Origin of the sequence: Thermosynechococcus sp. QKsg1 (assembly GCF_031586415.1) — a bacterium.
In the GTDB taxonomy this organism is placed as follows: domain Bacteria; phylum Cyanobacteriota; class Cyanobacteriia; order Thermosynechococcales; family Thermosynechococcaceae; genus Thermosynechococcus.
Genome location: NZ_CP134200.1, coordinates 1,684,101 through 1,741,771 on the forward strand (window position 1 = coordinate 1,684,101; position 57,671 = coordinate 1,741,771).

The 57,671-nt window shown below is 54.6% G+C and carries 40 protein-coding genes and 1 pseudogene (2 of these 41 cut by a window edge); 22 read left to right on the forward strand and 19 right to left on the reverse strand.

Annotated elements, in window-relative coordinates; translation table 11 throughout:
- A protein-coding gene (locus RHP47_RS08365) for a BPTD_3080 family restriction endonuclease (protein ID WP_286668610.1) crosses the window boundary here: on the forward strand, window positions 1–1,423 show its end. Its footprint begins 1,460 nt before the window's first position; 1,423 of the gene's 2,883 nt are visible here — the last part of the coding sequence; the start codon falls outside the window, past its left edge; its stop codon occupies window positions 1,421–1,423.
- Here RHP47_RS08365 and RHP47_RS08370 read toward each other — a convergent pair.
- Window positions 1,376–1,989: pseudogene (locus RHP47_RS08370) on the reverse strand (transposase). The gene RHP47_RS08365 and the pseudogene RHP47_RS08370 overlap by 48 nt on opposite strands.
- Window positions 1,990–2,590: 601 nt before the next feature.
- Between RHP47_RS08370 and purD the strand changes: the two are divergent.
- Together purD and RHP47_RS08385 are read left to right on the forward strand one after the other, a co-directional pair.
- Complete coding sequence (purD, locus tag RHP47_RS08380) at window positions 2,591–3,895, forward strand: phosphoribosylamine--glycine ligase (protein WP_286668611.1); 1,305 nt, start codon at window positions 2,591–2,593, stop codon at window positions 3,893–3,895.
- Window positions 3,892–4,185 (forward strand): DUF3082 domain-containing protein, encoded by a 294-nt coding sequence (locus tag RHP47_RS08385; protein ID WP_310840217.1) that lies wholly within the window; start codon window positions 3,892–3,894, stop codon window positions 4,183–4,185. Before purD ends, RHP47_RS08385 begins: the two co-directional genes overlap by 4 nt.
- Here RHP47_RS08385 and RHP47_RS08390 read toward each other — a convergent pair.
- Together RHP47_RS08390 and RHP47_RS08395 are read right to left on the reverse strand one after the other, a co-directional pair.
- Window positions 4,182–4,883: an ABC transporter ATP-binding protein gene (locus RHP47_RS08390; protein WP_315863437.1), complete on the reverse strand. Its 702-nt coding sequence runs from the start codon at window positions 4,881–4,883 to the stop codon at window positions 4,182–4,184. The genes RHP47_RS08385 and RHP47_RS08390 overlap by 4 nt on opposite strands.
- A gap of 19 nt (window positions 4,884–4,902) precedes the next feature.
- On the reverse strand, window positions 4,903–6,090 hold the full coding sequence (locus tag RHP47_RS08395; protein WP_286625334.1) for a TRC40/GET3/ArsA family transport-energizing ATPase: 1,188 nt from the start codon (window positions 6,088–6,090) through the stop codon (window positions 4,903–4,905).
- 264 nt (window positions 6,091–6,354) lie between these two features.
- Between RHP47_RS08395 and psbA (RHP47_RS08400) the strand changes: the two genes are divergently transcribed.
- Window positions 6,355–7,437: a photosystem II q(b) protein gene (gene psbA, locus RHP47_RS08400; protein WP_149819936.1), complete on the forward strand. Its 1,083-nt coding sequence runs from the start codon at window positions 6,355–6,357 to the stop codon at window positions 7,435–7,437.
- A gap of 312 nt (window positions 7,438–7,749) precedes the next feature.
- Entirely contained in the window at window positions 7,750–8,832 is a 1,083-nt protein-coding gene (gene psbA, locus RHP47_RS08405) for a photosystem II q(b) protein (RefSeq protein ID WP_149819938.1), read from the forward strand.
- A 73-nt stretch (window positions 8,833–8,905) separates the two neighbouring features.
- Here the strand turns inward: psbA (RHP47_RS08405) and RHP47_RS08410 are convergent, their stop codons facing one another.
- Window positions 8,906–10,096: a Coenzyme F420 hydrogenase/dehydrogenase, beta subunit C-terminal domain gene (locus RHP47_RS08410; protein WP_190278035.1), complete on the reverse strand. Its 1,191-nt coding sequence runs from the start codon at window positions 10,094–10,096 to the stop codon at window positions 8,906–8,908.
- 6 nt (window positions 10,097–10,102) lie between these two features.
- Window positions 10,103–12,301, reverse strand: coding sequence for a phosphoketolase (locus tag RHP47_RS08415; RefSeq protein ID WP_310840219.1), 2,199 nt, complete (start codon window positions 12,299–12,301; stop codon window positions 10,103–10,105).
- Between the two features lie 156 nt (window positions 12,302–12,457).
- On the opposite strand from RHP47_RS08415, the gene RHP47_RS08420 reads away from it, so the two are divergent.
- Both RHP47_RS08420 and RHP47_RS08425 read left to right on the forward strand, forming a co-directional pair.
- On the forward strand, window positions 12,458–13,783 hold the full coding sequence (locus RHP47_RS08420) for a cobyrinate a,c-diamide synthase (RefSeq protein WP_310840221.1): 1,326 nt from the start codon (window positions 12,458–12,460) through the stop codon (window positions 13,781–13,783).
- Between the two features lie 61 nt (window positions 13,784–13,844).
- Window positions 13,845–14,999, forward strand: coding sequence for a M23 family metallopeptidase (locus tag RHP47_RS08425; protein WP_286625337.1), 1,155 nt, complete (start codon window positions 13,845–13,847; stop codon window positions 14,997–14,999).
- Here the strand turns inward: RHP47_RS08425 and RHP47_RS08430 are convergent.
- From RHP47_RS08430 to RHP47_RS08440, 3 genes are all read right to left on the reverse strand, one after another.
- Entirely contained in the window at window positions 14,996–16,651 is a 1,656-nt protein-coding gene (locus RHP47_RS08430) for a phosphodiester glycosidase family protein (protein WP_310840224.1), read from the reverse strand. The two genes, RHP47_RS08425 and RHP47_RS08430, sit on opposite strands and share 4 nt — an antisense overlap.
- A 172-nt stretch (window positions 16,652–16,823) precedes the next feature.
- Complete coding sequence (secA, locus tag RHP47_RS08435) at window positions 16,824–19,601, reverse strand: preprotein translocase subunit SecA (RefSeq protein WP_149819950.1); 2,778 nt, start codon at window positions 19,599–19,601, stop codon at window positions 16,824–16,826.
- 66 nt (window positions 19,602–19,667) lie between these two features.
- A complete protein-coding gene (locus RHP47_RS08440) occupies window positions 19,668–19,979 on the reverse strand; it encodes a Mo-dependent nitrogenase C-terminal domain-containing protein (RefSeq protein WP_399381219.1) in 312 nt (103 codons plus the stop codon).
- A gap of 255 nt (window positions 19,980–20,234) precedes the next feature.
- On the opposite strand from RHP47_RS08440, the gene RHP47_RS08445 reads away from it, so the two are divergent.
- The 4 genes from RHP47_RS08445 (at window position 20,235) to RHP47_RS08460 (ending at window position 25,154) form a co-directional block, all read left to right on the forward strand.
- Window positions 20,235–21,242, forward strand: a complete 1,008-nt coding sequence (locus RHP47_RS08445; RefSeq protein WP_149819954.1) for a radical SAM protein — start codon at window positions 20,235–20,237, stop codon at window positions 21,240–21,242.
- Entirely contained in the window at window positions 21,163–22,527 is a 1,365-nt protein-coding gene (locus RHP47_RS08450; RefSeq protein ID WP_286625341.1) for a glycosyltransferase family 2 protein, read from the forward strand. Before RHP47_RS08445 ends, RHP47_RS08450 begins: the two co-directional genes overlap by 80 nt.
- An 80-nt stretch (window positions 22,528–22,607) precedes the next feature.
- A complete protein-coding gene (locus RHP47_RS08455) occupies window positions 22,608–23,654 on the forward strand; it encodes a PstS family phosphate ABC transporter substrate-binding protein (RefSeq protein WP_286625342.1) in 1,047 nt (348 codons plus the stop codon).
- A gap of 9 nt (window positions 23,655–23,663) precedes the next feature.
- Entirely contained in the window at window positions 23,664–25,154 is a 1,491-nt protein-coding gene (locus RHP47_RS08460; protein ID WP_310840229.1) for a hypothetical protein, read from the forward strand.
- Between the two features lies 1 nt (window position 25,155).
- Here RHP47_RS08460 and RHP47_RS08465 read toward each other — a convergent pair whose 3' ends face one another.
- The 5 genes from RHP47_RS08465 to RHP47_RS08485 form a co-directional block, all read right to left on the reverse strand.
- Window positions 25,156–25,986 (reverse strand): Tab2/Atab2 family RNA-binding protein, encoded by an 831-nt coding sequence (locus tag RHP47_RS08465; protein ID WP_149819960.1) that lies wholly within the window; start codon window positions 25,984–25,986, stop codon window positions 25,156–25,158.
- Window positions 25,987–26,162: 176 nt separating this feature from the next.
- On the reverse strand, window positions 26,163–27,176 hold the full coding sequence (gene cydB / locus RHP47_RS08470; protein WP_149819962.1) for a cytochrome d ubiquinol oxidase subunit II: 1,014 nt from the start codon (window positions 27,174–27,176) through the stop codon (window positions 26,163–26,165).
- Between the two features lie 11 nt (window positions 27,177–27,187).
- Window positions 27,188–28,639 (reverse strand): cytochrome ubiquinol oxidase subunit I, encoded by a 1,452-nt coding sequence (locus RHP47_RS08475; protein WP_286625347.1) that lies wholly within the window; start codon window positions 28,637–28,639, stop codon window positions 27,188–27,190.
- A gap of 96 nt (window positions 28,640–28,735) precedes the next feature.
- Window positions 28,736–31,606, reverse strand: a complete 2,871-nt coding sequence (gene gcvP / locus RHP47_RS08480; protein WP_310840230.1) for an aminomethyl-transferring glycine dehydrogenase — start codon at window positions 31,604–31,606, stop codon at window positions 28,736–28,738.
- Between the two features lie 36 nt (window positions 31,607–31,642).
- Complete coding sequence (locus tag RHP47_RS08485; RefSeq protein ID WP_310840232.1) at window positions 31,643–32,281, reverse strand: methyltransferase domain-containing protein; 639 nt, start codon at window positions 32,279–32,281, stop codon at window positions 31,643–31,645.
- 147 nt (window positions 32,282–32,428) lie between these two features.
- On the opposite strand from RHP47_RS08485, the gene RHP47_RS08490 reads away from it, so the two are divergent.
- The 3 genes from RHP47_RS08490 to ctpA all read left to right on the forward strand — a co-directional run bounded on the left by RHP47_RS08490 (window position 32,429) and on the right by ctpA (window position 36,035).
- Window positions 32,429–33,868: a TolC family protein gene (locus tag RHP47_RS08490; protein WP_310840234.1), complete on the forward strand. Its 1,440-nt coding sequence runs from the start codon at window positions 32,429–32,431 to the stop codon at window positions 33,866–33,868.
- Window positions 33,868–34,731, forward strand: a complete 864-nt coding sequence (truB, locus tag RHP47_RS08495; RefSeq protein ID WP_310840235.1) for a tRNA pseudouridine(55) synthase TruB — start codon at window positions 33,868–33,870, stop codon at window positions 34,729–34,731. Before RHP47_RS08490 ends, truB begins: the two co-directional genes overlap by 1 nt.
- A gap of 65 nt (window positions 34,732–34,796) precedes the next feature.
- Window positions 34,797–36,035, forward strand: coding sequence for a carboxyl-terminal processing protease CtpA (ctpA, locus tag RHP47_RS08500; protein ID WP_310840236.1), 1,239 nt, complete (start codon window positions 34,797–34,799; stop codon window positions 36,033–36,035).
- On the opposite strand, the gene gor is transcribed toward ctpA, so the two are convergent.
- A complete protein-coding gene (gene gor / locus RHP47_RS08505) occupies window positions 36,022–37,407 on the reverse strand; it encodes a glutathione-disulfide reductase (RefSeq protein ID WP_149819976.1) in 1,386 nt (461 codons plus the stop codon). The two genes, ctpA and gor, sit on opposite strands and share 14 nt — an antisense overlap.
- Window positions 37,408–37,454: 47 nt before the next feature.
- Window positions 37,455–37,724: a transcriptional coactivator PipX gene (gene pipX / locus RHP47_RS08510; protein WP_190278331.1), complete on the reverse strand. Its 270-nt coding sequence runs from the start codon at window positions 37,722–37,724 to the stop codon at window positions 37,455–37,457.
- Window positions 37,725–37,895: 171 nt separating this feature from the next.
- Between pipX and RHP47_RS08515 the strand changes: the two genes are divergently transcribed.
- From RHP47_RS08515 to RHP47_RS08530, 4 genes are all read left to right on the forward strand, one after another.
- Window positions 37,896–39,005: a S49 family peptidase gene (locus tag RHP47_RS08515; RefSeq protein WP_310840238.1), complete on the forward strand. Its 1,110-nt coding sequence runs from the start codon at window positions 37,896–37,898 to the stop codon at window positions 39,003–39,005.
- Window positions 39,005–39,727, forward strand: coding sequence for a tRNA (guanosine(37)-N1)-methyltransferase TrmD (gene trmD, locus RHP47_RS08520; protein WP_149819981.1), 723 nt, complete (start codon window positions 39,005–39,007; stop codon window positions 39,725–39,727). Before RHP47_RS08515 ends, trmD begins: the two co-directional genes overlap by 1 nt.
- A gap of 225 nt (window positions 39,728–39,952) precedes the next feature.
- Window positions 39,953–43,771 carry an EAL domain-containing protein gene (locus tag RHP47_RS08525; RefSeq protein WP_310840239.1) on the forward strand — a complete coding sequence of 1,273 codons (3,819 nt, stop codon included), beginning with the start codon at window positions 39,953–39,955 and terminating at the stop codon, window positions 43,769–43,771.
- Window positions 43,772–43,780: 9 nt separating this feature from the next.
- Complete coding sequence (locus RHP47_RS08530; protein WP_310840241.1) at window positions 43,781–46,780, forward strand: DEAD/DEAH box helicase; 3,000 nt, start codon at window positions 43,781–43,783, stop codon at window positions 46,778–46,780.
- Here RHP47_RS08530 and RHP47_RS08535 read toward each other — a convergent pair.
- Window positions 46,777–47,559 carry a YaaW family protein gene (locus tag RHP47_RS08535; protein ID WP_190278036.1) on the reverse strand — a complete coding sequence of 261 codons (783 nt, stop codon included), beginning with the start codon at window positions 47,557–47,559 and terminating at the stop codon, window positions 46,777–46,779. The genes RHP47_RS08530 and RHP47_RS08535 overlap by 4 nt on opposite strands.
- 183 nt (window positions 47,560–47,742) lie before the next feature.
- On the opposite strand from RHP47_RS08535, the gene ccsB reads away from it, so the two are divergent.
- The gene (ccsB, locus tag RHP47_RS08540; RefSeq protein WP_286649528.1) at window positions 47,743–48,702 is read left to right on the forward strand and encodes a c-type cytochrome biogenesis protein CcsB; all 960 of its coding nucleotides are present in this window, start codon (window positions 47,743–47,745) and stop codon (window positions 48,700–48,702) included.
- A 13-nt stretch (window positions 48,703–48,715) separates the two neighbouring features.
- Complete coding sequence (gene tilS, locus RHP47_RS08545) at window positions 48,716–49,750, forward strand: tRNA lysidine(34) synthetase TilS (RefSeq protein WP_149819992.1); 1,035 nt, start codon at window positions 48,716–48,718, stop codon at window positions 49,748–49,750.
- Here tilS and RHP47_RS08550 read toward each other — a convergent pair.
- The 3 genes from RHP47_RS08550 to RHP47_RS08560 all read right to left on the reverse strand — a co-directional run bounded on the left by RHP47_RS08550 (window position 49,671) and on the right by RHP47_RS08560 (window position 56,519).
- A complete protein-coding gene (locus tag RHP47_RS08550) occupies window positions 49,671–52,106 on the reverse strand; it encodes a DNA topoisomerase (ATP-hydrolyzing) (RefSeq protein ID WP_310840242.1) in 2,436 nt (811 codons plus the stop codon). The genes tilS and RHP47_RS08550 overlap by 80 nt on opposite strands.
- A gap of 63 nt (window positions 52,107–52,169) precedes the next feature.
- Complete coding sequence (locus tag RHP47_RS08555; RefSeq protein WP_149819996.1) at window positions 52,170–55,304, reverse strand: efflux RND transporter permease subunit; 3,135 nt, start codon at window positions 55,302–55,304, stop codon at window positions 52,170–52,172.
- A 6-nt stretch (window positions 55,305–55,310) separates the two neighbouring features.
- Window positions 55,311–56,519: an efflux RND transporter periplasmic adaptor subunit gene (locus tag RHP47_RS08560; RefSeq protein WP_149819998.1), complete on the reverse strand. Its 1,209-nt coding sequence runs from the start codon at window positions 56,517–56,519 to the stop codon at window positions 55,311–55,313.
- Window positions 56,520–56,795: 276 nt separating this feature from the next.
- Between RHP47_RS08560 and infC the strand changes: the two genes are divergently transcribed.
- Window positions 56,796–57,290: a translation initiation factor IF-3 gene (gene infC, locus RHP47_RS08565; protein WP_220131114.1), complete on the forward strand. Its 495-nt coding sequence runs from the start codon at window positions 56,796–56,798 to the stop codon at window positions 57,288–57,290.
- A gap of 17 nt (window positions 57,291–57,307) precedes the next feature.
- Window positions 57,308–57,671, forward strand: partial view of a M50 family metallopeptidase gene (locus RHP47_RS08570; RefSeq protein WP_149820000.1) — the beginning only. It continues 380 nt past the right edge of the window; only the first 364 of its 744 coding nucleotides appear in the window; it begins with the start codon at window positions 57,308–57,310; its stop codon lies off the right edge, out of view.

Sequence of the window (57,671 nt, forward strand, 5' to 3'; positions counted from 1 at the left end):
AGAAGAAGCCCTCGCCCCGGCCCTCTCTCAGGGGGAGAGGGAGACCGAGGAAGACGAGACGGATTCGGATAACGCCCCCATTGAGCGCAGGCTGAGCAAGGCAGAGCAGGCCGAGCGCTTGCGCCAGATGGTGGACACGGTGGGCAAGGTGGGACAGCCGGGCGAGAGAATCCAAAACGTCATCTCCGTCGGCATGCTCTCCGAGGGCTGGGATGCCAAGACGGTGACGCACATCATGGGACTGCGGGCGTTCACGTCGCAGCTGCTGTGCGAGCAGGTGGTCGGTCGCGGCTTGCGGCGCACTTCGTACGAAGTCAACCCGGAAACGGGGCTGTTCGAGCCGGAATACGTCAACATCTTCGGCGTGCCCTTCACCTTCTTGCCCCACGAAGGCGGCGAGAACGACCCGCCACCGCCGCCCACGCCCAAGACCGCCGTTGAGCCAGACCCGACCAAGGCACAGCTCGAGATCCGCTGGCCGAATGTGGTGCGCATCGAGCGCGTCTTTCAACCGACGCTGACCTTGGACTGGTCGAAGGTGCGACCATTGGAACTGGACGCGGCGCAGACAGCGAAGGTCGCCGAGCTGGCGCCGATCCTCGAAGGCAAGCCAGACGTCACCCGGATCAACCGCATCAAGTTGGAGCGGCTGGCGGGGAAATTCCGCACCCAACGCATCATTTTCGAGACCGCGCGGGACGTGTTCGACCAGATGAAGCGCACTTGGCGGGGCAGCCGCGAGGTGTTGTTGGCTCAGCTCGTGCGTATCGTCGAGCAGTTCATCCGCTCCGACCGGATTGTGATCTCGCCGCTTGTTTTCGAGCAGGACGAATTGCGCCGACGGCTGATCATCACGCTGAACCTGTCGCGGGTGGTGCAGCATATATGGGAGGCGGTGCGGCAGGAAACCACCGGGCGGCTGGAGCCGGTCTTCGACCGCGATTATCCCATCCGTTCCACAGGCGAGATGCGCACTTGGTACACGGGCAAGCCCTGCGAGCGCACGGAGAAATCCCATATCAACGTCTGCGTCTACGACAGCACATGGGAAGCGTCCGACGCCTTCGCGCTCGACAGCAGTGACGCGGTGGCTGCCTGGGTCAAGAATGACCACCTAGGCTTCGAAGTGCTCTACGTTTATCGTGGTGTGGTGCGCAAGTATCGGCCTGATTTCCTGGTGCGGCTGAAGAACGGTGATCATCTGATTCTAGAAACAAAGGGTCAGGATACGGAGCAGGACAAGGTGAAGCGTCAGTATCTTGCAGAGTGGTGCGAAGCTGTGAACGCGCACGGCGGCTTCGGGCGATGGCGCGCGGAAGTAGCGAAGACGCCCGGTGAGATTCAGGATATAGCTATTCCAATAAAGAATGAGACATTATCCAGCACAATACTTGCGAATCACCTCATCAATCGAACTGTTTGACCCTGCATACATCCGCGCTCGCTTCAACACACTGAAGTCGTGCTCAATCACATTCAAATCAGGAGAGTATTTCGGTAAAAATAACACCGCGTGACCCGCCGCTTTCACCACTGCCTGAATCGCCCCTTGGGGATGAATCGGTGCATTATCCATCATCAACAACGACGGTCTCTTTAACGCCGGCAAACAGTACTGACTCAACCAACTCACATAACGCATTCAAATATCCTGAAAACAGCATTGGGGCGATGAAGTCTTTCTGGTATCTATACCGTCCTGCGACTCAACTCTCTCTTTTCTGACGCCTCCCCACTCACTCTCCATCAATTCGTTGGCCTCGCGCTGACCACCCATACTCAGACTCCACTCGATCGCTGGGCACGGTCGATTAAACGGTCATCGGGATGGGTAGCAACATCCGCTGCTAAGGCCGCCCAATCCAGTTTCCAAGGACGACGGGGGACAACCGTGGGCGCTAAGTCCTCTCGCTTCAGCCAGCGATGGATGGTGGCGCGACTGACCTGAAAGATTTGAGTCGCTTCACTGATTTTGCCACCTTGCTTGATGTAGGAGACAACCCGCTCTCGTCAGTCCAAGCTATAGCTCATGTTCTTGAGTAACATTCATGACGCTTTGAGTATAGCCTATCCCTCTTGAAAATATCTCACTCCCTTTCGAAATAGCTATATCTACCTGAACAGCCGTTTCCTATTCGGGTCAATATCTTGATAGGACGTAACTTTACGCCATAGCCAGACTACTGTTTCTCGTCATCCTTGTGAAAACGGCTGTTATTCCTGACTGATTGAGCCGATAAAACAAGGCTCTCATACTGTTTAAGCTGGCGTCCAAAATGTACGTCAGCCAGATTTTGAAGAGCAGTTGTGAGTTCAGGACGGGATAGTCGCAAGGGCTGAGGCGCCTGAGAATAGACTTGACAATAGCTCCAAAAGATGCCATAGTAAATTGACTGTTTTTTAATCTTTTAAGGGAAGAATACAATATTTCTTCTCTTTTTCCTACCTCTTCAAACTGTTGTTCAATACTTCTGCAAAGGAATAAGCCAATCATTTTACCTTTGGAGAGAACGTTGCCTATTGACTGATAAACTTGATAGTCTCCTGAAGATTGATTTCAAAATATGGCTTATCTTTTTGGAGTGCATCTGTGAAGGTCGTTGTCGTTGGCAGTGGTGGTCGAGAGCACGCGATCGCTTGGAAATTACTCGATTCTCCTCGCGTGACACAGGTCTATTGTCTCCCCGGTAATGGGGGCACAGCCTGCTTGGAGCGGTGTGAGAATGTGGCCATTGAAGCCACCGACCTCACGGGTATTGGTGAATTTGCCAAAGAGAATAACGTTGATTTAGTGGTTGTCGGGCCAGAGGTTCCCCTTGCCGCCGGCTTAAGCGATCGCCTACAGGCGCTAAAGATTCCTGTCTTTGGCCCTAGCCAAGCAGGGGCACAAATTGAAGCCAGTAAAGCTTGGGCAAAGGCGCTCATGGAGGCGGCTCAGATTCCTACGGCCAAAGCAGCAGTGTTTGACACTTATGAGGCGGCCTCTCGTTATGTTCAAGCCCAAGGGGCACCCATTGTCATTAAGGCCGATGGTTTAGCGGCAGGTAAAGGAGTGACGGTAGCGGCCACCGAAGGGGAGGCGATCGCTGCCCTCGAGCGGATTTTTGGGGGTGAATTTGGCGCCGCTGGTCAACAGGTGGTCATTGAATCAGTACTAGAGGGGCAAGAGGTCTCCGTACTCGCCGTTACCGATGGCAAAACCATTCTGCCGCTGCTGCCCGCCCAAGATCATAAGCGCATTGGCGAAGGGGACACAGGTCCAAATACTGGAGGAATGGGGGTCTATGCCCCTGTCCCTTGGGTGACACCAGAGTTAATGCAACGAATTCAACAGACGATTCTTGAACCTGCCCTTGGGGCGTTGCAGGATCGGGGAATCCACTATTGTGGGGTGCTCTATGCCGGTCTGATGGTGACGTCCGCAGGGGATCCCTACGTGGTAGAATTTAACTGTCGCTTTGGTGATCCTGAAACCCAAGTCGTCCTCCCCCTCTTGGAAACCCCTCTGATTGAGGTGCTCTTGGCCTGTGTCGAGGGACGCTTAGCCAGTTTGGGAGCGTTGCAATGGCGCAATGAGGTAGCTCTATCCGTCGTGATGGCGGCGGGGGGCTATCCGGGGAGTTACCGCAAGGGGGATGTGATTCAGGGTATTCCCGCAGCGATCGCCCAAGGGGTTCTCGTTTTCCATGCTGGAACGCGCTGGCAAGAGGGGCAATGGTACACCAATGGCGGTCGGGTATTGAACATTACCGCTTTGGCTCCTGATTTTGCCACGGCTCAAGCCAAGGCCTATGCGGGTGTCAGCGCCATTGAATTTGCCGACTGCTACTATCGTCGTGACATTGGCTACCGTATTCTGGAATCATCGGCTCACAAAGGTGAGTACCATCCATGACCCTTCTTTCCCCAAAAACTAACCCATTACGCTGTTTAAGCGGTGCGCTCATTGCTGGCACGCTTGGGATTCTCCTTTATCGGCTAACAGGGGCGATCGCCTACGTCTTTGCCACTCACGCAGTGAGCTACCACAATCAACTGGTTTATAGCTTGGCCGTGGCCGTGCGCACCCTTGTGGTGGGCTTGTGTACCCTCGCAACGGGGGTCTTTAGCATTATTGCCGTGGGTCTCGTGGCGCTGACGCTGCAACTCCTTTGGGAACGCTGGGGACAACGGGAACAGGCTTAACCGTCGCTGATTTTGCCATCTTCGATTTTGGTGAGGCGATCGGCAATGGCTGTAATCCGTGGATCATGGGTAACAATCAACACTGTGCAGCCTTTTTGCTTTGCTAGCTCGTAGAGAATTTTGATCACCTGTTGGCCATTTTGGGAATCTAGGGAAGCCGTCGGTTCATCGGCAAAAATAATCTGCGGCTCACCCGCTAGGGCACGGGCAATGGCCACCCGCTGTTTCTGACCCCCAGAAAGATTTGCGGGCACAAAGTTAAGGCGATCGCCCAAGCCAACGGCCTTGAGAAGCGCTGCTGCCTGTTCCTTCGCTTTTTTACCTTTAATGCCCTTAAGATTGAGGGCAATTTCAACATTTTCCAGTGCGGTCAAGGCGGGGAAAAGATTAAAACTCTGAAAGACAAAGCCAATATTTTGCAGCCGAAATTTTGCCAGTGCAGCCTTGGACAGTTGCGTAATCTCTTGGCCTAAGACAACCACTTGGCCACTGGTGGGGGCAAGAATGCCGGCCAAAATCGAGAGCAGGGTGGTTTTCCCCGAACCCGAAGGTCCCATTAGCAGATGGATATGACCGTGCTGGATTTGCAGGTTAATGCCCTGAAGAACAGGGGTCTCGTGATGGCCAGAACGATAAACTTTAGTCAGATTGGTGGTGGCGATCGCCAGCCCAGTTGTTGTCACAGTGGCAAGTCTCATCAGTCATTGATTAGCCGATTTAGCCACTGGTGGCACTAGCAAAGCGGATTTTCAGGTAGTCCGCCTCCATTTTCGCGCCCACCGGTTGCAGTGCTGCTAATCCTTGGGGGAGCACCATATTACGACGATGGTTACCAATGCGGATATTCAACTCATCTGCCGTCTTGTTCAGTTCAATTTTTTCCTTGGGTACCCCCGGTAGATAGAGTTCAAGGCTGTACTGGCCATCACTGGGCACCACCCGAATCGTTTGCTCTTGGTAATAGACCTGAGCTGGATCTTCATCAGCGTAGAGGGTCTCCTTCAGGCGGTGCAGTGCCGCTAAACCACAGAGTTCCTCAGCAAACAGGGGCACTTCCTTCACCGGTAGCGGGCGGAAATTGTCGTGAATTTCTTGACGGTATTGCTGCTGCATTTCTTTCCAGCGGGCAAAGAAGGGATCCTGTACCGTGTTCGGCAGAATACGGTTTGCAATGACTAAGTCGGTGGCCACGTTATAGAGGCTGAGATAGGCATGGGCGCGCAGCGACTCCTTAATGACCATCTTTTCTGGATTGGTGACCAAGCGCACTGAGGTTTGGGTGTTGTCGGTGAGGACTTTTTCAAGGGCTTCAATCTGCTCATAGAATTCATAGGGCGCATCCATCACCTCTTGATCGGGCAAAGAGAACCCCACCAAGGGCTTGAAAATTGGCTCCACAATCGGTCGCAAGGCCACAGACATCCGCTGCAAAGGCTTATAGAAACGACGCATATACCAGCCGCTCACCTCGGGTAGGCTCAACAGCCGCAGTGCTGTGCCTGTGGGGGCAGAGTCAATAATTAAGACATCGTATTGGCCTTCGTCATAGTGGCGTTTCATGCGCACAAGGGCAAAAATTTCATCCATTCCCGGCAAAATTGCCAGTTCCTCGGCTTGAACGCCCTCTAGCCCGCGTGCTTGCAAGACTTGGGTAATGTAGCGTTTGACAGCGCCCCAATTGTCCTCTAGTTCCATGAGGGCGTCCAGTTCGGCTCCCCAGAGATTTTTGGCCACAGGCACAGGCACATGCCCCAATTCGAGGTCAAAACTATCGGCAAGGGAGTGGGCAGGATCGGTGCTCAGCACCAGCGTTTTGTACCCCAACTCAGCACAGCGTAACCCCGTTGCTGCCGCCACTGAGGTTTTACCAACACCACCTTTGCCAGTCATTAAAATTACGCGCATGGGAAGGCTCTGCCCTAAACACGGTTGCTTAAAACATCTTAACCCTTGAGCTTGTCCTCAGGGGGGGGCGATCGCTCGCAATCAATGGAAATAAAATCATTAAGAAAAATAAATAAATACAACTACTTATTTAGCTTTACTAACAATAATTTAGGCCTCTCCCCGATCCCTTGGGGCAAATATTAAGTTAATGCTTAAGCCCTTGCAGTTTATAACTGTTTTCAAGGGTTTGTAACTGGAAATATATTTGGACTTATCACGACTATGACCACAACTCTCCAACGTCGCGAAAGCGCGAATTTGTGGGAGCGGTTTTGTAACTGGGTGACCAGCACCGATAACCGCCTCTATGTGGGCTGGTTCGGTGTGATTATGATCCCCACCCTGCTGGCCGCAACCATTTGCTTTGTGATTGCTTTCATCGCTGCTCCCCCTGTGGACATCGATGGCATTCGTGAGCCTGTTTCTGGCTCCTTGCTCTATGGCAACAACATCATCACCGGTGCAGTGGTGCCCACCAGCAACGCCATTGGCTTGCACTTCTACCCCATTTGGGAAGCTGCTTCCCTTGATGAGTGGCTCTACAATGGTGGCCCCTACCAGTTGATTGTCTTCCACTTCCTGTTGGGTGCCTCCTGCTACATGGGTCGCCAGTGGGAACTCAGCTACCGTCTTGGCATGCGGCCTTGGATCTGCGTGGCCTACTCTGCCCCCTTGGCCTCTGCCTTTGCGGTCTTCTTGATCTACCCCATTGGTCAAGGCAGCTTCTCTGACGGGATGCCCCTGGGTATCTCTGGTACCTTCAACTTCATGATTGTGTTCCAAGCTGAGCACAACATCCTGATGCACCCCTTCCACCAACTGGGTGTGGCCGGTGTCTTTGGTGGTGCTCTGTTCTCCGCCATGCACGGTTCGCTGGTGACCTCCAGCCTGATCCGTGAAACCACCGAAACGGAATCCACCAACTACGGCTACAAGTTTGGTCAAGAGGAAGAAACCTACAACATCGTGGCTGCCCACGGTTACTTTGGTCGCTTGATCTTCCAATACGCCAGCTTCAACAACAGCCGTGCGCTGCACTTCTTCCTCGCCGCTTGGCCTGTGGTCGGGGTTTGGTTCACCGCTCTGGGTATCAGCACGATGGCCTTCAACCTCAACGGGTTTAACTTCAACCACTCGGTCATTGATGCCAAGGGCAACGTGATCAACACTTGGGCTGACATCATCAACCGTGCCAACTTGGGTATGGAAGTGATGCACGAGCGCAATGCTCACAACTTCCCCCTCGACTTGGCCAGCGCTGAGTCTGCTCCTGTGGCCATGATTGCTCCCAGCATCAACGGCTAAGTAACGCTCATCTGCTGAACTTTGACACAGCCGCTCCTGCACTAGGGGCGGTTTTTTATTGCGTTATAGCCCACAGGCATTAACACGCTCAACACGGTAAAAAACCAAGTCTCAGAGACGCTGCTACCCGCCCAACGTCAATCTAAAAGATTGATAAAAGTCAATGGATAGATAAAGGTTTTTTGATTCTGTAAAAGTTGACCTCAAACCTCTTGCTGTTCAGAAATATAACCATATAATCAATAAATAAGAGCTTGCAGCGTTCATTGCTGCTGCTTAAGTTCTGTTGTTATTCATGGATTCATAACGACTATGACTACAGTTCTGCAACGTCGTCAGACAGCGAATCTGTGGGAGCGTTTTTGCGATTGGATTACCAGCACCGAAAACCGCCTTTATATTGGCTGGTTTGGGGTAATCATGATCCCGACGCTCCTTGCCGCAACGATTTGCTTTGTCATTGCCTTTATTGCGGCGCCCCCCGTGGATATTGATGGCATCCGTGAGCCTGTCTCTGGCTCCTTGCTCTATGGCAACAACCTCATTACAGCCTCAGTGGTACCCTCCTCTAATGCCATTGGCTTGCACCTCTACCCCATTTGGGATGCTGCTTCTCTGGATGAGTGGCTCTACAATGGCGGCCCTTACCAACTGATTATTTTCCACTTCCTTATCGGTATCTTTGCCTACATGGGTCGCCAATGGGAACTCAGCTACCGTCTTGGCATGCGCCCTTGGATTCCGGTCGCTTACTCTGCGCCCGTTTCCGCCGCCACTGCCGTGCTGTTGATCTACCCCATTGGTCAAGGTAGCTTTTCTGATGGCTTGATGCTGGGGGTTTCTGGTACGTTCAATTTTATGATTGTGTTCCAAGCGGAGCACAATATCCTGATGCATCCCTTCCACATGCTGGGTGTGGCTGGCGTCTTTGGCGGTGCCCTCTTCTCTGCCATGCACGGTTCGCTGGTAACCTCCAGCCTGATCCGTGAAACTACAGAAACCGAGTCCACCAACTACGGCTACAAGTTCGGTCAAGAGGAAGAAACCTACAACATCGTGGCGGCTCACGGTTACTTTGGGCGCCTGATCTTCCAATACGCCAGTTTCAACAACAGCCGCTCGCTGCACTTCTTCCTCGCCGCTTGGCCAGTGGTGGGTATCTGGTTTGCTGCCCTTGGCATTAGCACGATGGCCTTTAACCTCAATGGCTTCAACTTCAACCACTCCGTTGTGGATGCGCAAGGGAATGTCATCAATACTTGGGCCGACATCATCAACCGCGCCAACATTGGTATTGAGGTGATGCACGAACGCAATGCCCACAACTTCCCCCTCGACTTGGCAAGCGGTGAATCGGCTCCTGTGGCGATGATTGCCCCAAGCATTGAAGCCTAAACAGGTCGCTCCTAAACCTCTCTAGTGATAAGTCCAAATATCGCTCCCCACAGGGGGGCTTTTTTTGTCGCGATTATTGAGCAGGGAGTTGATACTGATCAACAATTTTTTTGGCAAAGGGGGGCACGTGAGCAGCCAGTTTTTGGGGATAGTTGCGCCGCACATAGAGATAGTTGCGGGTGAAGTGGGAGTCAATGGAAAAGCGGGCATATTCAAGCCCTTTGGGACCAATGCGCTCAATTACTAGGCCGACTAGTTTCGCCGCCCACATGGGGAGCGTGACGCCTTTATCGTAGGCAGGAATGCTTTGTTGCACGGCAGCGTGGCGATCGCCGGCACTCGTAACGGGCTGCGTTTCCAATTGATCGCGCACGAGGTCAAGCATTTCTTGGCCAAGCTCATTGCGCACCACCAGCCACTGCCAACCAAAGGGGGCGCCCATGTAGCCCACGACCAGATCGGCAAGGCCATTCACGTAGTCAAAGCAACTCATACACGAGGGGGCAAAGACATCCTTGAGTTGATTCGTTTTGAGGCCAAAGAAGGGCACCGTCTCTGTGGAGCCGTCGCTGTGCTTGAAATGCACCCGAAAGTCCTGCATGAATTCGTAGTAAATCACGGTTTCGGGCGATCGGCTGGTGGTTTTAAGGAATTTTTGCAGACCCGCACGGGTGACATTGTCCACGCAGGGAGTGCCCAGGACGTAGAGCTTTTCAAGACCCAGTTTGTCCTGTACCGCTCGCAGCGCCTGAATTTGACAGCCAACCCCAATCACCAACAGGCGTTTGAGGCCGCATTGCTCCACCTGCTCGAGAACCGATAGATTGGGAGACAGGGTCGGTTTATTGACGCGAGCGGCCAGAATCTCTTCACGAGTGCGGGCAATCACGGGCTTGGGGGTAAAGCGATCGCTTTCGCTATTTTGAACGCAGACAACGCCCTCGACCCGTCCCGACTCCAACATGGCAATGGCAATACTGCTGACGATGCCCGTCCACTGCGCCCCCGCAATGGGTTCGGTTTTGCGAGCCGCTATCATCTGCTGGTGAACGCCAAAGTAGCACTCGTCCCAATTGTCAAGATCACGGGCACGGCCATGACTTTGCTGCTCGAGAGTCTCAAACTGCTGATTGAGGAAGGCGCAGGCCTCCTTGACGTAGTGGATATAGTAGGTGTCGCAGAGACCACACTCACTGCACAGCGCCTTGGCGGGGCGGGGGCTACCGGGCTTGAGGGCACGGGCTTTTTGATGGGCGGCAGTCATGGGCACTTACTTCAGGAGTGAACGGGCGCGATCGCAAATCGCTTCGGGGGTGAGGCCATTGTAGGCCATGAGTTCGGCGGGGCTAGCCGTCGTTTCTCCCCGTTGCCAAGCCAACACATCGCGGGGACAGGTGGCACGCAAAAGAATTGGCTCCAACAGTGCCGCAGGGCCGCCCGTGACTCCCAAAAGGGCATCACCACCAAAAAGTCGTTGGAAGGTGGCCTCATCGGCAAAACCACCATCGGGTTCAGCACAGGTTTGCCAAGCAACATCCGTGGGGCGGTACAGTCGCCGGGGATTGATCACCGAGACAATCCGCACCCGATAGCCAAGCTGCTCCAACTGGGGCAGGGCATTATACACGGGTTGCAAAATCATGTCCCCCAGCACCGCCAGTACTAATGTGGCACGACCAGCGGCAGACTCGTAGAGGGTTACTGCACCGTCATCAAGGGCCTGTTCGGTTTGGGCAAAGGTGGTGCGCACCGGTAGGGGTGTTTTACTGGCAAAGATGGCAATTCCCTTGTTTTGTGCTGTGAGTGCCCAGCGATAGCACACTTGAATGCTGTTGGCATCCGGCGGAAAGAGGACAAAGACATTGCCATTGCGCAATAGGGCAGCGTAGTAGGCTTCAATTTCCGGGCGTTGGTGCGTCCAGCCATTGCGCCCCTGCTCAAGGGCACCCGCAGTATAAAGGGTCACTGTGGCGGGTGTGGGACGACGGAGTTCAGCCATGGCTTGGGTAACCGTTTGCCAAATGGGAAGGCCGTTAATGGCAAAGGATTCGTAGGAGCACCAAAGGCTGCGGCTCCCCATCAAGCACAGCCCTGCCGCCAGACCCGCACAGGCATCTTCGCTCAGGGGTTCATAGACTTGGCCATTGGGCACTTGGTTGTAGAGGGGATCCGTGGTCGGGTGAATGATCTTCAGGGCTTGGTTGATGTTGCCAATGCCAGAGGCCTCATTGCCATCGGCATTCGTGACCAGATAGCGGCGATCGCGCTGTCCCACTTCTGCCACCATGCGCCCCATCGCCGTTGTGGCTACTTTGTTTTCACCCAAGGCATAGGCCTCAAGGGCAACCTCCCCAAGGGGCGGTAAATCTAAGACCTGCTCAGTAACCACCACCTCCGCCGCTGGCCCACCGGCCGCAGCAACACAGTTTTGGCGCACCAGTTCCCAAGCAGCGGGGGAAAGGGCACGGGCCTTCAGGGCATTGACAATATCAGGGTTGTCGAGGGTGTGCTGGGCGTAGAGATTGTGGGATTTTGCCCCTTTGGCATGAACGCCAGCGCCCTTCAGTTGTTTGAGGATAAAAACCGTTAACTTGCCGGAGAGGGCCGATCGCGCCGCCTCCTGTACCCCCTTGAGCACCGCCTGCATGAAGGCCAATCGCTGACCAAAGGAAAAGAGCGTGCTATCAACGTAATCCCCTTCTTGGTCGCTGTCGTCAAAGTCCTTGGCATCCACCAGCACCACCTCTTGGAAGCCATTGCCGTGCCAGTAGGCCATCATTTCGGGATTGGTTTTGCGGGAGACCATACTGTGGTGCTCTTGGCTAAAGCCGTTCCACACGAGGATGGGCAGGAAGTTGGTCACCTCAGGAAAAGCGGTGTGGAAGTGGGCCATACTGCTCATCACATAGGGTTCCCCTAGGCCACCATCCCCCAAGGTGAAGGGAAAGAGGGTTTGGCGGTGCAACCAAGCGGCGGCCATGGCAAAGTGCTGCCCCTGTCCGAGGGGACCAGCGGGGGCCAGAACCCCCGGAATATAGCCAGAGAGGTGGCCAAGGAGGCCATGTTTTTCGCGGAAGCGATCGCGCAGGTCTTGAACCGTATAAATACCCATTTTTTCTAGGGAGCGATCCAAGAACAGGGCGGCATAAAAGCCGGGGGCGTGGTGCCCTACTTCGGTGATGATGTTCTTGTGCCCCAGCATTACTAGGGCGGCATAAGCTTCCGCTTGGCTGGCAAAACCACCGGGGTGACCTGAGGCTTTACTGCCGGTCATCTGTAAAATTAGATAGCGCAGGGCGTCGGCATAGAGGAGCGTTTGATAGGCAGCCGCAGGGGTGTCTAAGTCTGTGAGGGTGCTCTGTTGGTCATTGAGGAGGGGGCTTTGACCATACCGTTGCCAATCTGGCCAATCGTCGCCGAAATACTGGATTCCTTCACAGAAACTGGGCACCGAAGTTACCGCTGTCATAGACCCTGACCCAACTGTTGACTGCACGCTTAGTCTCCTATCTTACAGGGGTGGGGGGCGCTCTCACGGCGGCTGGGGCAGGGAATCTCCCTGAAATGCAGGCATTGCGATGGATTGTGGCCATAGATTGATTTTTCTTGGGGAACGGGATTAACGATGGCATTGGTGATAGCGGGCGATCGCAGTGGTGTCGGCAAAACAACGGTTGCTTTGGCCTTGAATGCAGCCTTAACGGCACGGGGGCAGCGCGTCCAAACATTTAAGGTGGGGCCTGACTACATTGATCCCCTGTTTCACAGCGCCATCAGTGGCCGCCCTTGCCGTAACCTTGACGTGGTGTTGACCAGTGCTGACTATGTCCGCGCCTGTGTGGGCTATTACAGTCAGGGTATGGATGCAGTGCTCATTGAGGGGGTGATGGGGCTGTTTGATGGTCGAGGGGGCAGCCATGAGGGCAGTACGGCACACATTGCCCAACTCTTGCAGGCTCCCATCCTACTGGTTGTGGATGTGCAAAAACAGGCAGCTTCGGTGGCGGCCTTGGTCTATGGCTTTTGCCACTATGATCCCTCCCTCCAGATTGCCGGCGTGGTCTTAAATCGCGTGGCCAGCGATCGCCATCGGCAAATGTTAGAAGCTGCCCTTGCCCCCCTTGGGGTGCCCATTCTCGGCATCATCTATCGCGATCAGGCCTTGGCACTCCCCAGTCGCCACCTCGGCTTAGTGCCGCCCCACGAATCAGGGGAATTTCAGCACCTCGGCGATCGCCTTGCCCATTTAGGAAACACCTATTTTGACTGGGAGCGCCTCACGCCACTCCTTGCCCCAGCCCCCACCCCCGCAGCCCCCCCTTTTAGCGTTTCCCCCCTGACTCCAGTCACCCTTGGCATTGCCCAAGATGCCGCCTTTCAGTTTTACTACGCTGACACCCTTGATCTGCTCCACGCTTTAGGGGCAACGTTAATTCCGGTCTCACCCCTGCGGGATGCCCACTTGCCCACCGGTCTACAGGGGTTGATCCTAGGGGGTGGCTTTCCAGAGGTGTTTGCCCCAGAGCTAGCGGCGAATCACTCGTTCCTTGAATCACTGCGGCAGGCCATTGAAGGGGGCTTAGCCCTCTATGCCGAGTGTGGTGGCCTCATGTACCTCAGCCAAGGCATCCAAACCTGCGAGGGACACTACTATCCTTTGGTGGGATACTTGCCGACGGTTGCCCACATGGGTAGAAAACTCACCCTCGGCTATCGCCAAGCCACGGCTTTGCAAACAACGGTGTGTCTGCGGGCAGGAGAGAGGGTTCAAGGCCATGAATTTCACTATTCCTGTTTGAGTGTGTCGCCGCCAACGCCGCTGTGGCAATTGGACGGTCAAGCCGAGGGCTGGGGCAGTTCTCAACTCCACGCCAGTTATCTCCATCTCCATTGGGGCGGCAATCCGCAGTGGGCGATTCGCTTTCTGCAGCAGGCAGCAAAGGTTGGATAATGCGACTCACGGCAGCGTAATTTTTGAAGGTATTTTTGTAGGGTGGTGTTGGGGAAGGTCAATGCCAAAGCAATACCGCGACGGGCTATACCTTTGCCTTGGGCTGCTAGTGATGCTAGGCGTGACTTTGGCGGCTTGGGCAACGGCGCCCTCCCAAAACTTGGCGTATTGGCAGCGGGTGATCCAACAACATCAGCAGCACCAGCAGGCGGTGGGTCAGCAGCGTCAACAACTCGAACGCCTTGAGGCAGCGGCGAGCGATCGCCTTGAGAGTTTGGAAACCAATGTGGATACGACAACGCAGCAATTAATGGCGGCCAGCGATCGCCTGCAAGCAGCGGAAAAACTGCTCAAAGACCTCAAGGAACAGCAACAAACCCTCAGCCAGCGCTACGAAGCCAGTGTGGCCGTGATTAGCGATCGCCTGCGGCGGCTCCAACGCTACCGTGAGATTCCCCAGTGGGCAATGATCTTTGAAGCGGAAACGCTCAATGACTGGTTTGAGCAGCAGGGGCGTCTGCGTCAAGTCTATGAGCGCGATCGCCAGCACTTGGCCGCCTTGGTTCGCGATCGCGAGCGACTTCAGCAGCAGGAGCGACAAATTCAAGTGCAACAGCGCTTCATTCAAGCCCTACGCCAACAACTGCAACAGCAACAGGCCATCTATGAGCGCGAAGCTGCAAACCAACGGCAACTCATTGCTCGCCTACGGAGCGATCGCCAAGCCCTTGCCTCCATTGAAGCCCAACTCGCCCGTGATAGTGCCGCCATTCAGCAGCTCATTAACCAACGCCTCGGTTATGTCCCTAGGGGCGCCCCACCCCTTCCCCGCAGTGGTCGTCTTGCCTACCCCATTCAAGCACCGCTGACCAGTCCCTTTGGGTGGCGGATTCACCCAATTTTAGGCACACGGCGATTTCATGCTGGTGTGGACTTTGGTGCTGATTTTGGCACCCTCATCTTTGCTGCTGAAGCGGGCACCGTGATCTTTGCCGGTTGGTCAGGGGGCTACGGCCAAACTGTGATTCTGGATCATGGCGGCGGCATGACAACCCTCTATGCCCATGCCCAGCGATTGCTCGTACGGGAAGGTGAATTTGTGCAGCAGGGACAGCCCATTGCTGAGGTTGGCTCGACGGGACTCTCAACAGGCCCCCACCTCCACTTTGAAGTGCGCCTGAACGGTGAACCCAGCGATCCCTTGGCCTATCTCTAGGGGGTTGGCTGCCAAAAGACACCAATGGCGTTGTTCACCCGCGTCGTTGTCACCGAATGGCGATCCACCAAGACCCCACCAATGTAGAGAGCCGTGGAACTGCCACCATCCAGATTGACGGCATTGATCAAGCCCAACTGGCGGACAATTTGTGCCCATTCGGCGAGGGTTGGCCCCATACCCCCAACACGGTTGTGGGTGGTGACCCAGACAATGCTGCCATCATTGCGATTGCCCATGGCACTGCGGGGGGCTGCCTGCGCATCTAAACCCGCTCCAAATTGCTCCAGTGCCGCATTCAAGACCACTCGCCCCTGATCCACCAGTAGGGGACCTGCACCAACAATATTGGGAATGCTATTAAAAACAGCGGGCACAGCCGTGGTTTCCAGTTGCACGGAAACTCCCGGTGGGAAGTTTGCCAAGGCGGAATTAAAGTTACGCGCCACCAGTAGAAAGCCATCTGCAGGAATAGGAATCGCTTGATTGTTATTGATCGGTTGCTGCCCCACCACCTGCTGATTGCGCACCGTAATCACCACTTCGCTGCCCGTTTTCCCTTGGTAGCTCGCGCCCCAACTGGGGGTATAAAGGGCAAGACCGGCTTGGACATAGCCAGAATTGAACGTGACAATGGGCACCGTACCGTCCGGCGTCCTCACCCGCTGCTGCAAACTAAGGCGACCGACAACCATCTGGCCGCGATCGTCCCAGCCAATGGCACCGCGATTGAGAATCGGACCTGAGAGCCAGTTGCCCTCACTGCGAATGGCCCCCAAGGGAGCTTGGCGATCGCGATTAAAGAATCCAGCATTAATGGCGGCTGCGGCTTGCCAGCGTTGAGCCAGTTCGGGCACCGTTGCTAAGCCCACCAAGGTTGTGGGGGTCATGCCGAGGGGACGCAGACGCAGCCCCGGCTGCTGAGGGTTAATGATCAGCAGATCCACAGGAAACTGACGACTGCCGAGGGTAACGGTTTGCTGTTGCCAACGTAGCCCCGGTGCCCATTGAATCGTACGCGGGGGGGGCGCATCACTGCGAAAATCAATCACCAGACGCGGTGGATTGAGCAGCATTGAGGCCACTGGGCGAGTTGTGCTAGGAATTTGTGTTTCCAAGACTGTGCGATTGGGGGTAGCTGTAATTTTGACATTGGGAATCGTGGCCAACTGTCCCGTCGCCTCAATCGTCAGGCTAAGATCGCGGGGAGCGAGACCAGTACGACTAAAGGTGAGCCGATTCACTTGCCAAGGGGTAGGGCGATCCAATTCAAAGACCCAGCGATCGCCCCAAGGTTGTCGTCCCTGCCGCCAACTGAGAATCCGTGCCGGGGGGGTACTGATCTGGAGCGTATTGCCTTGGGGTTGCACCTGCCACTGATATTGCTCAATCCACGGTGTAATGTCCAAGTAGCGATACATGCCGTTGGGGCTAAAGCGCACCGCCAAGGGGCTAAATTGCGGCTGAAACCAAGCCACTGGTTGCTGAAACGGGTCTGTAGTATCCCCAAGGAGCACCCCGAAGCGATTGGCAAGGCCACCATCGCTAATCCCTATGCGCAGTTGATTTTGGTCATCGCGCCACTGCTGCCAAGCCACTGCATAGTCGCGGCCATTTAAGTTCAGGCGATCGCCGGCGATAACCTGCGCCATTGCCATTGTTGAGGGAGCGATCGCGACAGCAATTGCACTCCCAAAAACTAAACAAACAGACCTTGAAACCACACTTAACCCTGCACATCCATACTGAAACTACGTCAGTATAGTTGACCCCGCAGCGTTAAAGATTGCTCCAAGCCAAAGACGGTGATCTGAGAAAACGAAGCTAGGCCTGATCTGAGGACGAGGATGCCGGTGCCACTTGGGGCTGGAACTGGAAGAGAGAATACACGACATTGCGGCGAATCATCACCATCATGTCCAAGAACAATTCGTAGCCCTCCCGTTTGTACTCCACCAAGGGATCCTCTTGGCCATAGCCCCGTAGGCCGACCGACTCGCGCAGGGCATCCATTTGTTGTAGGTGCTCCCGCCACAGCAGGTCAATCTGTTGTAGGATAAAGAACCGCTCCGCTTGTCGCATCAGACCCGTTTGAATGCGCTCAATTTCTGCTTCTTTTTGCTCGTAGGCGGTGCGCACTTGCTCATGCAAAAAGGCCTGCATCTCCGGTACGCTGAGATGAGCCAGATGCTCAGGGCGTAGATCCGACAGCAAATAGACAAATTCCTGTACTTTGGCCACCAAGCCCTCTAAATCCCATTCCTCTGGCGGCAGATCGGGATTGACATAGGCGGCAATGATGTCGTCCATGGTTTTTTCGGCGTACTCCAGCACCCGATCCTTGAGGTCTTCCCCTTCCAGCACTCGCCGCCGCTCAGCATAGATGGCACGCCGCTGGTTATTCATCACCTCGTCGTATTCAAAGACCTGCTTACGGATGTCATAGTAGTAGGTTTCCACCTTGCGCTGGGCATTTTCCAAGCTGCGGGTAAGGAGTCCCGACTCAATGGGCATATCCTCGTCAACGCGCAGGGCATTCATGATACTGGCGACGCGATCGCCCCCGAAGATGCGCAGCAGGTTATCCTCCAAGCTCAGGAAAAAGCGCGTGGATCCGGGGTCGCCTTGGCGTCCTGCCCGTCCCCGCAACTGGTTATCAATCCGCCGCGATTCATGGCGTTCTGTCCCAATCACGTGCAAACCACCGAGAGCCACCACTTCTTCATGTTCTTTCTTGGTGACCACCTCATATTCTTCCCGGATACGGTTAAAGGCATCCCGCAGGGCTTGAATCACAGGGTCTTGGGTCGGTGCTTTCTCCGAGGCGATCGCCAGCATATCCTCCGCCTGCAACTCCGGCAGACTGCGCTCACCATAGGTCTTGACCGCCACATCCACCGCATGGCGCAGCAGCTTTTCCGCATCCTGACTAATTTCGCAGGGGAAGAGTCCCGGTGAGGCTTTCCAGTTTTTCTGCGCCGCCTGACTAAAGCCTTGGCCACCGCCGCGATCCATTTTCAGCCCCAATAGCATCATCGGGTCGTCACTGGGGGGCATGACAATGCGAGGCATAAAGTATTCCCGCACCTTGAGGCGTGCCATATAGTCGGCATTCCCCCCTAGGATAATGTCGGTGCCTCGGCCTGCCATGTTGGTTGAGATCGTCACTGCGCCCTTGCGGCCGGCTTGGGCAATGATCTCCGACTCTCGCTCCACATTTTCAGGTTTGGCATTCAGCAGGTTATGGGGAATTTCCAACTCCCGCAGCAGTTGCGACAGTAGCTCCGACTTTTCAACACTGGTGGTACCCACGAGCACGGGGCGACCCGTAGCGTGAATCTCGGCACATTCAGAGGCCACGGCCAGCCATTTACCCCGCTCGGTTTTATAGACCACATCGGGAAAGTCCCGCCGCTGACTGGGGCGATTGGTGGGCACCACCGTCACTTCTAGCTTGTAGATTTTCTCGAATTCTGCCTCTTCGGTCTTGGCTGTCCCCGTCATCCCCGCCAACTTGGGATAGAGCAAAAAGAGATTTTGGTAGGTAATTGTGGCGAGGGTTTGGGACTCATTTTGAATGTCGAGGCCTTCTTTGGCTTCGATCGCCTGATGCAGGCCATCACTCCAGCGGCGACCCACCATGACTCGTCCCGTGAATTCATCTACAATCACCACTTCACCATTGCGGACGATGTAGTTCACATCCCGCTGAAAGAGTTCCTTGGCCTTGATGGCATTAAAGATATAGTGTGCCCAAGGGTCTTGGGGGTCATAGAGATCGCTTACCCCCAATAGTTTTTCAGCTTCGATAAACCCCTCATCGGTCATGAGGACATTACGAGCCTTTTCATCCACCTCGTAGTGCTCGTCCTTTTTCAGGAGGCGGGCAACTTCAGCCGCCTTGAGGTACTTCTCGGTGGGACGCTCCACTTGACCTGAAATAATCAGGGGCGTGCGGGCTTCGTCAATCAGTACCGAATCCACCTCGTCAATGATGCAGTAGTTGAAGGGACGCTGCACCACCTCAGCCATGGACGTAGCCATATTGTCCCGCAGGTAGTCAAAGCCAATTTCGCTGTTGGTGGCATAGGTGATATCGCAGGCATAGCTTTTCTGCCGCTCTTGGGGAGCCATGTGCTGCTGAATCAGCCCGACCGTCAGACCCAAAAAGCGATGCACCTGTCCCATCCATTCCGCATCCCGCCGTGCCAGATAGTCGTTGACCGTAACAATGTGCACCCCTTTCCCCGTCAGGGCATTCAGGTAGGCCGGCAGCGTGGCCACGAGGGTTTTTCCTTCCCCCGTTTTCATTTCGGCAATCTGGCCATCGTGGAGAATCATGCCACCGATGAGCTGGACATCAAAGTGGCGCATCCCCAGTACCCGTCGTGAAGCTTCGCGCACCACGGCAAAAGCCTCGGGCAGTAAATCATCGAGGGTCTCGCCATTGTCGAGTCGCTGCCGAAACTCAGCCGTTTTCGCCTGTAGCTCACTATCGCTTAGGGGCTGAATTTGCTCCTCCAGCAGGTTGATCTCGACCACAAGGGGTTGATACTTTTTAACCTTGCGCTGATTGGGATCGCCAAATAGGGCTTTCAGCATGCGACGGGCACCATGGATACAAAGCTATACATTTTAATCGTATAGCAACTGCAAGTTCCTCGCTGCCTAGACGTATTGGCTGATGTCCTCTTGGCAGACATCGCTGAGGTCGGTGAGGGCACGAAACCGCAGCATCACGACTTCTTCATAAAAGGGATTGAGTTTACACAGAGGGGGAATGCTGATGACTGGCCGACCAAAGAGGGAGAGGGTGCGGACAAAGGGACATTGGGCTGGAATAAGGCGGCAAATGCGGTGGGCGATCGCTGGCGTTGTGATCGGATAAGTCATTAGCCACTGACGGATTTTGGTCGTTAAAGAAGTAGGCGTGCGTTGGGCAAGGCGTTGATTCATGGGGCTATCCTCACAATTGCGCATACCCTCACGGTAAAGATAATCTAGGCAAATAGTAATACGCTTTTAATATAAAAAATCTTTATCAATAATAAGCATTGCTAAACTTGCAGCCGCTTCAGGGATAGATCTCCATTCCTCAGCTCAGCAGAGTGCTAAACTGTTCAGCAACTCAAACTCTGATGAAGTTTTGTCTAGAAATTTTTCAATTGCTTGCATAAACTCATTGACTGCTTTATTCATCTTGGCCTTGCTTGAATTCGTTAAGGAAGAGACTCAATGCGTCCACTGGTTGCTAACTACTACCTGACCTACCGCTGTAACGCCCGCTGCCACTTTTGCGACATTTGGGCACTGGAACCGGGCAAAGAAGCTGATTTTAGCGCCATCCAAACCAATCTGCGCGATTTGAAACGTTTGGGGGTCAAATATGTGGACTTTACGGGGGGTGAACCGCTGCTGCGTGCCGATGCCCCAGCCATCTACCGGGAAGCCAAGCGTCTCGGCTTCATGACTAGCATGACGACAAATACGATTCTCTATCCCCGCCGTGCTAGGGAAATTCAGGGCTTGGTGGATTTCTTGAACTTCTCCCTCGATGGGCCTGATGCGGCCACCCATGATCAGTCGCGGGGCGTGAAAATTTTTGACACGTTGGTGGAGTCCGTCAAAATTGCCCTTGAGCTTGGTGAATATCCAGTGCTGAATCACACCGTCACTGCCCAAAATTATGAACGGATTGGTGAGGTGGCCGAATTTGCCCAAAGTCTAGGGGTACGGGTTTGGTTGAATCCCGCTTTTACCGCCCATGAAAACTACAACGACAAGAAGAACCCCACCCCTGAAATTGCCGACCACATTGAACAAAATGCGAAGAAGTATAACAATGTTGGTTACAATAAGGCAGCATTAGCCCTCATCCGTGCGGGGGGAAACAATACCCAAAATCCCCGTTGCAAGGCGGTGGATGCAGTCATTGCCATTTCCCCCAATGATGAGTTGCTGCTACCGTGCTACCACTTTGCGCAGAAGGGAGTCCCCATCAATGGTCGCCTGTACGAGCTGTACAAGTCCTCCGAGGTGGTAGAGGAGTATCGCCGCTCCCAAGGCCGACTCTCCGTCTGCGAAGGCTGCACAGTGTGGTGTTATCTCATTCCCAGCTTCTTTAAGGGAGTGGATAAGTACTGGTTTCTCAATCAGGTGACCTATGCCGGAGAATTCCTGGCCCGAAAACAGTTTCTACAACGAAGCCGATCCCCTCGACGAACTCCTGTCGGAGTGGGTTGATGCCCCAGAGAGTCCTCCATTACAACCGCGTTCTGAGGGTCGCCGTCGCAAGGCTTTCCTAGCGCTCTCTCTGATTTGGGGGAGCACGATCGCCCTGCATCTGATTGTGGGTGGCATTTGGCTGATCTATGCCCTAACGCTGCTCATGAGCTTGCAAACACTGCGCTACTGGCGAGCTAAGCCGCAAACGCTACCTGCATTAGAGGCCACAGAAAGTGTGCAGCCAATGGTGTCTTTGGTGGTAGCGGCGAAAAATGAAGAGGCGGTGATTGGTCGCCTCGTCAAAAACCTTTGCCGCTTGGATTATCCCCACTACGAGGTGTGGATTATTGATGACAACAGTAGCGATCGCACCCCCGATATTTTGAGTGAACTACAAAAGCAATATCCTCACCTCAAAGTGCTGCGGCGGCTGCCGGGGGCGGGCGGGGGTAAGTCCGGTGCCCTCAATCAAGTCCTGCCCTTGACACGGGGAGAAATTATTGGCGTCTTTGATGCCGATGCCACCGTACCCCAAGATCTACTGCAACAGGTGGTCAACCGCTTTCAGGTGGCCAGTGTTGGCGCGGTGCAAGTGCGCAAAGCAATTAGTAATGCCGACATCAATTTGCTGACCCAAGGCCAAGCGGCAGAAATGATCCTCGATGCCTACTATCAACAGCAGCGGGTGGCCTGTGGCGGTATGGGCGAACTGCGGGGCAATGGCCAATTTGTGCGGCGGCAAGCTCTAGAGCGCTGTGGTGGCTGGAATGAAGAAACCATTACTGACGATCTGGATCTCAGTCTGAAGCTGCATCTCCACGGTTGGCAGATTGACGTGCTGATGAATCCAGCGGTACAGGAAGAAGGCGTGACCACACTCGTGGCACTGTGGCACCAACGCAATCGCTGGGGCGAGGGCGGCTACCAAAGCTATCTCGACTACTGGCAACCCTTGCTGCGCAATCGCCTTGGCTGGCAAAAAAGCTGGGATGTGCTCTGCTGGTTTTTGATCAAATACGCCATTCCCACGGCCACAATTCCCGACCTGCTGATGGCTCTACTGCGTCACCGCAGCCCGATGCTAGTACCCCTGACGACACTGAGCTTTACGCTTTCAATGGTGGGGATGCTGCGAGGGATTCCTCAAACGCAGTCGCTGGGGATTTGGCAACTATTTTGGCAGAGTTTGCGGGGTACCCTCTACATGCTCCATTGGTTGCCTGTGGTGAGTACAACAACACTGCGTATGGCCGTACGCGCCAAGCGTCTCAAGTGGGTAAAAACCGTGCACCACGGCATCTAAACCTAAACATTGGCCAAAAAAAGATCCGTGCGGGGACAACCTTGAGCTAGGCTAGGGGCAGAGTTTTGACTGGTTCTGCCATGTCTCGCAATAGCAACCTGCTGCCTTTGCTGGTGTCTCTTGTCCTCACCTGTGGTCTATTGGGGGTGGGGGCGGTGCTCGTGATTCGGTTACTGGGCAATCAAAATCCCCTTGAACAGGTGACTGAAAACTTGGGGGTACCCCAGAGTACGCCAGAGATGGCGGCTGCGAATTTCAGCGATGTCAGCAATGTTCCCAGTGGTACGTTTCAATACGGGGGCAGTACGACGTGGGCACCGATTCGCCGCGATGTCGATCCCCTGATTCAGTTAGCTTGGCCCAATTTTCGCCTGCGCTACACCAATCCCCCCACCGGCACCCCCGGATCGGGCAGTGGCATTCGCATGTTAATGAATAATCAACTGGCCTTTGCCCAGTCTTCCCGCCCCCTCAATGAGCAGGAGCGGCAGCAGGCGCAGAGCCAAGGGATAAAATTGCTGGAACTACCGGTGGCGATCGATGGCATCGCGATCGCTGTCAATCCCAACCTCCAGATTCCCGGTCTCACTGTGCAACAAGTGGTTGATATTTACACGGGCAAACTGACGAACTGGAGCCAAGTGGGCGGTCCGAATCTAGCCATTACTCCCTTTTCACGGCGGCTGGAAGATGGCGGAACGGTAGAGTTTTTCGTCCAAGATGTCTTGGGGAACCAGCCATTCAGTCCCAAGGTGGTGATGGTGCGGGATACCACAGATGCCCTACGGCGGGTGGGGGCAACCTCCGGCGGCATTTACTATGCCTCGGCACCGGAAATTGTTGGTCAGTGCAGTGTGCGACCCTTGCCTTTGGGGCGGCAGCCCAATCAGTACGTTCCTCCCTATCAGGAACCCTATGTGGATTCTGCCCAATGTCCACAGCGGCGGAATACATTGAACTATCGTGCCTTTCAGGAGGGCAGTTACCCCATTACCCGTCGCCTGTTTGTCATTGCCAAGGATGACAATAGCCCGGATGCCCAAGCCGGTCGTGCCTATGCAGCCCTGTTATTAACGGATCAGGGTCAAGCCACAATTGAAAAAGCCGGCTATGTCCGCTTGCGCTAGGGGAGCCAGATGTTTGATAAACCATTGAATCGAACCTATGAGCGGATCATGGTGGCCATTGCCAGCGCCAATTTTCTGTTGGTGCTCTTTGATCTCACCTATATTCCCCTACGGGACTTCTGGCTTTTGGGAAAAGTCCGCATTCCCCTGATTCAGCGGGTGATTTATCTGCCCCAGCCTTTGCCGATTACCCCTCTCTATGACCCCATTAAGGGAATCGAACCCCACCGGGCAACCCAGCAGTACATCAACACGGTCAACCAACTCCGGCAAACCATTGCCGCTGAAGGGGTCGATGCGCCAGCTACTCAAGCACTCTTGGCTGAGTTGCGCAAGCAGAGCAAAACCATGGTGGATACTAACCCCTTTGCCCTTGCCAATAAGACTGGCACCCTTGAGCGGATCAAGAACCTGATGCGGCTGCGGGTCTTTGGCGATCGCAATGCCTCCTCTAAACAGTCCTTTGAGCGTTTTTGGAGTGACGAGTACATCAATGAGCGGGACTGGCAGACCAACCTTGCTTGGTTTGAGGCGCAGATCATTCCCCTGATGGCTACCAATTATTGGCGCCGCTACGGTGAAGATGGGGATTTTATTGACCACTTTGATGCCATTGATATTCCCTTTAATCTCCTCTTCTTTGTGGAATTCTTGGGACGCACGTTTTGGCTGAGTCGCCAATATCGCGGTGCCCGCTGGCGGGATGCTATGTTCTGGCGCTGGTACGATGTGCTGCTCTTTTTCCCCTTTTGGTGGCTGGCACCCACTTGGGCGTGGCTACGGATTATCCCGGTCACGATTCGCCTTGATCAAGCGGATATTATTTGCCTTGATAGTCTTGAACGGCAGGCCTCTCAGGGCTTAGTGGCAGCGATCGCCACCGATATTTCGGAAGTGGTTGTCCTGCAAGTCCTCACCCAACTGCAAAAAGCAATCCGTCGCGGCCAATTGAGTCGCTGGCTACCGCGTGTCTCTGGCGGCCAAGGGAGCAAGACGCTCAATGACATTGATGAACTGGGGGAACTGGCAGCCTTGGTTGGGCAGGTGGTGATTTACCGCGTGATCCCCCAACTGCGACCAGAAGTGGAAGGCTTAGTGGCCTACAGTGTCGATCAAGTGCTGCGGCAAGCGCCCCCCTATCGGCGGTTATTGGAAATTCCATCCCTTGAGGCCTTACCCCGCCACTGGCACCAATCCCTTGCCAAGGAGATTAGCGATCGCCTCTTTCTGCTATTGGAGCAAGCGAGCAAAAACCAAGGCAATCCACCCCGCGAAGGGGCATTACTGGTGAGTCAACTGGCGCAAAAATTTGGCCAAACCCTCAGCGCCGAACTCCAAGAGGAACAGGTGGGCAAGGTGATTCAAGATCTGCTGGTGGTGTGGCTAGAGGAAATCAAAATTAATTTTGTGCGGCAGACCCACCTTGAAGGCATTGAAACGGTTTTGGATGAAACCCGTGCCCTGCAGGAAAGCTTAGAACAGGGACGGCTCAAACCTTAGGCTATTCAAGGGGTTGGAGCAGCCAGAGAGCCGTGTAGGTGGTGTCATTGGGAGTCGGTTGGATGAGGAGAAAGTGCAGACCCTGAGTGGCGCGCAGGCGATCGCGAAAGAGTTCTCCCGCTTGGGAAATCTCAGCATTGTCAAACGTCAAAAAGACCCAGCGATCGCGCAAGCCGCTGTGCAACACCACCCCACAGGGTCGCCCCGGCACAAACTCTAAGCGATAGGGCAGTTGCTCTTGGAACCACCGCGCCAGCTTCAGGGACTTGCGACCGCCATAGAGAATAATTCCCGGAATCAACGTATCGGGAGCCAAGCCCAAAGCCTCTGGCAACATTGCCATTTCAAAGGCCAGAATCCGCAGCGGATATTGCATCAGTTGTGCCAAGTCGGGGGGAGTAATTGCTGCAAACTGCCAAGAATCTCCCCAAATATCCTCGGGCAGGGGCAATGGCGGCGGCTGCTCAATGGCCAATGGATCGTAGGCTTCACCGGTGTAGGTTTTTAGACTGGGATACGCCTGAGCACGTTGGCACAGGTAGTGCTTTAGAGCCGGGGTGCGGCGGGTGGCTTCGAGGGGAAGGTTGAGTTCTTGGCAAACCACTTCCACGAGGCCTAAACTCTGGGGACGAAAAACCTGTACCCGCTGCGGTAGGGGCTGCCCGCAACTTTTGAACTCTGTGGCCAGCCATGAACTGCTCACGAGGGGTTCTGGGCAAAAAGCCGTGTAGTAAAAATTTTCCTCAGGGTCACAAATCACGAGTTCCCACAGATCAAGGCCACTGGGGGTACGCAAAGGCCGACGGTAAAGGTCAACTTGCCAACAGGACATGGACGGAAATGAGCAGCAAAGGAAGTTAACAGCCTTTTCACAACCATTGAAAGCCGCTCAGCTTGCCGCTAATTCTGTTGATGCGTCCTCAAGCGAGAGAAAAAGGCTATCTGTTGCTATTGTGCCTTGTTTTGCCTCCTCGGCTAGGGTGTTTTAGGCCTGAATTCCTTCTATACCTAGGCCACAACTTTGCCACGAAAGACGAGGTAATTATAGAGGTTATAAGCCAGCATAATCGGGATTAAGAAAGCGACGAAAATCAGCATAAAGACTTGGGCACTGGGAGAGGCTGAAGCTTCGTATATGGTGACGCTGGGGGGAATGATGTTCGGAAAAATCACAAAGCCCAAGCCAATAAATGACAGGAGAAACAGTAAAAACGTCCACACCAAGGGCATGACTTCTTCACGCTTTTGTAAACTACGCAGCAATAGAAAAATCAGCAACACCCCCAAAATGGGAATCGCGGCAAAAATGTAGAATAACGGTGGCTGAAACAGTTGGGCACGCAGGTGCTCATGGAAAATGGGGGCGCTAATGGTAATCAACACAGCACCGATAAACGTTGTCCAAGCTGCAATCGTGGCCGTGCGGTAGTGGGTTTGCTGCAACTCACCTGTGGTTTTGTAAATCAGATAGGTTGACCCAATCAGCACATAGCCCTGAATCAGCGTCAGTGCCACCAACACCGAGTGCCACGTCAGCCAATCCCACATGCCGCCCGCAAAGTGACCCGCAGCATCTACTTTGATGCCCTCAAAAACAGTGCCCACCGCAAAGCCCTGCCCCAAGGCAGCCAAAAAACTGCCAATGCCAAAGGCAAGGTTCCACACCCGTTTATTATTGGCATTCTCGCGAAACTCAAAGGACACTGCCCGCAAAATTAGCCCCACCACCATAATCACTGCGGGTAGGTAAAGGGCATTGAGGATGGTGGCATAGGCCAAGGGAAAAGCACCAAAGAGCGACCCACCCATCAGCACCAACCACGTCTCATTGGCATCCCAAACATTGCCAAGGCTGGTCATGAGGATATTGCGGCGCCGTTCATCGCTACTGGTGAGGGAGAGAATGCCAATGCCTAGGTCAAAACCATCTAGGAGAATGTAGAGAAAGAGGAACAACCCTAGGATAAAAAACCATACCTGCGGCAAAAAGTGCTCCAAGGGTGCAAGGGGATTCGGTTCCATGGTGTACTCCCTTATTGTTGAGTTTCTAGGGGACGGCGATCCGGTTGGTGCTCTGCTAGTTTGATGCGGATTTCCAGTTGTTCAGCATTGTGCAGCCCCGGCACCGGCAAGGCAACATTGGGGCCTTTTTGGATGATGCGACTGCCAAAGAAAAGAGCCGCAAAGAAGAAAATGGTGTACAGGGCAACCAAGCCACTAAGGGAAAAAAGCACCACTTGGGGCGGTAAATTGGAGGCCGCTTCTGCTGTCCGCAACTGGCCATAGACAATCCACGGTTGACGCCCGACACAGCGGACAATCCAACCGGCTTCGACGGCAAGGTATCCCAAGGGTCCTGCAAAGATCCAGCCCCACCAGAGCCACTGGTAATTGCGCAGGCGATCGCCCTCGAGGCCAGTGCGCCACCAGACAAAAACAGTGAGGATCACGAGAGCCGCGAGGTACAGACCAATGGCCACCATCAGGCGAAAGGAATAGTAAATCAGGCCAATCAAATGGGGGCGATCGCTAGCGTTCCACTCCTTCAAGCCCAAGATCGGTGTGTCTAACTGCGGTTTCAACTCCAGTAGGTAGCTCAGCAGGCCGGGAATTTTCACTTCCAAGCTATTTGCTTGGGCGGCCTCATTGGGTAAGGCAATCACACTCCAGTCCGCAGGTGTACCCGCTGGTACCGTTTCCCACAGGGCTTCCATGGCGGCTAATTTGGCGGGTTGGTAGTGATAGACCTGCTCAGCACTGAGGTGACCGACAAACACCTGTAGGGGGGCAATCACCAAGGCCATCACCAAAACCACCTTCAGGGATTTCGTGAAGAAATTGGGCAGGCGATTTTGCAGTAGATACCAAGCACTAATGCCGCCAATAACAAACAGCGAGGTTTCTAGGGTGGCAAAGAACATGTGGAAAAAACTCTTGACCATGAAGGGGTTGGCAATGGCTTGGAAGTAGTCTTGAACGCGGAACTTACCCTCGACAAAGACGCCCCCCGCAGGGGTTTGCAGCCATGAGTTGGCCGAGAGAATCCAGAAGGTGGAGAGATTGGCACCAAAGGCGACACAGATGGTCGAAATCCAATGCATCACTGGCGGTACCCGTTGCCAGCCAAAAATCATAATGCCCAAGAAGCTGGCTTCCAGCATGAAGGCCATGGTGCCCTCAAACCCCAAGACGGTACCGAAGAAATCCCCCACTGCTTCTGAGAAGGGTGCCCAGTTGAGGCCAAATTGAAAGGCCATGGGTAACCCGGAAGCCACGCCAATCCCGAAGTTGAGGATATACAGCTTTGACCAAAAGCGAGCATGGTGATAGTAGGTCAGGTTTTTGGTTTTTAGCCACAGTCCCTCAATGACCACGAGATAAATGCTCATCCCCGTGGTGAGGACGGGCCAGAGCATATGGAAAATGGCTGTGAGGGCAAATTGCCAACGGGAGAGAACAACGGTATCGAGACTAGCCAAGGTCATAACACCACCCTAGGGGTTGATCTGCCTTACTTTTAGCAACCCCCTTTGAGCGGTGACAAGGAGAATGGCGAACCGCTGCAAAAATTTCAGCTTTGCTTAAGAGTCTGGCGGGGTCATGGGCATTGAGCAGCTACACACGAGGTGGCGATCGCCATAGGCATTGTCAATGCGGGCTACCGCTGGCCAGAATTTGTACTCCCGCAGCCAAGGGGCGGGGTAGGCGGCCACTTGCCGTGAATAGGGGTAAGGCCATGGCTCTGTGGCCAGCATCAGGGCGGGATGGGGGGCATTTTTCAGGGGATTTTGCTGGCGATCGCTGACGCCGGCCTCAATTTCAGCAATTTCGGCGCGAATGGCAATCATCGCCTCACAAAAGCGATCCAATTCCGCCTTGGTTTCACTTTCAGTGGGTTCAATCATCAGCGTGCCCGGCACCGGCCAAGAAATGGTGGGGGCATGGAAGCCATAGTCCATCAGCCGCTTGGCAATATCTTCCACCTCAATTCCCGCGGATTTTTTCAGCGGACGCAGATCAAGAATGCACTCGTGGGCCACCAAACCGTGGGCACCTTTGTAGAGAACCGGGTAGTAGGGTTCAAGGCGTTTGGCAATGTAGTTAGCATTGAGGATGGCAATTGCGGTGGCGCGTGTCAACCCCACCCCCCCCATCAGGGTAATGTACATCCACGAAATCGGCAAAATACTGGCACTGCCCCAAGGGGCGGCAGTCACCGGGCCAATTTCCGATCCTTGGGGAATCAGCTGTGTGGTTGGCAAGAAGGGGGCTAAATGCGCCTTGACCCCGATGGGTCCCACCCCCGGCCCACCGCCGCCGTGGGGAATACAAAAGGTTTTGTGGAGGTTGAGATGGCAGACATCGGCACCAAAGTCCGCCGGACGGCACAGCCCCACTTGGGCATTCATATTGGCACCATCCATATAGACTTGACCGCCGTAGCGATGGATGATCTCACAAATTTGGCGAATTCCCGTTTCAAAGACGCCGTGGGTCGAGGGATAGGTGATCATCAAGGCCCCTAGGCGATCGCTATAGGTTTCCGCCTTGGCCGCCAGATCCGCCACATCAATATTGCCCTGGGCATCGCAATTGACTGCCACCACCTGCATGCCAGCCATGACCGCACTGGCAGGGTTGGTGCCATGGGCAGAGGTGGGAATCAAACACACATTGCGCTGGCTTTCGCCGCGGCTGTGGTGGTATTGGCGAATCACCAAGAGTCCGGCATATTCCCCTTGGGAACCGGCATTGGGTTGTAGGGAAATGGCATCAAAGCCGGTAATTTCTGCCAGCATTGCCTCTAGCTCACGGAACAGCTGCTGATAGCCTTGGGCTTGCTCAGCCGGGGCAAAGGGATGCAGTTGATTGAATTCTGGCCAACTGATGGGCAGCATTTCCGCAGTGGCATTGAGCTTCATGGTGCAGGAGCCAAGGGGAATCATCGAGGTGGTGAGGGAGAGATCCTTGGCCTGAAGGCGGTGAATGTAGCGCAGCAGGGCGTGTTCGCTGTGGTAGTCCTGAAAGACGGGGTGCTGCAGGTAAGCAGATTGGCGTTTCAGGGTTGGCGGCAGGCGATCGCCCGCGGCAACTGCCACAGGACTTGTGCCAAAGAGCGCCAGTAAATCCGCCCCATCTTTTTCGGTGGTGGTCTCATCCAAACTGATGCCGACACTGCCATCGTCAAAGTAACGCAGGTTGATTTGCGCCGCTGCTGCCCGCTCCTTGAGCACCTGTACTGGCAGGTTCCCCAAGCCAATGCGTAGGGTGTCAAAAAACTCAGAATGGTAGAGTGGATAGCCCGCTGCTGCTAAGCCTGCTGCTAGGGTCACTGCCCGTTGATGGATGCGCTCAGCGATTTGCCGCAGCCCCGCGGCTCCATGATAGACGGCGTACATACTGGCAACAACTGCGAGGAGAACTTGGGCAGTGCAGATGTTACTGGTGGCCTTTTCGCGGCGGATATGCTGCTCACGGGTTTGCAGGGCAAGGCGCAATGCTTTTTGACCCAAGGCATCGTGGGAAACCCCCACTAGTCGTCCGGGTAATTGTCGCTTAAATTCTTCACGGGTGGCAAAGAAGGCGGCATGGGGCCCCCCATAGCCCAAGGGCACACCAAAACGCTGAGAGCTGCCGACGGCAATATCCGCCCCCAATTCTCCCGGCGGTGTCAGCAGTGTCAAGGCTAGCAAATCGGTGGCTACCGTCACCAAGAGTCCCCGTTTATGGGCAGCGGCAATCAGGGCTTCGGGCGATCGCACCGCACCATCGCTGGCGGGATATTGCAAGAGCAGACCAAAGGCGTTGTTCCAAGGCAATTCACTGGCGATCGGGTCAATGGGCACAATCTCAATGCCAAGGGGCAGGGCACGGGTGCGCAGAACTGCTAGGGTTTGGGGATGGCAATCCTGCGCCACCAAGAAGCGGTTGGCTCCCTTTTGACGGCAGGCATTCAAGCTCAGCGTCATGGCTTCGGCGGCAGCCGTCGCCTCATCAAGGAGAGAGGCATTGGCAATGGGCAAGCCCGTTAGATCGCTGACAAGGGTTTGAAAGTTGAGGAGGGCTTCGAGGCGTCCTTGGGCAATTTCCGCTTGGTAAGGGGTGTACTGGGTGTACCAGCCGGGGTTTTCCAGAATGTTGCGTTGAATCACCGCCGGCGTAATGCAGTTGTAATAGCCCATGCCGATGTAGCTGCGCCAAACTTGGTTTTGCTGGGTAAGGGTGCGTAATTTTTGCAGGGCTGCTGTTTCACTGAGACCTTCACCCAGAGCGAGAGGGCGTTGCAAGCGAATTTCCGGGGGAATAACGGCATTGATCAGATCATTAAGACTGTCATACCCCAACAGGCTCAACATTTTGGGCAGATCGGTGGGCGTAATGCCAATGTGCCGCGCGACAAATTCGGCATTGGTCTCTAAGTTGATCTCCAGTTGGGGCAGTGAACTTACCATCGCTATCGCACTCGTGTTGTAAATCGTTCATATATCTTAATTCTTTGGGCAGGGTTTGCGGGCATGGAGAACCTGCAAGCTGCGCCCGAGGTGGTAGGTCTGCCGCTCGACAGTGAAGCCCTGTAACCGTAGCTGCTCAGCTAAGTCCGTTTGCAGCAGTTGCCAAGCGGTTTCCGTTTCAAAGAGCCAGAAAAAGAGAGCCATCCCCGGCCAAAAGAGAGGCACTTGGGGACGATGAAAATCAATCAGGGCAAACCAGCCACCGGGCTTGAGAACCCGCCACACTTCCGCCACAATGGCACACAGTTGTTCCGCAGTCATTTCATGCAGCGCCATGCTGGTGTGTACCAGATCAAAGGTGGCATCGGCAAAGGGCATCTTCTCCGCAAAGGCTTCCACATAGGTGGCTTGGGGCACGCGCTGCCGAGCACGGGCGATCGCCTTCGGGGAAGCATCTAAACCAGTGACCTGATCAAAGGCTTGAGTTAAGGCTTGAGTGACAACGCCATGGGCACAGCAGAGATCTAAAACCACGACACTGCGGGGTAAGTCCAAATCTTGCCAAGCCAACCGATGCAGGCGATCGCTCCCCCCCACCGTTATTGCTGCGAGGTCACTAATGGTGTCGTAGAGCCACGGATATTGATAGCTCCAAGTGCGTAAAATGGTTGCCACAGCGCTGGATCAAGCCTTGAATTTTGCAGAATTGGAACCAGTTGAGTGTCAGTGTACCGCCTTTTTGGCAACGATTCCTTGAGAAAGGACTGTTATAGTCTTATGTGGTAGCGAGAATCCGTAGTTGTAACGGTGTCGGGAGTGAGCATGGGTCAACAATCCATCTGCCAACAAAGCAGTCTGCTGCTGGGGAGCCTTGTGGGGGTCTTGATCACCATGAGCGGGGGGGCGATCGCCCAACCCAACCCTACGGCCACCGATCTCCTGCCCTTCAATCCCAATCCCGATCCCCTCCATCTCCCCAGTCGTCCCGATCAAGTAAAAATTGATTTGGATCGCCCCATTACCCTCAACGAAGCGATTGAACTGGCGCGGCGGAATAACCGCCAACTGCAAATCCTTGAGGCACAACTGCAACAAAGTCGGGCCGTTCTGCGCCAAGCGGCGGCGGCTCTCTATCCCAGCATCTCCTTGCAATTGGGGATTAGTCGCACAGATTCAGCAGCGATTCGGCTGCAAAATGCCCAACTACCACCCCCCTTGCGAACCAACCCCACCAGCAATACTTGGACCAGCACGGTGCAACTGGGCTACAACATTTTCACCTCTGGCCAACGGGATGGCAGTATCAAAGCAGCACAGGAACAGGTGCGCAATGCCGAACTGGATCTGCAGCGAGAATTTGAACAACTGCGGCAGGATGTCACCAATGCCTACTACAACATTCAACAGGCGGAGGCGCTGGTGCGCATTGGCGAAGCAGCGGTACAAAACTCCCAAATCAGCTTACGGGATGCGATCGCCCGCGAACGGGCTGGCTTAGGCACGCAATTTGATGTCCTCACAGCACAGGTGCAACTGGCCAATAACCAACAGCAACTCGTGCAAGCCCAAAGCCAACTGCAAACCGCTCAACGCCAACTGGCACAGCTGCTCAGTCTCAATGACAAGGTGAATGTGCGCGCCGCTGACCCCATTCGGGTAGTTGGGGAATGGAAACTCTCCCTTGAGGAGAGCATTGCCCTCGCCTTTCGCAATCGCGTGGAACTGGAACAACAACTGACCCAACGGAATGCAGCACTGCAGCAGCGCCGGGTGGCCTTGGGGAATCTAGGACCGCAGTTGGTGGCCGGCGGAAGTTTTAACACCCTTGATAGCCTCACAGATGGGAGGGCACCCCGTTGGGGATATACCGTTGGGGGTCAAATGAACCTGACCCTCTTTGATGGCGGGGTCTCCCGTGCCAGTGCTGCCCAGCAGGAAAGCGCTGCCGCGATCGCTGAAGCTCAGTATGCGGCCTTTCGGAATTTGATTCGTTTCCAAGTGGAGCAGGCCTACTACACGCTCAAATCCAGCCAAGAAAATATCCGCACCAATGAAGTGGCGGTGCGCCAAGCCACGGAGGGACTGCGCCTTGCCCGTCTGCGCTTCCAAGCAGGGATTGGCACCCAAGCGGAGGTGAGCAATGCAGAAACGGCTCTGATTCAAGCCCAGAGCAATCTGTTGAGTTCTACCATTGACTACAACCGAGCGATCGCTGCCCTGCAACGCTTTGTGAGTGGCTTACCCTTGACGGCAACGCCTTGATGTTTGGTTTTTTGAATCTGAATAAACCTGCTGGCTGCACTTCCCACGACTGCATTAACGAACTGCGAAAGCGGCTGCGGCTCAAACGCATCGGTCATGGGGGCACCTTGGATCCGATGGCTACAGGGGTACTGCCGATCGCCCTTGGTGCAGCGACGCGACTCCTACCCTATTTAAGCGATCGCAAGGCCTATATTGGCACGGTGCGCTTTGGCATCACCACAACCACGGATGACATTACGGGTGACATTTGCCAAGAACAATCTGCCAGTTACCTCACCCTTGAGGCCATTGAGGAACAGCTTCCCCAATTCATTGGCGAGATTGAGCAATATCCCCCCGCCTATAGTGCGATTCAAGTGGATGGTCAGCGGCTCTATGCCCGTGCCCGTGCGGGTGAAGCCGTGAGCGTGCCGCCGCGGATCGTTGAGGTGTACAGCATTGATGTCTTAGATTGGCAAGCAGGATGCTACCCAGAATTGACCCTGCGCATTACCTGTGGCGGTGGCACCTATATTCGCGCTCTTGCCCGCGATTTGGGGGCGGCACTGGGGGTAGGGGGAACGCTGGCAGCCCTGCAACGGATTGAAAGTGGTGGCCTGAGGATTGAGGAGAGCCATTCCCTAGAAAGCATTTCGCCAGAGCATTTACCACTGCGCCCGCCCCAAGCGGTTCTCTCACATCTACCGTGGCTTGAACTCAATGCAGTACAACTCAACGACTGGTATCATGGCCGCACCGTGATTGGTGAGGGGCTACCGCCGGCGGAGAGTTTCGTGGGCGTCACCTTTGCCACTACCTGTGTGGGGATCGGAGTGAGTGGGGGCGATCGCCTGCATCCTAAGGTGGTTCTCAAGGCATAACGGTGTCTTCCGAAACATTTTTCTAGTGCTAGCTTAGGAAAAAGAAGCAATCAGCAGGTGAAGGAATGGGGGTTCGTTGGCTGCAACGTCTCATTTGTTGTTTAGTGGTCTTGGTGGGAGTCTGGGGCATTTTCCCCACTGACTCGGCGATCGCCCTAACGGAGGAACAAAAACTCTTTAATGAGGCATGGCGCATTGTCAACCAAGCCTACGTGGATCCCTCTTTTAATGGCCAAAACTGGTGGCTGGTGCGCGAAAAGGCGCTGAAACGTCCCCTACCCAATCGCGAGGCGACCTATGAGGCCATTCAAGCCATGTTGGCGAGTTTAGAGGATCCCTTTACACGGCTGCTGCGCCCCGCCCAATTTCGTAGCCTGCAAACCACCACGGCTGGGGAACTCACTGGTGTCGGCTTGCAAATTAGCACTGACCCTGAAACCGGTATCCTCGAAGTCATTGCCCCGATTGATGGCTCCCCTGCTGCTGAAGCGGGGATTCAACCCCGCGATCGCATTCTTGCCATTGATGGCGTCTCCACCACCCAGCTCAGCCTTGATGAAGCCGCCGAAAGAATGCGGGGAGCCGCCGGTTCTGCTGTGCATCTGTTGTTACAACGGGGCAGTGCCACCCCTCAAGAAATCACCCTGAAACGGGGACACATTGAGATTAATCCGGTCATGGCTGAGGTTCGCCAAGTGCAGGGGCACACCGTTGGCTATATTCGCCTTGGTCAATTTAGCGCTATGGCGGTCACAGAGATGCGCAAAGCCATTCAAATGCTAGAGCAGCAGGGAGTGGAGGAGTACATTCTTGATCTGCGCAATAATCCGGGGGGACTGTTGCAGGCGGGGGTGGAAATTGCTCAACTGTGGTTGGATTCGGGGGTCATTGTCTATACCGTCGATCGCCAAGGGATCATTGATAGCCTCAATGCCAATGGCGGTGCCCTCACCCATGACCCGCTCGTCGTCCTCGTGAATGGCGGAACCGCCAGTGCCAGTGAGATTTTAGCCGCTGCCCTGCAAGATCATGGCCGTGCTCGACTGGTGGGCGATCGCACCTTTGGCAAAGGCTCGATTCAGTCCCTCTTTAACCTCAGTGATGGCTCTGGCCTTGCGGTTACCATTGCCCACTACGAAACCCCTAATCACCACAACATCAACAAAGTGGGGATTGAGCCAGATTGGCGGGTTCTCGATGCTCCCGAGAGTCTGGTGGCCATGGGTACAGCAGCAGATCCCCAATATCTGGCGGCCCTAGAGCTGCTCCACAGTCCGGTTCAAGTCGCTGCTAACGCAGGGTGACAAACTCCTCCGCCGTCGAGGGATGAATGGCCATCGTGGCATCAAAGTCCTTCTTGGTGGCGCCCATTTTGAGGGCGATCGCGATCCCTTGAATAATCTCAGCCGCATGATCCCCCACCATGTGGGCACCGAGCACCCACTCCGTATTTTTCTCCACCACCAATTTGACGATCACCTTTTCATCTCGACCCGTGAGACTGTGGTACATCGGGCGAAAGGCCGCACGGTAGATTCTCACATTCTCTTCCCCCAATTTCGCCTTGGCCTGCGCCTCAGACAGCCCCACCGAAGCCGCCTCCGGCTGGGAAAACACCGCCGAGGGAATATTCTCATAGCTGAGGGTGCGCGGTAGATTACCAAATTGCGTATCAGCAAAGGCGCGTCCTTCGGCAATGGCTACGGGAGTGAGGTTGACGCGGTTAGTGCAGTCCCCCACAGCAAAAATGTGTTCTTGATTGGTGCGGTAGTATTCATCCACAGCAATGGCGACAATCCCTTGACTATTGGCCGTAAGATGCACCCCCGCCTGATCAAGACCCAGCCCCTGCAAGTTGGGCGCACGCCCCACGGCACACAGCACCGTATCAACTTTAGTTTCACAGGCTTGCCCCTGCTGTTCGTAGCGAATGCGGATATTGCCCTTCTTGGTGAGCTTCAAGCCTGTAATGTGGCACTGGGGACGGACATCAATGCCGTGGCGAAGCATCCCCTCATAGACACCATCTTGAATGTCTTGATCAAAGCCGCGCAGGGGGCGATCGCCCCGCAGAAAGTGAATGACTTCCGTGCCGAGTCCCTGCATAATGCCGGCAAACTCAACACTGATGTAGCCGCCCCCAAGGATAGCCATGCGCTTTGGCTGCTTGGGCAACAAAAACATCTCCCGCGAGGTAATGCTGTGTTCAATGCCCGGCACATTGGGCTTAATCGCTTCCCCCCCGACGGCAATCAAGATTTTCGCCGCTGTCACTCGCTGCTGTACCTGTCCTTGGCGATCCACGAGTTCTAGGGTGTGGGGGTCAGCAAAGCGGGCAAAAAAGGGCAGCAGTTCGACCCCGGCTTTGGCAAGGTAGCTAATGTGCAGTTGGCTGAGACGATTTACCTCTTGGTTCACTGCTTGAATCAGTCGCTCCCAGTTCAACTTGGCTTCAACGGGGCGCCAGCCATAGCCGACAGCGTCTTCAAAGAGGTGGCTAAACTTGGAGCCATAGACCATGAGCTTTTTAGGGACACACCCCCGAATCACACAGGTACCGCCAACTTTATCCCCTTCGGCAATGGCCACCCTAGCGCCGTAGGAAGCTGCCCGCTTTGAGGCCGCCAAGCCACCGGAGCCGGCACCAATCACAAATAGGTCATAGTCGTAGCTCATCCTTGCTCCCCAAAACCTAGCCTCAGTCTAGCGAAATCTGGATCGGGTTACATGAAGGCTTGGCGATGAATCGCTTGTAGGGCTTGGTATTCAGCAGTTTTGCCAAGACGGCGCAGCGATCGCAACCGCTGTTCAATGAGCATGCGCGCATCAGTTCGACTAATCGATTCAAACGCCATCCCCGTCGGCCGCTGGTTGACGATAAAGAAAAGCCGCTGGGCATACAACGTTGTAAAGAGTTGCCGATGCTCATCAATAGGGCACACCCCATAAAGCAAGCCAAAGGTGGGGTGATTGAGATACTGCTCAGCGGTCATCGAGGGTTTCATTAGTAGAGAGAATCTACCTCGCAAAAGGATCGTGACAGGTCAACACGGCAAGGGTGGCTTGTGAGGGGCAAAAACAGAAGAAAACCGCAAGTGGCGGCTAAAATAAGTAAAACATTTAACTGAAAACTTTTCAGATCATACTAAACCCTTTCCTCCTCTATGACGCGCTCCCTTCCCCCCTTTTGGCCCAGTGTGTTTCACCGCTGTGGTGTGATCTTTTTTGGCACGCTGACGTTTTTTTTCACGTTGGGGGTGGTGGGCTTCAGTGCCACGATCTTCTTTGCCCTCCTCGGAGTCTTGTTGGCACCTGCTAGTGAAACCAGTCCCTACGAGCACGTCAGCGGCAAGGAGAGCAGTCGCGATCGCATTCTCAGAATTGACATTACTGGGCCAATTTTCGGTAGCCCGCAAAACGAAGAAGATAGCTTCTTTGCGCCCCTTGTCGGTGTCACCTACGGCTATGAAGTGCAGCAGCAGTTGGCAGAGGCCGCTAAGGACGAAACGATTAAGGCCGTCTTTGTTAATATCAGCACTCCCGGCGGCACGATCTTTGGCTCCCAGGCGATCGCCGAAGGTATTAGGAGCTACCGCGCAGCCACCCAAAAACCGGTCTATGCCTTTATTGAGGGCATTTCTGCCTCCGGTGGCGTTTGGGCTATGGTGACAGCGGATCGGATCTACGCTGATCACGGCAGCATGATTGGCAGTATTGGCATTCTCGGCCCTAGTGTTTTCTACTACGATCGCCCCACCAGTCTCGATAATGGCCTATTGATGGGAGGCGTTACTGCCAACAGTATTGAAGAACGGACACTGAGCGCCGGTCGTAGCAAAGATATTGGCAATCCCTTCCGTCGCCTCACCCCCCAAGAAATTGAGGTCTTCCAAGCCGGCCTTGAACAGGAGTACAGCAAGTTTATTAATCATGTGGCGCAGGCACGGGGCATTGATCCCAGCGTTATTCGCAACGAAATGGGTGCGATGATTTTCAGTAACGAGCAGGCGCAGCGCTATCGCCTCATTGATGGCACCCGCAGCCGTCCAGACACCCTCAGTGCCCTTGCTAGTGCTGCCAAGCTCAAGGAAGGAGAGTATGCGGTCGTACGTTTTCGGCGCGATCGCTCCCCTTTGATCAATCAACTCTTTGGCATTCAGTCACCTCCCCCAGCACCAGAAACCCAGCAGGTGTGGAAACAAGAGCAACTGTGTGCCCTCAGCCAATTGCGCGCCCTTGCCTACTATGGTTCCCTGTCGTGCCGTCCCCAGTGATGCGTTTCGATATTATTACCCTCTTTCCAGAGTTCTTTGCCTCCCCCCTCAGCAGTGGCTTAATGGCCAAAGCCTTGGCACGGGGGATTGCCGAGGTCGTCCTGACCAATCCGCGTGACTTTAGTACTGATAAGCACCAGCGGGTGGATGATGAACCCTACGGGGGGGGTGTGGGCATGGTGATGAAGCCTGAACCCCTCTTTGCGGCGGTGGAATCGCTGCCCTCCTTGCCCCGCCGTGAAGTGATCTATGTCACCCCCCAAGGGCAACCCCTGACCCAACAGCACCTCTGGCATTGGTCGCAGGAGCGAGATCAACTGGTGATTCTCTGTGGTCACTATGAGGGCGTGGATGAGCGGGTCGTCGAGCATTTGGTGACCCAAGAGATCTCCATTGGCGACTTTGTTCTCACTTGTGGGGAAATTCCAGCTCTGGTGATTCTCAATGGTGTGCTGCGACTGCTGCCCGGCACGGTGGGCAAAGCGGCTTCCCTGCATCAAGACAGTTTTGAGGACGGTCTATTGGACTATCCCCACTACACTCGACCCGCAGAGTTTCGGGGGTGGACGGTACCGCCGGTCTTACTTTCTGGTCACCATGGGGAAATTGCGGCTTGGCGGCGGGCACAGCAAATTGAACGCACTCACCAACGCCGCCCAGATCTGTATGCGCGCTGGCTGGCTCAGCAGGAAGCCACACTCAAAACCAAGGAAGGAGAATAGGAAATTACTTTATACTTCTTAAGAAAATCAGTTATAAATCAGTTATATGTCAAAAAAAAATAATAGCAAGTACCATCGTAATTATTACGAATATGTAATCAGAAAGCTGCTGCGGTTAGCTTTAGTCAGGAGCCCCAGTAACTTCCTACGATTAATCCTATGGATAGTTTGTTCCCCACTTTCCTAAGGCCTGCCACCCCCAATGCCAGTGGCGGTGCAGCTCCAATGATCGACCTATTAGGTGGAATGGGGGAAAGTGATGGGGAGCCCTACCTAACAGCAATCCTAGAGGCGTTACCGATTGCTGTGGCTCTTGCTGATCCTGCGGGGGAAATTTGCTACATTAACCCCTTTGGCCGAAGGCTCTTGGCGGTGACGGATCCCCAAGTGGCGGCAGCCGACATTTGGGCAAATCTGCAGGTTTATTACTGCGGTAGCGATCGCCCCTACCCCAAGGAGGAGTTGCCCAATAGGCAAATCCGCCAGCGTTTAGAACCCTGTTCTGTGGGCGTAGATCTGCTGTTGAGCGATCGGCGATTAACCCTAGCAATCCAAGCCCGCCCCATTTTTGATCCCAGCAGCAATCTGCAGTGTATTGTGCTCACGTTTCAGGACATTACTGGGCGCCAACCTCAGGAAACACAGCCCCAAGGGCTTGCCTGTTCTCGTCAGCAGCAGCCCGATTCTGGGCAGTGTGACTCCGGCATCTTCCAAGACCAAGGTGATTTTCTTTTATTCCTGCACCCAGATACCACCATCCTATTTGCCAATGAGGCCTTCTGCCGCTTCTTTAACTGTTCTGCTGCTGAAGTCATTGGTCGCCCCTTAGGGGAGTTGGTCTGCTGTGAAGATGCCGTCTGTTTCCAAGCACAGGTGATGCAGCTTACGCCCACTGCGCCCCTATTTACCTGCGAAAGTTGCCTACCTCATCCCCAAAAAGGGAGTCGCTGGATCCAGTGGCTGAATTCAGGGGTTTTTACGGCTGATGGTTCCCTCAGTGGGATTCAATCCGTCGGCCGAGATGTTACTGCGCTCAAAAATCAATTACTGCGTGAGCAGGCTCTCAATCGGGTCATCCAAGCCCTGCGCAATTCCCTTGACCTTGAAACCATCTTTGGCACCGCTGTGCGGGAAATTGTGGAAATAGGGCTGGGATGGGATGCCTGTGTGGTTCGCTACCTTCCGGAAAGGCAGGTGTGGCAGCCGGTTGCCGAATATCACAGCGATCCCAATACCCCCCAGTTTCTGGGCTTTGAAATCCCAGATCAGGACAATCCCTTGGCCACACGGCTGAAGGCAGGAGAAGTGGTTGCCATCGCCGACACCTGCCAACTGACCGATGCAGTGAATCGAGCCCTTGCGGAACAATTGCCGGGGGCATGGTTACTGGTGCCTTTGATTGTTAAAGAGCGCCCTTGGGGCAGCCTGAGTTTGTTTATGCCGCACCAAACCCATACGTGGTCAGAAGTGGAAATCAATTTTATGCGTACCATTGCCACCCAACTGGAGGTGGCGGTTTACCAAGCCAATCTATACGCCCAAGCCCGCAAAGAACTGGCTAAACGTTCCCGTCTGGCTGCGGCATTGCGCAAGAGTGAAGAACGGTTTCGCTTGACGGCTCTTCACCTCCCTGGTGCCCTGTTTCGCTATGAACAGTACCCCGATGGTCGCAATCGGGTATTTTATCTGAATCCAATGTGCGAACGTCTTTGGGGCATCCCCGCGGCGGTGGCCGCTGAGGATGGTGAAAGTTTGTGGCAGCTGGTGCATCCAGAGGATCGGGAAGCCACATGGCAATCGGTTCTCTGTTCTGCGGCAAATTTGACGCCATGGTTTTGGCAATGGCGCATTATTCATCCCACCAGCGGTGAAGTGCGCTGGCTAGAGGGTGCCGGACAGCCCACACTGGCGGCTAATGGGGTCGTGGTCTGGTACACCGTGATGTTGGATGTCACTGAGCGCCATTTGGCCGAAGAGCGCCTCAAGGAGCAGCAGGCCCAGTTAGAGGTGGCTATCCGTGCTTCCAAGATTGGCTTTTATTTTCATGACCTCTCTACAGGAACCATGCTTGTTTCGCCGACCCACAGGGCACAGCTGGGCGACCTACCTACGGCTGAAGCGTTCAGTTGTGCAGATTGGCAGGAGCGACTGCACCCCGAGGATCGCGATCGCGCCCTTGCGGCCTACGAGCAATTTCTGCGCGGTGAAGCGGACTATGACATTGATTTTCGCCTGCGCCACCGGGATGGTAGCTACCGCTGGTTCCACAGCAATGCCGTGTTAATTCGGGATGCCCAGGGTCGCCCCTGTAAGGTGGTGGGTACCCATATTGATATTACCGAACGCAAAGCTGCTGAACTGGCGCTGCGCGAAAGCGAAGAACGCTATCGACTGCTGGCGGAAAACATGACCGATATTGTGTGCCTTTTAGATCGCGAGGGTCGGTGTTTGTATGTTAGTCCCTCCTATGAAACCCTCTTGGGTTGGTCTTCTGGGAGGCTCATTAGTCAGCATTTTACGCAATTGTGCCATCCCCAAGAGCGATCGCGGGTCAAGCAGGAACTGCAACAGATGATTCAGCAGCAGCGGTTTTGGCCCATCACCCATCGAGCTTGGACAGCGAATCGGGAGTTGCTCTGGCTAGAAACCCTCTTCAAGCCCCGCTACGACAGTCAGGGACAATTGCAACAGTTGCAGACCAGTTCCCGCGATGTCACCAGTCGGGTACAGGTGCAATTGCAGCTAGAGCATGAGGCCTATCACGATCCCCTGACAGGGTTGCCCAACCGCCTCTACTTCATGGAGCAGTTGGCAGCCACAATTGCCGCAGCTCAAAGCAATCCTGAGCTTCACTATGCGGTGCTGTTTTTGGATGTGGATCGCTTTAAGGTGATCAATGACAGCCTCGGCCATGCAGTGGGCGATCGCCTGCTCATTGCCTTTGCCACTTTGCTGCGGCGTCTCATCGAAAATAGGCATATTGTGGCTCGCCTCGGCGGAGATGAGTTTGTGATTTTGGCAACCGCTTTACCTCACTTGGAGAGTGCCATTGCCCTTTGCGAGCAAATTACCCGTTGCCTCCAAGAACCCTTGGTCGTAGAGGAGCGGCAAATTTTCCTCAGCAGTAGTATTGGTGTGGTCTTTGCCCAAAACGACTATGAAACGGCTTTTGCTGTCCTCAGGGATGCCGATATTGCCCTGTATCAAGCCAAGGCTCATCCCACAAGACGCTACGCCATCTTTAATGCCCAGATGTACGAACAGGTGCTAGAGCGCCTCCACCTTGAACACGATCTGCGCCATGCCCTCAGCCATGGAGAACTGCAGCTGTTTTATCAGCCCTTTTTTAATTTGGCGGATCAACAACTGGTGGGCATGGAAGCCTTGGTGCGTTGGCAACATCCTGAACGGGGACTGATTCTGCCGGGTGCTTTCATTTCAATTGCTGAGGATACGGGGCTGATTGTTGACCTTGACAAGTGGGTTCTGGAGCAGGCTTGTCGACAGTTTTGGTTGTGGCAACAGCAGTCCCAAGTAGCAGCCAACGCGATCCTGAGTGTGAATGTCTCGGCCAAGACCCTGAAGCATCCCAGTTTCCGCCACCACCTTAGCCGCGTTCAGCAACAGTATCCCCTGGGCAGAGGACAGTTGGTTCTAGAACTCACCGAAAGCATCGCCCTTGAGTTGGGCAGTGAAATGCTGCGTCTCCTAGAATCACTGCGGGAGCACCATATTGAAATTAGTATTGACGATTTTGGAACGGGCTATTCCTGCCTGAGCTATCTCCACAGCCTACCGATTCACCATCTAAAGGTGGATCGCGCCTTTGTCCAGCAATTGGAAAACAACCAACGCAACCTCAAAATTACCAAGATGATTTTAGTCCTTGCTCAGGAGTTGGGCTACCGCGTCATTGCCGAAGGGATTGAAACCCACGAGCAACTGCACATCCTGCAGCGACTGGGGTGTGATTATGGTCAAGGGTATCTCTTTGCCCGACCCATGCCTGCTGAAGCCCTCGCATCCCTCCTGAAAGCCCACTAAAATATTGGCATGGCTGTTTTCCGTGGGACGTGGCTGGCAACGCCGACGCCACAGTTTTTTCTTTGGGCAGAAGAATGGCGATCGCTCACTCAGGCAATCACGCCTTGGGTTCCGACTGCTGTGCCTGTTTATCCCTATGCCACCCAACTGAAGACCCCTCCGCTTGTCAATGCCGATCCGAGTGTTGCCTATGCTGCTTTGCCCGCACAGATTCAGGAGCATCACCTGTTACCGCCTCCCCTAGCGGAAGTCAACGGCGAACCGCTGTTTCTCTGGCAGGTGCCGGGTTGGGCGATTCCTGCCTCAGGGGTTTTAGAGCAACTACATCAACTGGGTCTTCAGGGTCGCGAAAGCGCTGCTATTGGCGATGATCTGCGCTATTGGCTGCACGTTAGTCGCTGGTTACTGGATTTAATTGTGCGCGGCCAATACTTGCCTACGGCTGAAGGGTGGCGGATTCTGCTCACCCACGGGGGCGATCGCGATCGCTTTCGCCAATTTAGCCAACGGATGCCGCATCTGTGTCGTTGTTACCAAGGGGATGCCACGGCGCTGCGGTTTCCGCCCCATGCCACCGATCTATTGGCGGATTTTTTACACCACACGTTGCAGGGCTATCTCCACGCTGTCCTCGCCTCCCTAGAGCTGCCCAAAGTGGGCTTAGCCAAAGCCCACAGCCACTGGCTGACTTTCCTCAAAACAGGGCAAGCAACGGAACTGCCGCCTTCTTTTGTGGAACGGCTCCAGCGTTGGCAAGAACCCTACCGCGAGCAGTTGGATCTGCGCCCCCAATGGCGCTTGGCACTGCAACTGGTTCCCCCGGCCACCGCTGATGGTGACTGGTACTTGGCCTTTGGCCTACAAACGGAGGGCGAAACGGAAACGATGCTGGCGGCGGCAGAGATTTGGCAATGTACGCAAGAGTCCCTCCTCTATCACGGACAAGTGCTCTGGCAGCCCCAAGAAACCCTGCTGCGGGGACTGGGTTTGGCCTCACGCATTTATCGTCCCCTCGATCGCAGTCTCCAAGAACCCTCCCCTGTGGGTCTGACGCTGCAAACCACGGAAGTTTATGCCTTCTTGCAAAGTGCCATTCCGCTCCTTGAGCAGCAGGGGGTTGCGATTATTCTGCCGCCGAGTTTGCGCCGCAATAGCGCCCAGCATCGCTTGGGTCTGAGGATGATTGCTTCATTGCCGCCCACCGCCACCAGCGGCTTGAGTATTGAGAGCTTGATGCAGTTTCAGTGGCAATTACAGTTGGGGCAGCATCCCCTCTCGGAAGCAGATTTTGATCAACTGCGCCGCCAAGAGAGTCCCCTTGTTTATCTCAATGGTGAGTGGGTGCTGCTGCGTCCCCAAGAGGTCAAGGCCGCTCAAGAGTTTCTCCAGTCTCCCCAAAAGACCCAGCTCTCCCTTGCCGATACGCTGCGCATTGCCACCGGGGATACGGTGACGGTGGCCAAGTTACCCATTCTCGGCCTAGACGCCAATGATGCTCTTCAGGCACTACTCGATGGCCTCACGGGTAAACAAACCCTTGATCCAGTGCCGACACCGCAGGAATTTTGTGGTGAACTGCGTCCCTACCAAGCGCGAGGGGTGGCGTGGTTGAGTTTCTTGGAACGCTGGCGGTTGGGGGCTTGCTTGGCCGATGATATGGGCTTAGGGAAAACGATTCAACTGTTGGCCTTTTTGCTCCATCTCAAGGAAGCAGGACGTGCCTACCGACCGACACTGTTGATCTGTCCCACCTCGGTACTGGGCAACTGGCTACGGGAGTGCCAAAAATTTGCACCGACATTGCGTGCCTACGTCCACCACGGCAGCGATCGCCCCAAGGGCAAGGCATTTCTGAAAAAAGTCGAAACTCACGATCTGATTCTCACCAGTTATGCCCTTCTCCAGCGCGATCGCACCACCTTGCAACAGGTGTCATGGCAGCATCTGGTCCTCGATGAAGCCCAAAACATCAAGAATGCCAACACCCAGCAGTCCCAAGCGGCACGGGAACTCTCCGCCCAGTTTCGCATTGCCCTGACGGGAACCCCCCTAGAGAATCGTCTCCTTGAACTCTGGTCGATTATGGACTTTCTGCATCCGGGGTACTTGGGCAATCGCACCTACTTTCAGCACCGCTATGTGCGACCCATTGAACGCTATGGTGACACTACCTCCCTCAACGCCCTGCGCACCTACGTTCAGCCCTTCATTCTACGGCGGCTCAAAACTGACCGCAGCATTATCCAAGACCTGCCCGAAAAACAGGAGATGCTGGTCTATTGTGGCCTCACCCTAGAGCAGATGCAGCTTTACAGTGCGGTGGTGGCAGACTCCCTTGCTGCCATTGAAAATAGTGAAGGTATCCAGCGGCGGGGGAATATCTTAGCCACCCTCACCAAGCTGAAGCAAATCTGTAACCACCCGGCGCAGTATCTCAAGCAGGAAGACTATGCCCCCGATCGCTCGGGTAAATTGCAACGCCTCATAGAAATGCTGCAAGAGCTTCAGGAAGTGGGCGATCGCGCCCTTGTCTTTACCCAATTTGCCGAATTTGGCACCCACCTGAAAACCTATCTCGAAAAGGCGCTACAGATGGAGGTCTTTTTCCTGTCGGGACGCACCCCCAAAGCCCAGCGAGAACTCATGGTGGAACGCTTTCAGCACGATCCTGAGGCACCCACGGTCTTTATTCTTTCCTTAAAAGCGGGGGGCGTGGGCTTAAATCTCACCCGTGCCAATCATGTCTTTCACTACGATCGCTGGTGGAACCCTGCCGTTGAAAATCAGGCCAGCGATCGCGCCTTCCGCATTGGCCAAGCCCGCACTGTCCAAATCCACAAATTTGTCTGCACGGGTACCCTTGAAGAAAAGATCCACGAGCAAATTGAGCAGAAAAAAGCGCTTGCGGACATGATTGTGGGCAGTGGCGAACAGTGGTTAACCGAACTCAATCTCGATCAACTGCGGCAACTGCTCACCCTGGACAAAGAGCGGGTGATCACACTCTAGGCCATTGCCCACTGGGATGCCTGCTCACCGCGTAGGAGGCGAATTTGGGCGATCGCGAAAATGGTGGGAATAATGCGCGCATAGTTGGTGGAAATGGCACGCCAACCCAAGTCGGCAATAAACCACACCCACAAAGCTGTACTGGCAAAGGCTAAGACGCTGCGACCGAGGGCAAATTTAGCGGCTCCCACGGCAGCGCCCCGAGACACCAAGGGAGTGATGGAGAGCTTGTACCCAGCAAAGTGAATGGCAAATTGACGAGCCACCTGCTGCACCACCATGGAGCGGACAACAGAACTGATGGCGATCGCTGCGCCTCCCTCTAGGATCAGGCGTACAGTTTCCATGGAAATCGGGTGGCCGTTGCGCAGTTCGGGCAAGCTATCTTGGATTTGGGCGGCCAAGACCTTGCGATCCTCATCCCCCAGCTTTTTCCACATCCGCTGCAACACATTCAAGAAGATTTCCATTTCCAGTTCGGGGACTGTCCAACTGGGGGAAAACTTAATTTTCAGATAGCGACAGACCCGCATCAACGTTTGCCGATAGCTGATTTGCTGTGCTTTGCCCTTGAGCACCGTCAGACCATCTGCCGCCAAAAAGCGAAACCGCTCCTCAATATCATCCAGCCATGCTTGGCGATCCTGAGCTTGGACGGCAATGGGATCCGGCGTTGTGAGATAGTCCAAGGGATTGAGTCGACGACGAAACAAAATTTCGGTTAGGTCTTGCAACTCCTCCTCCGTCGCCAATTCCAGCGCAGCCCGTAGCTCGTTCATGGGGTTCTCGCTCCAGCAGCAGCACAATAGAACATGATGATTCTTCACCCCTGATTATAGGGATTCAGGCTGAAATTGTGGTACAGCCCTTTTCACAAGAATGGGAGATGCGCCACTATCCCAGAAAAGCACGGTTCGGACAGTACAATACAAAAGAGTAGCAGGCTGGCAAAATAAAAAGCTATGGATTTATTAACCCTAGAAGGTTGGCTCGATAACAGTGCCTTTGCGGTGCTTTTGATCACGATGTTGCTCTACTGGTGTGGGGCAGCGTTTCCCCAATGGCCTGTTCTCACGGCTGCGGGTCGCACGGGGATGGCGATCGCCAATCTCTGTATTACGGGCCTGCTGGCGGCGCGTTGGATTGAGGGGGGCTACTTTCCCATCAGCAATCTCTATGAATCCCTCTTTTTCCTGTGCTGGGGTTTGACAGCCATGCACTTTGTCGCCGAGTCCATCAGTGGCCAGCGCCTTGTGGGGGTTGTTACTGCACCCGTTGCCATGGGAATTACGGCTTTTGCGGCTCTCTCGCTCCCCCCGGAAATGCAACAGTCAGCGCCTCTGGTGCCTGCCCTGAAGTCCAACTGGTTAATGATGCACGTCAGTGTGATGATGCTCAGCTATGCCACCTTGATGGTGGGGTCACTGCTGGCGATCGCCTTCCTAGTGGTCACATGGGGCAAACCCGTCAGCCTTAAGGGCAGCTCCGTGGGCACAGGCAGCTTCCGCAGTCGCACGCCAGAACCTTCCTTAGAACCCTCGACTGGGGGCGGCGGCACCACGGTACTGACCCAACCCACCCTGCAATTGAGTTTGCAACGCCTCACCTTAGCTGAGACCCTCGATAACTTGAGCTACCGCATGATTGGTCTTGGCTTCCCACTGCTAACCATCGGCATTATCTCTGGGGCAGTATGGGCAAATGAGGCTTGGGGTGCCCCTTGGAGTTGGGATCCCAAAGAAACTTGGGCACTGATTGTCTGGCTGGTGTATGCAGCTTATCTCCATGCCCGCATGACCCGCGATTGGCAGGGACGCAAGCCCGCGATTCTCGCTACCGTTGGTTTTGGGGTGGTCTGGGTCTGCTACTTAGGGGTGAACCTACTGGGGAAAGGCCTACACTCCTACGGTTGGTTCTTCTAGTCGGTTATTGCAAGTGTGGGGCATCTACCACGCCCGCCTGCATACCACCTTAAAAACCCAACAATGGCTCCCTGTGGGGTCACGCATCCTCATTGCTCTGTCGGGGGGTCAAGACTCCGTTTGTTTAACGCGCCTGCTACTGGATCTACAGCTCCACTGGCAGTGGTTTTTGGTGGCTGTTCACTGTGATCACCGCTGGCGGGCAGATAGCGCTGCCAATGCAAATTTTGTCCAAGCGCTAGCGCAGCAATGGCACCTGCCCTGTGAGGTGGTGAGTGCGCCGCCGCTGCCGAAAACTGAGGCTGCAGCCCGTTCATGGCGTTACCAAGTCTTTGAGACCGTGGCCAAGGCTCTGAATTGTACCCATGTGGTGACCGCCCACACCCAGAGCGATCGCGCCGAAAGTCTCCTACTACATCTACTGCGCGGCACCAGCCCCGATGGCCTAGCCACCCTCTTACCTAGCCGTGCTTTGGGTGCGATTCAGTTAGTACGTCCACTCCTAGGGATGACGCGAGCGGAAACGGCTGCCTTTTGCCAAACCTACGGGTTACCCGTCTGGCAGGATGCAACGAACCACCATCTCAACTATCGCCGCAATCGGCTGCGTTTGGAGTTAATTCCCTATCTGCAAGCGCACTTTAATCCGAATGTGGAAGAGGTGCTTGCCCAAACCGCTGAACTGCTGGCTAGCGATCGCGCCTATTTCGAGGCTGAGGTGGAGCGTCTTGCCCCCACCGTGATCCGCGAGCATCCCCCTGCCTTGGAGCGGCTGCGCCTACGGGAATTGCCCCTTGCGCTGCAACGCCGCTTGATCCAGCGATTTTTGCGTCAGCACCTGAAACGGGGCATTGATTTCAGCCTAATTGAAGCGGTGCGTCCTCTGATCACGGCAGGTAATGGCAGCCAAACCTCAACGCTGCCGGGGGGGTACCACCTGCGGGTCTGTGGTCAGTGGCTTGAACTGATCAGACCAACGGCACCACCGCCTGAATCTGTTCCTGCGGATCAAGGGGAGCGATCGCCACCCCCACCGCCTCTTTATTGAGGATGGGGATCTCTTCGCCGTTGGTGATCCAGGCTCGCTCTTGGTTCGTCACCAGTGCCAGGGGGCTACCGCCACGGCCAATGCCCGCCAAGCGATCCGCTTTTTGCCGCAGGGGCATCGCCAACTGGCCTAAATGACCAAGGGGCACAACTTCCATTAGGGGCAGCGGCACTTGTTTACCAAGGCCTGAAGCAGTAATGAGGATCACATTCTCCGGTTCCGACAGGGCGATCGCCCCCACCAAGGTTTCTTGCCCACTGAGGCGCACCGCCGCTTGACCTTGATTCAGCCGCCCTAAAGCAGGAATGTCGGGGATGAAAAAGTGAAAGACCCGCCCCCGCGAGGTGGCCAACACTAAGTGATCCGTATCTGCAGGCAGTACCCAACCGAGGGCATCCCCCGCCTTGAGTTTCATCAGTTGCAGACCGCGCCCGCTCAGGTCTTGCAGATCTGAGATTGGAATGACCTTAATGCGGCCTTGGCGCGTCAGCAAAATCAGCTTCTCTGCTGGGGCTTGACTGGGCAAGACCGTCAGGAGGGTTTCCCCTTGCGCCGACTCCGGCAAGAGAGTCAGTAGGGGTTGACCGCGATCGCTCTCACGGCGGCTGCTAACGGGTAATCGCTCTAAGGGCAGCGGATAGACCTTGCCACTTTCCGTAAACACCCACAGGCGATCCCTAGCCTGTACCGAGAAGGCCAAAGGCAATGGCTCTGACCACGGTAGCCACGTTTGCAATTGGAGACTCCCCCGACTGCGCTGGGACAGACAGCGCCCGTAACCGCGATGGTTCACTTCGACCCAGAGGGGCGTATCGTCACAATCATTGGTCTCCACGGGGGTGGGGAGCGGCGGCGCTGCCGTGAGGATTTGAGTGCGGCGGGGATCGGCAAAGGCTTTCTTTAACTGCCGCAATTCTTTCTTCAGTGCCTTGAGGCGCTCAGGACGCTGGCTAATCAGGGTTTCCAACTGGGCAATCCGCGCTTGTAGCTCCGCCTGTTCCCGTTCCAGGTCTTGGCGCTCCTGTTGGGTGAGGCGGCGTAGGGGCATGGCAATCAGGGCACTGGCTTGGCGATCGCTCAAACCCAAGCGGGTCATCAATTCCCGCTGGGCAGTACTGCCATCCGCTGCCGATCGCAAAATCTCAATCACCTGATCCACGGCATTGAGGCCGATTAAGAGTCCCGTCACCACATGCTGGCGGGCTTGAGCCGTTTCGAGATCATGGCGATATTGCCGTAGCAGGGTCTGCTCGCGAAATTGAAGAAACTCACTGAGAATCTCCTTGAGGGAGAGTTGGCGGGGTTGATTGCCCACCAGTGCCATCAAGTTGATGCCATAGGTCACTTGTAGTGCGGTTAGGCGGTAGAGTTGCTCCAAGAGTTGTGCCGCTGAGGCATCCCGCTTCAGTTCAATGACCACCCGCAGCCCCTCGCGATCGCTTTCGTCCCGCAGATCGGCAATGCCCTCAAGGCGACCTTGATTCACCAAATCCGCCACCTTCTCAATCCATGCCGCCTTATTCACCTGATAGGGTAGCTCTGTCACCACAATGGCTTGGCGACGGTGGCGGCCGCGTCCGGGCTGAATATCCTCAAGGGTGGCCACCCCCCGCAGGGTGATCGTCCCTCGACCCGTGGCGTAGGCGCGCAGCAATGCTGCCCCATCCACAATCACACCCCCCGTGGGAAAGTCCGGTCCCGGCAGGTGGGTGAGCAGTTCTTCTAGGCAGAGATGGGGACGGTCAATAAGCGCAATCAGAGCATCCACCACTTCCCCCAGATTGTGGGGTGGAATGTTTGTGGCCATGCCCACAGCAATTCCCGTTGCGCCATTCAACAGCAAAATTGGCAGTTGCGCCGGCAGCACCAAGGGCTCCTCTTGGGAACTGTCAAAGTTGGGGACAAAATCCACAATGGCGTCGCTGATATTCTCCAGTAGCGTGCGGTGGGCGATCGCTGCCAAGCGCGTTTCCGTATAGCGCATTGCCGCCGCAGGATCATCATCAATGGAGCCAAAATTGCCATGCCCTGCCAAGAGGGGATAGCGACTGCTAAAGGGCTGCACCAAGCGCACCAGTGCCTCATAGACCGCTTGATCCCCATGGGGGTGATATTTCCCCAGCACATCCCCCACCACCCGTGCACACTTGCGAAAGGGGCGATCGGGCGTCAACCCCAACTCATACATGGCATAGAGAATCCGCCGATGCACTGGTTTTAGCCCATCCCGCACATCTGGTAGTGCCCGCCCCACAATCACACTCATGGCGTACTCCAGATAGGAGCGTTGCATTTCACTGTGCAGTGGTGTTGGGATCACCTGTCCAGAGGTCAGCAAATCCAGTTGTTTGGGCATGATCACGAACGAGCCAAAGGATCATTCCCCACGATACAAGAGTTTTGCGAATTGTAAAGTAAGTTAAGACTCCGTTGGGGTTGCTTCCTCAAGCTTCTCCTTGGTCAGCCGCGCCACTAGTTCCTTAATGAGGATGTAAATGATCGGCACCACAAAGAAACTGAGAAATGTGGCTGCAAGCATGCCACCTGTGACACTTGTTCCCAAGGAGTGACGGGATTTTGCCCCAGCACCCGTAGCAATGACCAGCGGGAAAATGCCCAGAATAAAGGAGATGGCCGTCATCAAAATGGGGCGCAGCCGTTCCTCGGCGGCATTGATCACCGACTTGACAATGGACGTGCCCTTGCTTTCGCGAATTTGGTTGGCAAACTCCACAATCAAAATCGCATTCTTACTGGCGAGGCCAATCAGCATCACCAAACCAATTTGGCAAAATACATCATTACTCAGCCCCCGCAACCACTGTGCCAACAAAGCGCCCATGATCGCCAAAGGCACCGAAAGGATAATGATCAAGGGGTCAATATAGCTTTCGTACTGCGCCGAGAGCACGAGGAATACAAACACGAGACCAAGGCCAAAAATCAACGGTGCTTGGCCTGCGGAGCGGGTGGACTCTAGGGATAACCCCGTCCAGCTATAGCCGATGCCATTGGGGAGAACCTCCTGAGCCAAGGATGCCATTGTCATCATCGCTTGACTATCACTGAGGGGTGGCACATTTTGACCAGTCACCTCCGCCGAACGGAACAAGTTATGGTGATAAATAATCGGCGGTGCCGAGACCTGTTCAATCGTGACGAGATTACTGAGGGGAATGAGCGCATTTTGCTCCGAGCGTACATAGATGCGGTTGATGTCATCGGGATTCGAGCGAAACTGCTTATCCGCCTGCACAATCACTTGGTAACTGCGGGCAAAAATCGTAAATTGGTTAACGTATAACGACCCCAAGTAAATCTGCATGGCATTAAAAATGTCCTTGAGGGGAATCCCCAAGGCAAGGGCGCGGGTGCGATCGACCGTTACATTTAACTGGGGGGCATTAATGGCAAAGGGGGTATTCACTGACACAAGGCCGGGGGTTGCATTGGCTTTGAGGATTAGCTCGTTCACTGAACTCGCAAGGGCTTCAAGGCCGAGACCCTGCTGATCCATCACCTGCATATCAAAGCCGCCAAGGCCGCTGCCACCAAGGTTAATGGTCGGCACATTGGATGCAAACACCACTGCTCCGAGTTCACCCACGACGGCCTTCTGAAACTGGGGCAGCAACTGATCAAGGGTTGGCCGTTGTGACCAAGGCTTGAGACTCGTAAAGATAATCCCCTTGTCTGAACCTGTGCCGAAGAAGCTAAAACCGCCAATGGCAAAGGTATGTTCGACCGCTGGATTTTGGGCGATCGCGTCCGCTGCTTTGAAGACAATATTGCTCGTGTATTCGAGGGACACCCCCTGAGGCGATTGCACAAGGGTAACAAAATAACCTTGATCCTCTTGGGGGACAAAGCCACCGGGAACAATCTGAAACAGCCCGTAGGTCACCCCCAGCAGTGCCACAAAGCCTGCCAGCACCCAGTATTTTAGGCGCACGACCACAGTCAGGTTGCGTTCATAGCCCCGTCGCATTGTATCGAGAAAGCGGTTAATCCAGCGAAACAAAATAAAGTTCGCCATCGGGGGGCGTTCCCGCCGCAGGAGCAGGGCGCACAAAGGGGGAGAGAGGGTTAAAGCATTAAACGTAGAAAGGGCGATCGCAAAAACAATCGTCAAAGCAAACTGCTGATAGAGCCGCCCAGTGACCCCCGGAAAAAAGGCCACAGGGATAAAGACCGCCATCATCACCAACGAGGTGGCAATCAGTGCCCCTGTCACTTCCTCCATCGAGCGACTGGCAGCTTCTTGGGGGGTCATGCCCTCGTCTTCCATCAGGCGAGTGACATTTTCCACGACCACAATGGCATCATCCACCACCAGCCCCGTGGCCAGCACCAGACCAAACATGGTTAAGCTATTGATTGAGAAGTCAAAAGCCTTCATAAAGGCAAAGGTGCCCACCAAGGAAACGGGAATCGTGATCGAGGGAATGATCGTGGCACGCCAATCCTGCAAGAACAAAAAGATCACGGCAATGACAAGGATGATGGCCACAATGAGTGTAATGACCACCTCTTTGATTGATTCCTGTACCGCATCCGTGGTGCTAAATCCCACGCTCCACTTCAGACCGGGGGGAAATTTCTCAGCTAAAACAGCCATCTCCGCTTCGACAGCGCGGGCAATGTCGAGGGCATTGGCACCACTGAGTTGATAGATACCAATCCCAACGGCGTCACGGCCATCAAACTGAAAGTTGGTGTTGTAGTTTTGTGCTCCTAGCTCGGTGCGACCGACATCGCGAATGCGAATCACAGAACCATCGTCGCCGCGCTGAATAATAATGTCGGCAAACTCTTCTTCTGAGGCCAAGCGACTTTGGGCTTGAATGGAAATTTGAAACTCCTGTCCCTCTGGTGCTGGGGGGGCACCAATAATCCCGGCTCCCACTTGGACATTTTGATCGGAGAGGGCACGCACCACATCCTGAGCCGTCAGACCGCGACTGGCTAAGCGATTGGGATCAAGCCAAATCCGCATGGCATAGGTGCGTTGACCAAAGACCTGAACCTGCCCTACCCCCTTCAGACGTTGCAGGGGTTGCACCACGTAGAGGGTCGCGTAGTTACTAATGAATGTGGCGTCGTAGTTGTATCCCTCCTCTGGGTATAGGGCTAAGGCCAAAACAATCTGATTTGTGGATTTCCTGACATTTACCCCAGTGTTGATGACCTCTGGTGGCAGTTGGGAGGTGACTGATGCCACTAAGTTATTGACATCAACAGCAGCAATATTTTCGTCATAGCCCTCAGTGAAGGTGATCGTGATATTGCTGTTGCCAAAGCTGTTACTGCTGGAGTCAATGTAATCCATCCCCTCCACGCCATTAATTTGCGTTTCTAAGATCGTGGTGACATTCGTTTCAACGGTTTCAGCGTTGGCACCTGCATAGTTAGCAGACACCTGAATTGTTGGCGGTGTAACGTTAGGGTAATACTCAATGGGCAGCGTTGGCAGCGCGATCGTCCCCACCAGAATAATCAGCAGAGAACAAACCGTGGCAAAAACCGGGCGCTTAATAAAAAAATCGCTAATCATGCTCTTTTAAGACTCAGGAGTAATGGGCACACCATCGCGCAGGCGCTGAATTCCCGAGACAACAATTTGCTCTCCCGGTTTGAGGCCTTCAAAAACTTGATATCTATTTCCTTGGATTGCCCCTACTTGAATGGGCTTTTGTTTGGCAATCATTTTGCCCTCGGCGTCTTTTTCGGCAACAAAGACAAAGTTTTGGCCGGCAAGATTGGAGACAGCCGTGGTCGGCACCAAAATCCCCGGTTGCTGATCGAGAATAATGCGGGCTTGAATTTGTTGATCGGCACGGAGATTATTCCGCGTATTGTCGTAGAGCGCTTTCACTAAAATGGTTTGGGTATTGTTTGTGGTATTGGGGGCAATGAAAAAGACGGAACTCGTACCGACGACATTGCCATTCATGTCTATTAATTCCACTGGCGTCCCCATCCGAATGCGGGGGATTTGCTCAATGGGCACTTGGATATAGACTTCTAGGGGTTGATTTGAGGTCAGGGTGAGGAGGTCGGTTTGGGGCGTTACAAAATCGCCCACTTTGGGGGGAATATTGCCGACAACACCACTAAAGGGAGCACGCACCTGAAACCAATTCAGGACAACGGCCTGCTGCTGGGCATTGGCTTGGGCAGCCAAGAGGACTTTTTCTAACTGGGCAATGGTAGCCTGTTGGGCACGAATATCCCCCTCGGTTTGTTGGAGTGCTGCTTGGGCAGTGCGAAAGCTGGTGATGAAGGATTGCGCTTGTTCTTTGGAAACAGCCCCTTCTTCAAAGAGTGCTGTATAGCGTTCCGCTTGAATCCGATTGAACTCTACGGTGGCCAGATTGGAGCGGCGCTGGGCTTCAAGGGCGCGGAGGATCGAGCGGGCATTCTCTACATTGGCTTGGGCGGATTGAATCGCAGCTAAGTTGCTGGCCACAACGGCTTGCTGTTCTGAGGGGTCAATGAGAAGGAGGGGCTGACCTTGAGTGACAAACTGGCCGTTTTGAACATTGATTTGCGCAATTCGACCGGAAACTTGGGGTTGTAGCGTGATCGACTCACGGGATTGCAAAGAGGCATTGTAAACAGCGGTTTGCGAAAGGGTTTCCGTTTGAACCGCCGCAAGTTTCACCCGTGCCGCTGGTGGGGGAGCCGTTGCCTTTGGTTGGCCACAGGCGGTAGCGAGGAAGCAAAGACTGCCTAGGAGAGCTGACGTGAACAGTTGCCGTTGCACCATACCTCAGACCTTAAATGTCACCCAGAGTGGGCAATAAATATCCTCAGTCTAGCCTAGGGGCGCCTATGGCGAGTGCTGCTTTGATAATTAGTTTCTGTGTATCTAGGCGAAATAGAGAATAGCTCCTATTGGCACTCCTCCGCTAAGATGTAGAGCAAGGGGCAGGGGGTCATTGCTGGCTCACCTTAGAGGCTAGGACAGTCCTTGCGCCAACCTTTATCAACGACAGTACAGGTACCAGTGGCTCTTACCAAGAAAACACAGCAAGAACAACCCATGATTAATGAGCGCATCCGTTTTCCTCGGGTGCGGGTGGTGGATAGTGATGGTTCCCAATTGGGGATTATGTCGTCCCAAGAGGCGATCGCGATCGCCCGTGAAAAGGAACTTGATCTTGTTCTCGTCAGTGACAAGGCAGATCCACCCGTTTGCAAAATTATTGACTACGGCAAGTTTCGCTTTGAGCAGGAAAAGAAGGCGCGGGAAGCCCGCAAAAAGCAGCACACCTCCGATGTCAAAGAGGTGAAGATGCGCTACAAAATCGAAGAACACGATTACAACGTTTGCATCAACCGCGCCGAGCGTTTCCTTAAGGCTGGAGACAAGGTGAAGGCCACTGTGACCTTCCGAGGGCGGGAAATTCAACACTCCCATTTGGCAGAAGAACTCCTCAACCGCATGGCCAATGACCTGCAAGCGGTGGCCGAAGTGCAGCAGGCACCAAAGCAAGAGGGGCGCAATATGATCATGTTTTTGGCACCGAAGCGGTAATCAATGCTGGGGGGCGTATGTTTGGCTTTCGTCCAGACTCCAAATCTACCCCGCTGGATATTTCAGACCATGAGAAACCCCGTTCGGCACTGCTGCTAGCGATCGCCGCCCTTGTCACGATTCTTCTTTGGCAGATTCCCTTGGGGAACTATCTGCTGTATCCCTTTACAATCTTGGCCACATGGTTCCACGAGATGGGGCATGGCCTGACGGCGATTCTGTTGGGGGGCTACTTTCGCGAATTAGTCATCTATCCCAGTGGTTCAGGATTTGCGCGCTATGGGGGCGAGGTGCTGCTGGGCAATTTGGGACATGGCTTAGTCGCCATTGGCGGACCTCTAGGACCGGCGATCGCTGGCAGTGTCTTTATTTTGTCGAGCC

What these genes read in the sequence shown, in the direction of transcription:
- pipX (WP_190278331.1), bottom strand. Translation starts at nt 37,724, where the DNA reads ATGACCGCTGAGCAGTATCTCAATCACCCCACCTTTGGCTTGCTTTAT.
- secA (WP_149819950.1), bottom strand. Translation starts at nt 19,601, where the DNA reads ATGCTGAAAGCCCTATTTGGCGATCCCAATCAGCGCAAGGTTAAAAAG.
- RHP47_RS08525 (WP_310840239.1), top strand. Translation starts at nt 39,953, where the DNA reads ATGATCGACCTATTAGGTGGAATGGGGGAAAGTGATGGGGAGCCCTAC.
- ctpA (WP_310840236.1), top strand. Translation starts at nt 34,797, where the DNA reads ATGGGGGTTCGTTGGCTGCAACGTCTCATTTGTTGTTTAGTGGTCTTG.
- ccsB (WP_286649528.1), top strand. Translation starts at nt 47,743, where the DNA reads ATGGATTTATTAACCCTAGAAGGTTGGCTCGATAACAGTGCCTTTGCG.
- RHP47_RS08460 (WP_310840229.1), top strand. Translation starts at nt 23,664, where the DNA reads ATGTTTGATAAACCATTGAATCGAACCTATGAGCGGATCATGGTGGCC.
- RHP47_RS08450 (WP_286625341.1), top strand. Translation starts at nt 21,163, where the DNA reads ATGCCGGAGAATTCCTGGCCCGAAAACAGTTTCTACAACGAAGCCGAT.
- RHP47_RS08410 (WP_190278035.1), bottom strand. Translation starts at nt 10,096, where the DNA reads ATGACTGCCGCCCATCAAAAAGCCCGTGCCCTCAAGCCCGGTAGCCCC.
- RHP47_RS08440 (WP_399381219.1), bottom strand. Translation starts at nt 19,979, where the DNA reads ATGCGCAATTGTGAGGATAGCCCCATGAATCAACGCCTTGCCCAACGC.
- RHP47_RS08490 (WP_310840234.1), top strand. Translation starts at nt 32,429, where the DNA reads ATGGGTCAACAATCCATCTGCCAACAAAGCAGTCTGCTGCTGGGGAGC.
- RHP47_RS08445 (WP_149819954.1), top strand. Translation starts at nt 20,235, where the DNA reads ATGCGTCCACTGGTTGCTAACTACTACCTGACCTACCGCTGTAACGCC.
- RHP47_RS08430 (WP_310840224.1), bottom strand. Translation starts at nt 16,651, where the DNA reads ATGGCGCAGGTTATCGCCGGCGATCGCCTGAACTTAAATGGCCGCGAC.
- RHP47_RS08455 (WP_286625342.1), top strand. Translation starts at nt 22,608, where the DNA reads ATGTCTCGCAATAGCAACCTGCTGCCTTTGCTGGTGTCTCTTGTCCTC.
- truB (WP_310840235.1), top strand. Translation starts at nt 33,868, where the DNA reads ATGTTTGGTTTTTTGAATCTGAATAAACCTGCTGGCTGCACTTCCCAC.
- trmD (WP_149819981.1), top strand. Translation starts at nt 39,005, where the DNA reads ATGCGTTTCGATATTATTACCCTCTTTCCAGAGTTCTTTGCCTCCCCC.
- RHP47_RS08420 (WP_310840221.1), top strand. Translation starts at nt 12,458, where the DNA reads ATGGCATTGGTGATAGCGGGCGATCGCAGTGGTGTCGGCAAAACAACG.
- gcvP (WP_310840230.1), bottom strand. Translation starts at nt 31,606, where the DNA reads ATGGTAAGTTCACTGCCCCAACTGGAGATCAACTTAGAGACCAATGCC.
- cydB (WP_149819962.1), bottom strand. Translation starts at nt 27,176, where the DNA reads ATGGAACCGAATCCCCTTGCACCCTTGGAGCACTTTTTGCCGCAGGTA.
- RHP47_RS08395 (WP_286625334.1), bottom strand. Translation starts at nt 6,090, where the DNA reads ATGCGCGTAATTTTAATGACTGGCAAAGGTGGTGTTGGTAAAACCTCA.
- RHP47_RS08385 (WP_310840217.1), top strand. Translation starts at nt 3,892, where the DNA reads ATGACCCTTCTTTCCCCAAAAACTAACCCATTACGCTGTTTAAGCGGT.
- RHP47_RS08515 (WP_310840238.1), top strand. Translation starts at nt 37,896, where the DNA reads ATGACGCGCTCCCTTCCCCCCTTTTGGCCCAGTGTGTTTCACCGCTGT.
- RHP47_RS08535 (WP_190278036.1), bottom strand. Translation starts at nt 47,559, where the DNA reads ATGAACGAGCTACGGGCTGCGCTGGAATTGGCGACGGAGGAGGAGTTG.
- psbA (WP_149819938.1), top strand. Translation starts at nt 7,750, where the DNA reads ATGACTACAGTTCTGCAACGTCGTCAGACAGCGAATCTGTGGGAGCGT.
- RHP47_RS08530 (WP_310840241.1), top strand. Translation starts at nt 43,781, where the DNA reads ATGGCTGTTTTCCGTGGGACGTGGCTGGCAACGCCGACGCCACAGTTT.
- gor (WP_149819976.1), bottom strand. Translation starts at nt 37,407, where the DNA reads ATGAGCTACGACTATGACCTATTTGTGATTGGTGCCGGCTCCGGTGGC.
- RHP47_RS08550 (WP_310840242.1), bottom strand. Translation starts at nt 52,106, where the DNA reads ATGCCCAAACAACTGGATTTGCTGACCTCTGGACAGGTGATCCCAACA.
- RHP47_RS08415 (WP_310840219.1), bottom strand. Translation starts at nt 12,301, where the DNA reads ATGACAGCGGTAACTTCGGTGCCCAGTTTCTGTGAAGGAATCCAGTAT.
- RHP47_RS08465 (WP_149819960.1), bottom strand. Translation starts at nt 25,986, where the DNA reads ATGTCCTGTTGGCAAGTTGACCTTTACCGTCGGCCTTTGCGTACCCCC.
- RHP47_RS08555 (WP_149819996.1), bottom strand. Translation starts at nt 55,304, where the DNA reads ATGATTAGCGATTTTTTTATTAAGCGCCCGGTTTTTGCCACGGTTTGT.
- RHP47_RS08560 (WP_149819998.1), bottom strand. Translation starts at nt 56,519, where the DNA reads ATGGTGCAACGGCAACTGTTCACGTCAGCTCTCCTAGGCAGTCTTTGC.
- RHP47_RS08475 (WP_286625347.1), bottom strand. Translation starts at nt 28,639, where the DNA reads ATGACCTTGGCTAGTCTCGATACCGTTGTTCTCTCCCGTTGGCAATTT.
- psbA (WP_149819936.1), top strand. Translation starts at nt 6,355, where the DNA reads ATGACCACAACTCTCCAACGTCGCGAAAGCGCGAATTTGTGGGAGCGG.
- RHP47_RS08390 (WP_315863437.1), bottom strand. Translation starts at nt 4,883, where the DNA reads ATGAGACTTGCCACTGTGACAACAACTGGGCTGGCGATCGCCACCACC.
- infC (WP_220131114.1), top strand. Translation starts at nt 56,796, where the DNA reads ATGATTAATGAGCGCATCCGTTTTCCTCGGGTGCGGGTGGTGGATAGT.
- RHP47_RS08425 (WP_286625337.1), top strand. Translation starts at nt 13,845, where the DNA reads ATGCCAAAGCAATACCGCGACGGGCTATACCTTTGCCTTGGGCTGCTA.